Source organism: Undibacterium sp. Tian12W (genome assembly GCF_049339405.1).
GTDB lineage: Bacteria > Pseudomonadota > Gammaproteobacteria > Burkholderiales > Burkholderiaceae_D > Undibacterium.
Window position 1 is genome coordinate 56,947 of record NZ_JBMPPK010000010.1, and the last position, 57,671, is coordinate 114,617.

General features: G+C 52.5%; 41 protein-coding genes (2 of these 41 only partly in view). 17 read left to right on the forward strand and 24 right to left on the reverse strand.

The window, feature by feature from the left end:
* Positions 1 to 1,164 carry the 5' portion of a nucleotide pyrophosphatase/phosphodiesterase family protein gene (locus ACO0LI_RS13980; RefSeq protein WP_423033057.1) on the reverse strand. It extends 231 nt beyond the left edge of the window, so 1,164 of the gene's 1,395 nt are visible here — the first part of the coding sequence; its start codon is at positions 1,162 to 1,164; its stop codon lies beyond the left edge, outside the window.
* A 412-nt stretch (positions 1,165 to 1,576) separates the two neighbouring features.
* Between ACO0LI_RS13980 and ACO0LI_RS13985 the strand changes: the two genes are divergently transcribed.
* The 6 genes from ACO0LI_RS13985 (at position 1,577) to ACO0LI_RS14010 (ending at position 9,261) form a co-directional block, all read left to right on the forward strand.
* The gene (locus tag ACO0LI_RS13985) at positions 1,577 to 4,255 is read left to right on the forward strand and encodes a ferritin-like domain-containing protein (RefSeq protein ID WP_423033058.1); all 2,679 of its coding nucleotides are present in this window, start codon (positions 1,577 to 1,579) and stop codon (positions 4,253 to 4,255) included.
* A 161-nt stretch (positions 4,256 to 4,416) separates the two neighbouring features.
* Positions 4,417 to 5,700, forward strand: coding sequence for a 3-dehydroquinate synthase (locus ACO0LI_RS13990; protein ID WP_423033059.1), 1,284 nt, complete (start codon positions 4,417 to 4,419; stop codon positions 5,698 to 5,700).
* 7 nt (positions 5,701 to 5,707) lie between these two features.
* A complete protein-coding gene (gene eboE, locus ACO0LI_RS13995) occupies positions 5,708 to 6,928 on the forward strand; it encodes a metabolite traffic protein EboE (protein ID WP_423033060.1) in 1,221 nt (406 codons plus the stop codon).
* A complete protein-coding gene (locus ACO0LI_RS14000) occupies positions 6,925 to 7,872 on the forward strand; it encodes a UbiA family prenyltransferase (protein ID WP_422950764.1) in 948 nt (315 codons plus the stop codon). Before eboE ends, ACO0LI_RS14000 begins: the two co-directional genes overlap by 4 nt.
* Before the next feature lie 23 nt (positions 7,873 to 7,895).
* Complete coding sequence (locus ACO0LI_RS14005) at positions 7,896 to 8,795, forward strand: EboA domain-containing protein (protein ID WP_423033061.1); 900 nt, start codon at positions 7,896 to 7,898, stop codon at positions 8,793 to 8,795.
* 31 nt (positions 8,796 to 8,826) lie between these two features.
* A complete protein-coding gene (locus ACO0LI_RS14010) occupies positions 8,827 to 9,261 on the forward strand; it encodes a GAF domain-containing protein (RefSeq protein ID WP_422950766.1) in 435 nt (144 codons plus the stop codon).
* On the opposite strand, the gene ACO0LI_RS14015 is transcribed toward ACO0LI_RS14010, so the two are convergent.
* On the reverse strand, positions 9,258 to 10,343 hold the full coding sequence (locus tag ACO0LI_RS14015) for a hypothetical protein (RefSeq protein WP_423033062.1): 1,086 nt from the start codon (positions 10,341 to 10,343) through the stop codon (positions 9,258 to 9,260). The genes ACO0LI_RS14010 and ACO0LI_RS14015 overlap by 4 nt on opposite strands.
* A gap of 134 nt (positions 10,344 to 10,477) precedes the next feature.
* Positions 10,478 to 11,125: a class I SAM-dependent methyltransferase gene (locus tag ACO0LI_RS14020; protein ID WP_423033063.1), complete on the reverse strand. Its 648-nt coding sequence runs from the start codon at positions 11,123 to 11,125 to the stop codon at positions 10,478 to 10,480.
* Positions 11,126 to 11,345: 220 nt separating this feature from the next.
* Here ACO0LI_RS14020 and ACO0LI_RS14025 point away from each other — a divergent pair, with 220 nt between their 5' ends.
* From ACO0LI_RS14025 to ACO0LI_RS14035, 3 genes are all read left to right on the forward strand, one after another.
* The gene (locus ACO0LI_RS14025) at positions 11,346 to 11,798 is read left to right on the forward strand and encodes a DUF1843 domain-containing protein (RefSeq protein ID WP_232063093.1); all 453 of its coding nucleotides are present in this window, start codon (positions 11,346 to 11,348) and stop codon (positions 11,796 to 11,798) included.
* Between the two features lie 56 nt (positions 11,799 to 11,854).
* Positions 11,855 to 13,324 (forward strand): GDL motif peptide-associated radical SAM/SPASM maturase, encoded by a 1,470-nt coding sequence (locus ACO0LI_RS14030; RefSeq protein WP_422950769.1) that lies wholly within the window; start codon positions 11,855 to 11,857, stop codon positions 13,322 to 13,324.
* Positions 13,325 to 13,443: 119 nt separating this feature from the next.
* The gene (locus ACO0LI_RS14035; RefSeq protein WP_422950770.1) at positions 13,444 to 13,743 is read left to right on the forward strand and encodes a DUF1843 domain-containing protein; all 300 of its coding nucleotides are present in this window, start codon (positions 13,444 to 13,446) and stop codon (positions 13,741 to 13,743) included.
* A gap of 135 nt (positions 13,744 to 13,878) precedes the next feature.
* Here the strand turns inward: ACO0LI_RS14035 and ACO0LI_RS14040 are convergent, their stop codons facing one another.
* The 5 genes from ACO0LI_RS14040 to ACO0LI_RS14060 form a co-directional block, all read right to left on the reverse strand.
* Positions 13,879 to 15,228: a lanthionine synthetase LanC family protein gene (locus ACO0LI_RS14040; protein ID WP_423033064.1), complete on the reverse strand. Its 1,350-nt coding sequence runs from the start codon at positions 15,226 to 15,228 to the stop codon at positions 13,879 to 13,881.
* The gene (locus ACO0LI_RS14045; protein WP_422950772.1) at positions 15,225 to 16,247 is read right to left on the reverse strand and encodes a T3SS effector HopA1 family protein; all 1,023 of its coding nucleotides are present in this window, start codon (positions 16,245 to 16,247) and stop codon (positions 15,225 to 15,227) included. Before ACO0LI_RS14045 ends, ACO0LI_RS14040 begins: the two co-directional genes overlap by 4 nt.
* Complete coding sequence (locus tag ACO0LI_RS14050; protein ID WP_423033065.1) at positions 16,244 to 17,353, reverse strand: aminoglycoside phosphotransferase family protein; 1,110 nt, start codon at positions 17,351 to 17,353, stop codon at positions 16,244 to 16,246. Before ACO0LI_RS14050 ends, ACO0LI_RS14045 begins: the two co-directional genes overlap by 4 nt.
* 189 nt (positions 17,354 to 17,542) lie before the next feature.
* The gene (locus tag ACO0LI_RS14055) at positions 17,543 to 18,673 is read right to left on the reverse strand and encodes a hypothetical protein (RefSeq protein ID WP_423033066.1); all 1,131 of its coding nucleotides are present in this window, start codon (positions 18,671 to 18,673) and stop codon (positions 17,543 to 17,545) included.
* A gap of 238 nt (positions 18,674 to 18,911) precedes the next feature.
* A complete protein-coding gene (locus ACO0LI_RS14060) occupies positions 18,912 to 19,370 on the reverse strand; it encodes a hypothetical protein (protein ID WP_422950775.1) in 459 nt (152 codons plus the stop codon).
* A gap of 664 nt (positions 19,371 to 20,034) precedes the next feature.
* On the opposite strand from ACO0LI_RS14060, the gene ACO0LI_RS14065 reads away from it, so the two are divergent.
* Entirely contained in the window at positions 20,035 to 22,056 is a 2,022-nt protein-coding gene (locus tag ACO0LI_RS14065; RefSeq protein ID WP_423033067.1) for an ATP-binding protein, read from the forward strand.
* 16 nt (positions 22,057 to 22,072) lie between these two features.
* Here the strand turns inward: ACO0LI_RS14065 and ACO0LI_RS14070 are convergent, their stop codons facing one another.
* Both ACO0LI_RS14070 and ACO0LI_RS14075 read right to left on the reverse strand, forming a co-directional pair.
* Positions 22,073 to 26,803 carry a hypothetical protein gene (locus tag ACO0LI_RS14070; RefSeq protein WP_423033068.1) on the reverse strand — a complete coding sequence of 1,577 codons (4,731 nt, stop codon included), beginning with the start codon at positions 26,801 to 26,803 and terminating at the stop codon, positions 22,073 to 22,075.
* A gap of 242 nt (positions 26,804 to 27,045) precedes the next feature.
* Positions 27,046 to 28,077, reverse strand: a complete 1,032-nt coding sequence (locus ACO0LI_RS14075) for a LysR family transcriptional regulator (protein WP_423033069.1) — start codon at positions 28,075 to 28,077, stop codon at positions 27,046 to 27,048.
* A 190-nt stretch (positions 28,078 to 28,267) separates the two neighbouring features.
* Between ACO0LI_RS14075 and ACO0LI_RS14080 the strand changes: the two genes are divergently transcribed.
* The 4 genes from ACO0LI_RS14080 to ACO0LI_RS14095 are packed head-to-tail and all read left to right on the forward strand — an operon-like array spanning position 28,268 to position 35,276.
* Entirely contained in the window at positions 28,268 to 29,176 is a 909-nt protein-coding gene (locus ACO0LI_RS14080) for an alpha/beta hydrolase (RefSeq protein WP_423033070.1), read from the forward strand.
* A 58-nt stretch (positions 29,177 to 29,234) separates the two neighbouring features.
* Positions 29,235 to 30,476: an efflux RND transporter periplasmic adaptor subunit gene (locus tag ACO0LI_RS14085; RefSeq protein ID WP_423033071.1), complete on the forward strand. Its 1,242-nt coding sequence runs from the start codon at positions 29,235 to 29,237 to the stop codon at positions 30,474 to 30,476.
* 40 nt (positions 30,477 to 30,516) lie between these two features.
* Complete coding sequence (locus ACO0LI_RS14090; RefSeq protein WP_423033072.1) at positions 30,517 to 33,744, forward strand: efflux RND transporter permease subunit; 3,228 nt, start codon at positions 30,517 to 30,519, stop codon at positions 33,742 to 33,744.
* 11 nt (positions 33,745 to 33,755) lie between these two features.
* A complete protein-coding gene (locus ACO0LI_RS14095) occupies positions 33,756 to 35,276 on the forward strand; it encodes an efflux transporter outer membrane subunit (protein ID WP_423033073.1) in 1,521 nt (506 codons plus the stop codon).
* A 91-nt stretch (positions 35,277 to 35,367) separates the two neighbouring features.
* Here ACO0LI_RS14095 and ACO0LI_RS14100 read toward each other — a convergent pair whose 3' ends face one another.
* The 4 genes from ACO0LI_RS14100 to ligD all read right to left on the reverse strand — a co-directional run bounded on the left by ACO0LI_RS14100 (position 35,368) and on the right by ligD (position 41,597).
* Positions 35,368 to 35,574 carry a hypothetical protein gene (locus ACO0LI_RS14100; protein WP_422950783.1) on the reverse strand — a complete coding sequence of 69 codons (207 nt, stop codon included), beginning with the start codon at positions 35,572 to 35,574 and terminating at the stop codon, positions 35,368 to 35,370.
* Between the two features lie 179 nt (positions 35,575 to 35,753).
* Positions 35,754 to 37,052 carry an Nramp family divalent metal transporter gene (locus tag ACO0LI_RS14105; RefSeq protein ID WP_423033289.1) on the reverse strand — a complete coding sequence of 433 codons (1,299 nt, stop codon included), beginning with the start codon at positions 37,050 to 37,052 and terminating at the stop codon, positions 35,754 to 35,756.
* A 195-nt stretch (positions 37,053 to 37,247) separates the two neighbouring features.
* Positions 37,248 to 38,948, reverse strand: a complete 1,701-nt coding sequence (locus tag ACO0LI_RS14110; RefSeq protein ID WP_423033074.1) for a RecQ family ATP-dependent DNA helicase — start codon at positions 38,946 to 38,948, stop codon at positions 37,248 to 37,250.
* 39 nt (positions 38,949 to 38,987) lie between these two features.
* On the reverse strand, positions 38,988 to 41,597 hold the full coding sequence (gene ligD, locus ACO0LI_RS14115) for a DNA ligase D (protein WP_423033075.1): 2,610 nt from the start codon (positions 41,595 to 41,597) through the stop codon (positions 38,988 to 38,990).
* 245 nt (positions 41,598 to 41,842) lie between these two features.
* Between ligD and ACO0LI_RS14120 the strand changes: the two genes are divergently transcribed.
* A complete protein-coding gene (locus ACO0LI_RS14120) occupies positions 41,843 to 41,998 on the forward strand; it encodes a hypothetical protein (protein ID WP_422942550.1) in 156 nt (51 codons plus the stop codon).
* 50 nt (positions 41,999 to 42,048) lie between these two features.
* A complete protein-coding gene (locus ACO0LI_RS14125; RefSeq protein WP_422950786.1) occupies positions 42,049 to 42,225 on the forward strand; it encodes a DUF3606 domain-containing protein in 177 nt (58 codons plus the stop codon).
* Between the two features lie 85 nt (positions 42,226 to 42,310).
* Here ACO0LI_RS14125 and ACO0LI_RS14130 read toward each other — a convergent pair whose 3' ends face one another.
* The 10 genes from ACO0LI_RS14130 to ACO0LI_RS14175 all read right to left on the reverse strand — a co-directional run bounded on the left by ACO0LI_RS14130 (position 42,311) and on the right by ACO0LI_RS14175 (position 56,817).
* On the reverse strand, positions 42,311 to 43,306 hold the full coding sequence (locus tag ACO0LI_RS14130) for a Ku protein (protein ID WP_423033076.1): 996 nt from the start codon (positions 43,304 to 43,306) through the stop codon (positions 42,311 to 42,313).
* A 148-nt stretch (positions 43,307 to 43,454) separates the two neighbouring features.
* Complete coding sequence (gene pdeM, locus ACO0LI_RS14135; protein ID WP_423033077.1) at positions 43,455 to 44,105, reverse strand: ligase-associated DNA damage response endonuclease PdeM; 651 nt, start codon at positions 44,103 to 44,105, stop codon at positions 43,455 to 43,457.
* The gene (locus ACO0LI_RS14140; RefSeq protein ID WP_423033078.1) at positions 44,102 to 46,576 is read right to left on the reverse strand and encodes a ligase-associated DNA damage response DEXH box helicase; all 2,475 of its coding nucleotides are present in this window, start codon (positions 46,574 to 46,576) and stop codon (positions 44,102 to 44,104) included. Before ACO0LI_RS14140 ends, pdeM begins: the two co-directional genes overlap by 4 nt.
* On the reverse strand, positions 46,560 to 48,206 hold the full coding sequence (locus tag ACO0LI_RS14145) for an ATP-dependent DNA ligase (protein WP_423033079.1): 1,647 nt from the start codon (positions 48,204 to 48,206) through the stop codon (positions 46,560 to 46,562). The genes ACO0LI_RS14140 and ACO0LI_RS14145 overlap by 17 nt, the downstream gene beginning before the upstream one ends.
* Positions 48,199 to 49,272, reverse strand: coding sequence for a ligase-associated DNA damage response exonuclease (locus ACO0LI_RS14150; protein WP_423033291.1), 1,074 nt, complete (start codon positions 49,270 to 49,272; stop codon positions 48,199 to 48,201). Before ACO0LI_RS14150 ends, ACO0LI_RS14145 begins: the two co-directional genes overlap by 8 nt.
* A gap of 151 nt (positions 49,273 to 49,423) precedes the next feature.
* The gene (locus tag ACO0LI_RS14155; RefSeq protein ID WP_423033080.1) at positions 49,424 to 49,735 is read right to left on the reverse strand and encodes a DUF3325 domain-containing protein; all 312 of its coding nucleotides are present in this window, start codon (positions 49,733 to 49,735) and stop codon (positions 49,424 to 49,426) included.
* On the reverse strand, positions 49,728 to 51,401 hold the full coding sequence (locus ACO0LI_RS14160) for a PepSY-associated TM helix domain-containing protein (protein ID WP_423033081.1): 1,674 nt from the start codon (positions 51,399 to 51,401) through the stop codon (positions 49,728 to 49,730). The genes ACO0LI_RS14155 and ACO0LI_RS14160 overlap by 8 nt, the downstream gene beginning before the upstream one ends.
* Before the next feature lie 14 nt (positions 51,402 to 51,415).
* A complete protein-coding gene (locus ACO0LI_RS14165) occupies positions 51,416 to 51,712 on the reverse strand; it encodes an iron uptake protein (RefSeq protein WP_423033082.1) in 297 nt (98 codons plus the stop codon).
* Positions 51,713 to 51,716: 4 nt separating this feature from the next.
* A complete protein-coding gene (locus ACO0LI_RS14170) occupies positions 51,717 to 54,155 on the reverse strand; it encodes a TonB-dependent siderophore receptor (protein WP_423033083.1) in 2,439 nt (812 codons plus the stop codon).
* A gap of 568 nt (positions 54,156 to 54,723) precedes the next feature.
* Positions 54,724 to 56,817 carry a TonB-dependent receptor gene (locus ACO0LI_RS14175; RefSeq protein WP_423033084.1) on the reverse strand — a complete coding sequence of 698 codons (2,094 nt, stop codon included), beginning with the start codon at positions 56,815 to 56,817 and terminating at the stop codon, positions 54,724 to 54,726.
* A gap of 688 nt (positions 56,818 to 57,505) precedes the next feature.
* Between ACO0LI_RS14175 and ACO0LI_RS14180 the strand changes: the two genes are divergently transcribed.
* Positions 57,506 to 57,671: the start of a fasciclin domain-containing protein gene (locus ACO0LI_RS14180; protein WP_423033085.1), read on the forward strand. It continues 386 nt past the right edge of the window; the window shows 166 of its 552 coding nt (coding positions 1-166); the start codon lies at positions 57,506 to 57,508; the stop codon falls past the right edge of the window.

Consider the following 57,671-nt stretch of genomic DNA (forward strand, 5'->3'; position numbering starts at 1 on the left):
TTTGGGGAAGTGGATATTTTTATCGACAAACAATTCAGCCGGGTCATAGCCGGGTTTGCGGTGTATCTCTACCGTGCGCGCAAAGTCAGGCGCCAGCGCATCATCTTGCCAGTAATAGTAGGTGAACCATGAGCGCTGGTCTGCCATGACGACCAGTTCACCAGAGCGCGGGTGATCCAGCCCTATTTCTGCGCGCTCGCTACCGGCCCAGATACCTTCTACACCAGCGACCCCGGCGAGCAGCCTGCGCACCGGCGCAATCAGCTCTGGCCTGGAGATATACACATGGGCAAACTGGTGGTCAGCCACCGCATAGGCGCTGGAGGCAATCGGGTCCAGCAGTTCTGCACCATCTTCCTGGCGCACTACCAGATACCCGGCTTCACGCAGTATGCGGTTCAGGTGCACCGGGCGATCGACAGCAGTGATGCCATATTCAGACAGTATCATGACGCGGCGCCCGGCCTGTTGTGCATGGGCGATCAGGTCTCCGGCCACTTCGTCTATATCTCGCAGCGATTGCTGTACCGCCGGGCTTGTCAGGTTGGGCCCATGTCTTTGCAAGTCATAGTCAAGGTGGGGCAGATAGACCATGGTCAGGGTGGGATTCTTTTCCGTGATCGCCAGCTTGGCAGCATCAGCTATCCAGCGGCTGGACTTGATCGTGGTGGCTGGCCCCCAGAACTGGAACAGCGGGAAGGCACCGAGTTTTTGAGTCAGCTCATCGCGCCATTCTGGCGGCGTTGTATAACAGTCGGGCAGCTTGCGGCCATCTGCCTTGTAGATAGGGCGGGGTGTAATGCCATAGTCATGGCTGGATGCCATGTTGTACCACCAGAACAGGTTTGCACAAGTGAACCTGGGGTCGCGCGCCTTGCCTGCTTCCCAGATTTTTTCTCCGGTGATGAGCTTGTTCGATTGCCGCCAGAACCAGATTTCTGCCAGATCACGGAATAACCAGCCATTCCCGACTATGCCATGTTGTTGCGGCGGCAGCCCCGTCATCATGCTGGCCTGTACGGTACAGGTGACGGCGGGTGTCACGGTTTGCAGGGGCAGCAGCCTGCCCTGTTCAACAAAGGCCTTGAGCCTCGGTGTGTAGGTTCCTATCAGGCGGGGTGTCAGTCCAACGATATTCAGTATTAACAGGGTCTGGGCTTGCATCGCAAATCTTTGTTCATTGGCTATGTGGCTGGGTCGGCTGGTTTGGCAGGTTTGGCAGGCATGAAACAGGTTTGCGCTGCAAAGCCTGCCCTTGTCTTACTCCTTGCTGGCCCCTCTTGTTGCCTGATTATTATCTTATCCATGGTTTACTGCAACATGCTTTATGTAAAAAATGTTTCTTTTTGGTTAATTTAAAAATGTCATCATAATTCAACATTTGTTTGCAAATAATCATTGATTATTTTGCATTAATGTTTCAATATTTGTAATTGTGTGCTGCCCGTTCAGGACGGCACGACGGTTATCCGCAGAGCATAGGGTGCCGTCATCAGTGTCATCACAATCAACATGACAAACCCAGCAAACCCAGGTAAGCCCGTCAATTCACTTGATATCTACCCCAGGAGTCACCATGAGTTATCTAAGTCTTCCCCGTCTGGTTTTTGCCGGGCAGTTTCAAGCGGATGTATCCACGGTCAATAATGACCCTGAACATTTCAATACAGCGCGTTTCCGTTCGAATTACCAGATGCCGGGCCCAGGCGCCAGCAATGGCTGGTGGAATCCTAATGGCACCGGCTCGTGGCGTTTCCGCCAGTGCGTAGTAACCAGCGTGGTGTATAAAGATGGCAGCACTTGCAGCGACCCCAGTCTTGATCCTGTCATCGGTCTGGCTGTGAATGGTACCGACAGCAGGGTGGAGGGCAAGCTGGTTGATCTCGATAGTGAACAACAGATGGTGTCGCAGATCTGGGGCTTCTCGGTCAATCTTGGCAGCGAGGCATCCGGCATGGGTTTCCGTAGCCGCTTCGCGGTCGCGCCGTTTGCGGACATCTGGGTCAATTACCCACCTGGCGAGCCAGATTCATTCTTTTGCGCTTATTACCAGTCAGTGCTGGAGCAGATCAGCATCACCGGTGCCGGACCTTCGCGCTTCCTGCAAGAGTTGCTGGCTGAGAATAAAACGCCAGACAATTTCAGTATCAAGTTCAATGTCGATAGTTTTGACGACACCATGTCTTCGCCCAATTTTACTTTTGGCCGTGTGGTTGGCAGCATAGGTTTGCATGATGCTTGTGAGCCCCGGCATTTTGTGCCTGGCCGCCGCCTGTGGGCAGTGCCAGGACAAACAGCCAATGACGCCATCGGGCAAATTGTCGGCAATGTGCTGACACTGGATTTAGGCAATAGCTTGTCTATCGCAGAACTGGGCGGTGCCCGCGCAGATTCTGGCAGCCTGACTATAGCCTTGCTGCCGAATGATGGCCCGCCGCAATTGCTGGCCGAAGTCAATTACCAGGGGCAGCACTGGTATGAAAGCACGGCAGGCATAGTCTCCATTCCCTTGAGCAGCACACAGCTCGCCGCAGCCGGTAATACCCCGCTGGGCCTGGTCAAAAACGCTAACCAGCCCTTGCTGGCAGAAGCACCGAATGGTCAGTGGGTGAGGGCAGATAATTTTGTTTTCAGATTCAATCCGCCAGAAAACACCGGCGTGCATTTTTATGCGAGCAGCTTTGGGCAGCCGCTGGCAAATACCCAGATCAGTCTCGGCTATGATCCGTCTGCGATGCAAGGCCAGGTCACCCAGGGGCCGGTATCGGGCCCGCAACAAGTTGGTACACCTACTGAAGCACTGGCTTTCCAGACCAGCATTACAACCGGCAGCGATGGCCGGGCAGAATTGACACTGAAAGCGACCGACCCTGGTAATCCACGCGGCTATATTGATGGTCAGGTGTATTGCGTCACCTACCAGATAGGCAGTACGCCACCGCCGCTGGGCAGTGTGGGTAACGGCGCACTGACGCTGAATGCGCTGGTCTTCAGCGGCTACGCCATACCCGACAAGCCAGACTGGATGTCGGATGTACGTCCTATCTTCCAGCAATATGCTGACCTCTATCCCATCATGCACAAGATCGTTGATCTGTCGAATTATGCGAGCCTGACGAACAAGATTTATGCACTCAAGAATGTGTTCAAGGCGCCGGTGTCTGACCCCAATTACATGCCGGTGACGCGCGACCTTTCTACCCAAAAGCGCGAGATGCTGTTGAAGTGGCTGGAAAGTCCGCTCTACATGGAGCTTGATTCTGTTCCCGATCTGCATCGTGCCCTGCAACAGGCGATAGAGCTGGAGCATGCGACCATACCGCCATACCTGACTGCGCTCTACAGTATCAAGCCAAATGCCAATATAGAAGTGGCGCAGTTGATACGCAGTGTCGTCATGGAAGAAATGTTGCACATGGCACTGGTCGCCAATCTGATGATATCCATCGGTGGCAAACCCACGTTCAATCGCCCCAAATTCGTGCCGGTGTATCCTGGCTCCCTGCCCGGTGGTTTAAGGGCGGACCTCAATGTGCGCCTGCGCAAATGCTCGATTGATCAGTTGCGCGCCTTCATGTCCATAGAGCAGCCAGAAAAAACCGTAGAGCCCGTGCATTACCGTGCCAGGAGAGGCGAGCCTGTTGATACCTCGAAATACACCATAGGCTGGTTCTATGATGAAATCAAACAGACACTGACGGACTTGAGTAATGCCGGACAGATCAGTTTTGGCAATGCAGAGAAACAGGTCACAGAATGGCATGGCACAGGCAAACTGTTCGCGATCACTTCACTGGCGGATGCATGCCGCGCGATAGATGAAATCAAGCGTCAAGGCGAGGGCGCAAGTTCACGTCATCCCGGTGATGGCGATGGTGAATTGTCGCACTATTACAAATACGCCGAGATCGTCAATGGACATCGCCTTGTGAAAAGCGAACATGGCTTTGCCTATAGTGGCGAAAAAATCCCGTTTGACCCTGATGGTGTCTGGCCCATGATGGATGACCCCAATCTGGCACTCTATCCCAAGGGTTCACGCGCACGCATCTTGCAGGAGCAATTCGCCAATACTTATCAGGCGCTGCTGAATGGCTTGCATATTGCCTTCAATGGTGAGCCAGAAAAACTGGGCCAGGCAGTTGGCCTGATGTTCTCGCTTGGCCTGGCTGCGCAGCAATTGATGGAGACGCCTTCAGGTTTGAGTGATGGCACAACGGCAGGGCCAAGCTTCCAGCTGCCTTTCCCTGATTGAATGAACCCTTGTGTTTCCTCCAGGCAGTGTTGCTGATGTTGCCAATGTTGTCGATGTTGTCTGGAGGGATTGATAAATTTGCAAACAAATGCATATCAGTTTTATAATCAATTACAGCATGATGGTGAACTGGATGTGGATATCCATGAAAAGGACTTCTCGTGAAATTGGCTGAACTCAACAGGCTGCCCGATCTTGATGTGACGGCACCATCTGCCTTGCGCGGTGCCTGGCAACAGCAACATGTGCGTGTCGATTATTCTTTCCCTGTGGTATCCACCCGCGATGCCTTTGATATTGCCAATCCTGATTTTCGTGCGGTTGTGACTTTGCGCGAACCGCAACGCCGCCACCGCCTCGCCATTTTTCTCGATGAAGGTGTGGCCAGGGCCATGCCTGGTCTCGCCGAACAGATACTGACTTATATCAACTTCCATCATGAAGCGATGGAATTGATCGCTGACATCTTCATGATGCCCGGTGGCGAAGCCTGCAAGAATGATCCCACCCTCGTAGAAACACTGTTGCAGGCATTGTCAGAGCGGGCGATAGACCGGCATTCCTATGCTATCGCCATAGGTGGCGGTGCAGTGCTCGATGCAGTCGGTTATGCGTCTGCGATTTTCCACCGCGGGGTGCGTCATATACGCTTCCCGACTACGGTGCTGGCGCAAGATGACAGCGGGGTTGGTGTCAAGAACGCCGTCAACTGGCAAGGCCAGAAAAATCTCATCGGCACGTTCGCACCGCCCTGGGCCGTCATCAATGATGCGGCTTTCATCGATATCCTGCCTGTGCGTGAAAAACGGGCAGGGCTGGCAGAGGCTGTCAAGGTGGCCCTGATACGTGACCATGCTTTCTTCCTCATGATGGAAAAACAGTTGCCCGCGCTGGCCGCATTTGACAGCGCAATCCTGAACAGCGTCATCGCCCGTTCAGCCAGCCTGCACATGCACCAGATCGCGCATGGTGGTGATCCGTTTGAAAGCGGTTCCGCCCGACCTCTTGATTATGGCCACTGGGTCGCCCACAAACTAGAACGCCTGACTGCACATGCGCTGTCTCATGGCGAGGCGGTGGCGATAGGCCTGGCGCTTGATGCCCGTTATTCCTGCCTCGCCGGTTTATTGCCAGCAGGAGAAGATGCGCGCATCCACCGCTTGTTGACACAACTGGGTTTTGACTTGTGGCATCCACAATTACTCGCACAGAATACGCAAGACGAATTACTGGTGCTGCAGGGTTTGCGAGAATTCCGTGAACACCTGGGCGGAGAATTAACCATCACCTTGCTGGCGGCGATAGGCAGTGGAGTAGAAGTACATGAGATGGATGCCGGACTGGTGCGTGCAGCAATAGGCTGGTTGCAAAGCCTGCAGGCAAGCGCACAGCTAACAATATCACCCGCAATATCAACCGCAGCATCCATCACCATCGCAGGCTGAGGCTGATATGCTGATATCCCTGCCACCGCAAAACGTGCACCTGACTTACTGCACGAATATCCATGCGGGTGAAAGCTGGGAAGAAATCAGCGCCAGTCTCAATGAAACTATCCCCATACTCAGGAAAAAACTGGAGCTGCTTGAAGGCCAGCCCTTCGGCATAGGTCTGAGGTTGTCGGCGATTGCTGCCGACAGTCTGGCCCAGCCTGCAGTCTTGCAGCAATTCAAGGCGCAATTGCAGAACCTGGGTGCCTATGTATTCACCATCAATGCTTTTCCTTACGGGCCTTTTCACACCGTCAGGGTCAAGGAGCAAGTCTATCTTCCAGACTGGCGCGATGCTGAACGTTTGCGCTACACCAGGCAATGCGCCACGATTTTAAGCAAGCTCCTGCCTGACGATATGGAAGGCAGTATTTCCACCGTTCCTGGTGCCTACAAATCTGAAACACAAACTGCTGATGCACAACAGCAGATTGTTGAGCAGCTCATACAGGCAGTTGCCATGCTGGCCCAGATCGAACAAAAGACAGAAAAATGCATAGCCTTGGCACTGGAACCAGAGCCCTGCTGTTTTCTGGAAACCATGAGCGAGACCACGGCTTTTTTCTGTGGCCAGCTATGGGCAAAAGACAGCATTAGCAAGCTGGCTGCATTGCTCGCCTGCACAGAAGCGCAGGCTGAGCGCCTGATGCGCCGTCATCTGGGTGTGTGCTATGACGTCTGCCATGCTGCTGTCGAATTTGAAGACCCCGTCCATGCCATGCAGACCCTGACCGCGCTCGGCATACGCATACCCAAGATACAGTTATCTTGCGCCTTGCGCATTCCTGTCATGCATGCAAATTTGTTGAGTGAATTGCGGCGTTTTGATGACGGTGTTTATCTGCATCAGGTCGTGATCCAGAATCAAGATGAGTTGCAGCGTTATACCGACCTGCCTGCTGCGCTCGCCTCATACCAGGCTGGCCATGCAGACGGTGAATGGCGTGTACATTGCCATGTGCCTATCTTCTGGGATAGTGAGCAACAGCAAGCTTCAACACTGGGATCAACCCGTGCAGATTTGCTGGCGACTTTGCGGGCTTTGCGCAAGCAAGGTTTTTCGGGGCATCTGGAAGTCGAGACTTATACCTGGGATGTCTTGCCTGCGCATTTGAAGACTGAATCCAAGGCCCACGCTATTGCGCGCGAGCTCAGTTTTATCATGAAAGAACTGCTGACATGAATACTTTAGTCATGAATAACAGCCGCATGAGTATTTATCTGCGGCTGGGCCGGGTATCCAACCTGCCTACGGTATGGACCAATGTGCTGGCGGGTGCCATCGTTGCTGGCAGCATTACTGGTCGTCCTTTATCCCTCATGCATATGCTGCTGGTCATGCTGGCGATATCGGCTTTTTATTGTGCGGGCATGTACTTGAATGATGCCTTTGACCGTGAAATTGATGCCCGCGAAAGACCGGGGCGACCGATTCCTTCTGGCCAGATCAGCGCGAGGGCTGTGTTTGCCATAGGCTTTGTCCTGCAAGTAGCGGGCATTGCCATACTTAGCTATTACGGCAACTGGGCTATCGTCTGTGGCTGTGCACTGGCCGCGACCATCCTGCTGTACAACGTCTGGCACAAGGGTAATCCACTGAGCCCGCTGATCATGGGCCTGTGTCGCGCCCTGGTGTATTTTGTTGCCGCTGCCAGTGTCATGATGGTAGAGCTTAATACTACAAACGAGCAGCCTCCGACCAGCACTGTATTGCTCAATACCACGGTAGTGCTGGCAGCACTGGCTATCTGGGCGCATGTGGTGGGTCTGACCTATGCTGCAAAACAAGAGAGCTTGAACCGTCTTGGCAGCCTGTGGCCCTTACTGATACTGGCCTTGCCCGTGCTTTTGTATGGCAGCCGTTCTGTCACCAGTTGGGCCGATGGCGGGCTGGCCTTGCTGATGCTGCTGGCTCTGATCGTTGCAGACGTCATCGCTGTGCGTCTGTTGATTACCCGCCATATTGCAGGTTCGGTACCAAAGGCCGTGGCGCAATTGATTGCTGCAACATCCTTGCTGGATGCACTGGTGATTGCCATCGCCGGTGGTGGTGTTGCGGCCGTCGCGTTTTGCCTTTGCGCCTTTGTCCTGACCAGGGTTTTGCAGCGTGTCATTCCCGGAACCTGATCCATCATTTGAAGGCGGCAATCATGAGACATCCATCTTTAGAAGAAATGCAGGCACTGACGCCAACTGCTGCAGCATTGTCACAACTCGATATCTGGATAGCCGCACGCAGCACGCCAGAAGCCTTGCTATGGTTCCGCCTGCAATGCCAGCAAATCAGCACTGCGAAACAGGAGCGTGATGTGTATCGCGCCATGGGCATGGCTTCGCGCAAACTTGGCAAACAGGATTTGAATTTGACTGTAGAGGAACTGGCCGCAGCGCACGCATTGCGCCCTGGTTTTGACCCCTCGGCCTGGAGCGTCGATATCGCAGCCAGGGTGGCTTTCCTGCTCGCCAGCTATGCCGGAGATGAAGCGCAATTCGCTAGGCAGCTCGACAGCATCGCTGACAGTGCAGAGATCAATGAGCTGATCGCTTTGTATTCCGGCTTTCCCTTGTATCCCGCAGCGGTGGCGATAGAACACCGCGCCCGCGAAGCGATACGCTCCAGCATGCGTCCCATTTTTGAAGCGATGGCGCACCGTAACCCTTACCCCATGCTGTCGTTTGATGAGGCAGCGTGGAACCAGATGGTCGTCAAATGTTTTTTTCTCGACAGCCCGCTATGGCCAGTGCAAGGCCTGGAGCAAAGGAATAATCCTGCCCTCGCTGCTATCCTGATTGATCTCGCCCATGAACGCTGGGCAGCGGGGCGGGCCATCAGTCCCGAATTATGGCGCTGCGTGACACCACAACTGGCATTGCTTGGCGAACCAGAATTATTGCGCACACTTGAACAAGGCAGCATGGCAGAAAAGCTGGCGATCGCCAAAAGTCTGCCTGCCCATGACAGCAAGATTCGCACACTGTGCCAACAACAGAATCTGATCACCGCAGCAAAAGACCAGAGCTGGCAAGAGCTGCTGCAAGACTCACACTGATAGCAATACTCATAAACTGAGGAGAATGAATATGTTTGAAAAAAACACAGAGCATCAGCAATGGCTGGAAGACAGCATCGCCAATCTCGATGCTGCCGCAGGCACTATCCATGTACAGCGCGGTGAAGATTTATACCTGAGTGCCGCCTTGCGCATACCTGAACCTGTGCTCGCCATCGTTGCCCATGTCAGTCATGGCAAGGGCATGGCAGGTGCGGCACAACTAAGCAAGACACCTGTGCAAACCTGCAATCTGCAAGACGATAAAAGCGGCAATATACGACCCGGTGCCAAGGCAGTTGGCGCGCAGGCGGCAATCGCGATTCCCCTGCTCAGCAAAGCGGGCGATGTCATGGCCGTGGTTGGTTTCGCCTGGCAAAAAGAAGGTGATCCGGCAGAGTGGGTGGCACAGGCGCCTTTCCCTGCCAAACTGGCTGAACTGACTGCGCGTTTACAGGCGATCTAGTTTTCGAGCAATATCAGTTTTCGCACATAGCCTTCCAGCGCCTCGGTTTCTCCATCCGCATTGGCGATGGGGCGACCAGGCAGGCCCATGCCTTCGCTGATGAAGACCGTATTGCCTGCCACGCATAAATTCGATGGTGTATCCAGATGTCTGGCAAGGCAAGTTACCGTGCGCTTGTCCAGATCAAAGCGAAGCAGGCGACCGGAATAGCGCTTGAAGCCACCATGCCAGGCGGTTTGTGGTATTTCATTTGCAGGCATGGGTTCTAAAAAATCTTCGCATAATTCCAGCACCAGCAATTGCCCTTGTTCAGTGTATGCCATGCCGGTGGCCAGCGTCAGGCCTGCTATGACTGTGCTGACTTCACCCGTAGCAAGATCGAGCCTGACGATCTGGCTTACGCCTTTTTCAAAGTTGATGCCCATCTTGTCGGCATCGCCTTGCAACTCGCCAGAGAACAGGGAAATCAATACTGGCTGATCGCCACTCCCCGCTTTTGAATGTTGATCAAGGATAATCGTCACTGGTACGGCGTGTTGACCACTCGATAAATCTGCCAGCACACCGACCACTGTTTCCGGCTGGCCATCAATGAATTCTATCGCCTGGTTGGTATCTGGCTTGACCGTCAGCCAGCTTTGTCTTTGTGGGTGATAACAAAGCGCATTTAAATTGCCACTGCTATGTATCAGTGGCTGAGGCGGCAAGCTAGTCAAATCAAGAATACGTGAACCAGCAACATAATCTGTCTGGCTCAACAACCAGCGGCCATCACCGTACGCGATATCGGCAAGTCCGAATATTTCATCCCGGCACATGCGTGCCTGCATATTCATGGAGCGAAAGCCATCAGCAAGTACCTCGCACCTTGCATACCCGCCATCAGCATTTTGTTTGAATTGCAGTAGCCGTCCTGAGAAAGGCTGTGCAGCATCACCACTGCCTGCTTCCACCAGCAACAGGCTGCCATCTTGTTTGAGTTTGATGCCGCGTGGATTATTCAGGCCGCGCAAGACAATGCTGGATGCGCATCGCTGCTGCATCATGAGTTGCGGCACAAGGATGGGTAGCGGGTTTGCCATGTAATGAGCCTGAAAATGAGCCTAAAAATGAGCCTAAAAATGAGCCTAAAAATGAGCCTAAAAATGAGCCTAAATGAGTTCAATGCAGGTCAGTGTTTCACAAAAGGCAATTGTGGTCAATATGATATGTGTGCTTACACCTTTCTATGTTTATCGCTTGACGATGTGGCACGTCTGAAAGCCAGCCGTGTCCATGTCACCCCGCTTTGCTGGTTCAGTTTTTGTATTGACGCTGCCTCTGCATGCAAAATGGGTTCCAGGTTTTGCAGCGCGGCCAGTTCTATGGTCTCTGCCGCGCTGACATCAAACATCCGTCGCCCGGCAGGCACAGGGCCGTGGCGCAGCGACAAGATCATCGTTCCTGATGCATTCATCAAGCTTGCCAGCCTTGGCATGGCGCGCTGGCGTTGAGCTTTGTCCAGGTGCATCCACACGGCACTCAGCATGATGAGGTCAAAAGTTTCTTTTCTGGAGTTGAGTACAGCCAGATCGGGCAGGCTGTCATCCAGCCAGGTGATCAGAGTTGAGTCATGCAGCGCAATGCCCGGCAGGCGTAATTCACTGACCGGTTCTACGGCGACAACACGATGCCCCATTGCTGCAAAGGCCGCTGCATCACTGCCTATGCCAGAACCAATATCAAGTACACGGCCAGGTGTTACCGGCAGCAGGTGCAAGACGGCAGCGTGATGTTCTTTGAAGGAAATTTCCTGCCATTGCTGCACCAGGTAATCCGCCATCTCTGCATAGCCTTCGGTACCGCTGACTTTATTCGCATTCATGTTCTGGTTTGGTGTTTGGCAGGGTTGCTAAGTGTAAAGCATCGGCTTTGATGATTTCTTTATCTGTTTAATTTAATTAAAAAAAGAATAATGACATTGACTTTTAGATAATTGAAAATATACTAAGTAAGCTTGCCATATTGATAGCAGGCAGGTTTCCAGAATTTCATAGATACCCACCCCAGTTTCATAACCCGTACTCACTTAAAGGAGTAATTTTATGACTACCAGTAAAGAATCTTATGGCGGTTTCATCCCCCTGTATGCAGTCGCAATGAGCGATGCAATTGCCAGTGGCGACGCAGCAAAAATGAGCGCAGCGCGTGATGCCGCTTTCAGTCACCTGGCGGCTGCCGCCGATGTGGCCCGTCTGTTGCCTGAACTGGAAAGCGCGATCAAAAGCAAGGGCGGTATTATCCGTCCCCTGTATGCCGTTACCATACAAGACGCCGTCGCCCGTGGCGATCAGGTTGAAATCGCCCGCATCAAATCTGAACTTGCCTCCTATGGCAATCTGCTCGGTGGTGTCAGCAACTCTGCCGCCGCTTTTCACCCTGTCACACCTTATGGCGTCGCGATACAGGATGCGCAGGCGCGCGGTGATCAGGCCGAAGTTGATCGCCTGAAAGAACTCGCTCAAAGCCTGCTGGCACAACTCAACGCCAGCAAATAAGTACAGCCGCATGATCCCGGATGCCAGCTTGCTGGCATTTGCCACCGGAGCCAAGTATGGAACAAACTCAGGTATCTCAATCTTCTCAAGCATCCCAACCCGCCAGGGCGCGTACGCTGTCCGACCTCAACGGCCATACGCCTGTGCATGTGGTGTGGGAAATTACCCTTGCCTGCAATCTCAAATGCAGCCACTGCGGTTCTCGCGCAGGCAAGCGCAGGGTAGGTGAACTCTCCACCGAAGAAGCCTTCTCCGTGATCGATCAACTGGCCGCTCTGGGCACGCGTGAAATCACCCTCATAGGTGGCGAAGCCTTCTTGCGTAAGGACTGGCTGCAAATGGTGGAACGTATCGCTGGCCACGGCATACGCGTAGGCATGCAAACCGGCGCCCGCAATCTCAATACCGCCAGGCTGGAAGCTGGCAAGCAGGCAGGTTTGTTTGGCATAGGCGTGTCCATTGATGGCATGAAGGATTATCACGACAGGGTGCGCGGTGTCGTAGGTTCCTGGAATGATGCTCTGCGTGCCATGGAAACTGCCAAATCCCTGGGCCTGGGTGTCAGCTGTAATACCCAGATCGGTGCAGAAACCATAGACCAACTGGAACCGCTGTTCAACCGCATCATCGAAGCAGGTGCCACTCACTGGCAATTGCAGATCACTGTTGCCATGGGCAATGCGGTAGAAAATGACCACCTGTTGCTGCAGCCACACCGCGTGCTGGAACTCATGCCACTGTTGAACCGGCTTTATCATGAAGGCCAGCAACGTGGCCTGTTGCTGACCTTTGGCAACAACCTCGGTTACTTCGGCCCCTTCGAGCATCACTGGCGTGGCCTCGGTGATGAAACCCTGCACTGGACAGGTTGCGCTGCTGGCCAGAATGTCATCGGTCTTGAGGCGGACGGCACGATAAAGGGGTGCCCATCTCTGGCAACAGAAACCTATGGTGGTGGCAATGTCCGTGACACTGCCGTGGCAGAGTTGTGGAACACGTCTGAGGCCCTGCACTTTGGCCGCATGCGCAATATCGATTCACTGTGGGGCCATTGCCGCACTTGCTACTACGCCGATGTTTGCCGTGGTGGCTGCACCTGGACTTCAGATTCCCTGTTCGGCAAGCCCGGCAATAATCCCTATTGCCACTACCGTGCACTGAAGCTGGAAAAACGTGGCATACATGAAAAAATTCGCAAGGTGGCACCAGCGCCTGACAAGCCTTTTGCCATAGGCCGGTTTGAACTGTATGAAGAAGCAATTCCCGGCAGGCAAATTCTACCCGAGGAACCTGCGCCAGCACCACGCGTGGCAGAACGCACCAGCAGCAATCCCTTGCCTGAACTGGGATTGTGCCGCAGCTGTCATGAATACATCTGGCAGGATGAAACCGAGTGCCCGCACTGCCATGCCGATGTCGCTGCCGCCGCACAAAAATATGCCATTGAAGAAGCCAGACGGCAAGCCGTCATGACAGAACTCAAGAGCGTACTCGATCGCCTGCATGTGCTGACCAGCACAGTGTGACGATCAAAGCCCGGCCTCCAAATTTTTTGGGGTTTGCCGGGGGAAATTTTGTATTGATAAATATTTTCCTTAATCCGCCTGGCTTTATATTGATGCCAGGATTTCTCGAAGGAGTAGATATGGTTTCCCCAACACACGCAGCACCCTTGGCCGCCTTGTATGCCGTCCCCATGCATGAAGCCATCGCCAGTGGCGATGTCAAAAAAATGTCCACCGTCCGCGATCAGGCACTGGACTATCTGGCAGCCGCATCAGAAATAGAACGCCTCTTGCCGTCGCTGGAAACAGCCATGAAAGCCAAGGGCTTGCCGCCGCAAGCCTTGTATGGTGTGGCGATACAAGATGCAGTGACACGTGGTGATCAGGCTGAAATCGCGCGTTTGAAAGCGCAAGTGGCTTACTACAATCGCTTGTTTTAATAGTTTGTAGGTTGGGTTGAACTTGTAGGTTGGGCTGCGGTTTACCAGCCCAACACTCGGCGTTTAAATAAGGTATACGTATGTTGAGGCCAAGTGTTGGGCTGATGAAGCGTAGCCCAACCTACAAAATTTCAATCAACTCCCCGCCTTATCCGGCGGTGTCACAATCAACACCGAAGGCACAGCTTCAGGCTTATACAGACGCAAATAAAAGTGCCCTATCCCCGCCGTCCCCAGCATCAGGTTAGGTGTCTCACCCGTACCCGCCACGCCGCAGGGCCAGGGCATGTCGGACTGGCCGTAATGCTGCCAGCCTTCCTGACCGATTTTTTCTGCGATCTGGGTCAGGTCAGGGCGTTTCAGATATTGCCCGGCCATGATCATCAATTCAGCATTGCCGCAGGCACCATGGCATAACGAAAAATTACCTATGCCATGCACCCAGGCGGGCATCAGTGAACTCGCGGTGGTTTGTATGGCCGCGTTCAATTCCTGCATGAGCATGGCATCATCCGGCATCAGGGCGACATTGCGCAGGCGCGATAAACCTATGCCTGGCGCGCCATGGCACCAGGCCATGTTATACACCGGCGGTGCATCTGTCTGGCTGGCATCCATGATGCGCAAGTCTGGCCAGTTATTATGCTGGGCGCTGAACAGGCTGCGTTCATAACGCAGGCCTTCGTTGGCACCGTCCATATAGCGTTTTTCTCCTGTGGCTCGATACAGTTCCAGCAAGGCGGTGACGATGCCTGCCACGCCATGCGAATGCCCGGTCAGGTGTTTTTGTCCGGGCACATGCATGGTTTCCCATGACCAGCCAGCGTCGCTTTTGCTGGCGTGCTCAAGCAAATAATCACCATGGCTTTGCGCCATGGTGATGAAGTCGGGGCGCTGGTGTTCGAGGCCGAGTTTCAACATCGCCGGTATGGCACCGGCACTGCCACCGATGACATCGATGAACATCGCATCCGGCACCTGCTCTTTGAGGCTGGCCATTTCACGCAGACCACGGGCGATCAGGGTTTCATTTTTCAATAATGTACCGATACGTACCAGCACATAGGCAAAGCCGCTGCTGCCTGCGTAAAAACCGCTACGGGCTGGCCCTTGCATCTTGTCAGACAGCGACAATGCCTGGTTCAATGCGCCTTCGAGTATGCGTTTTTGTTGTTTGTCGCCGCTGAACTGATGCAGTTCAGCGAGGAATAGGGCAATACCACTGGTACCACCATACAGGTCACCGGCAAAAGAGCGGTAAGCTGGTACCCAGTTTTGATTCACGGCTTCCATGGACCAGCCCAGCCAGTTGCAGCGCGCCCCATCCCAGACCGCATCGCGGCATAAATTGCGACCTATGCGATCGGCAACGTCGAGATAAACTTCTTTGTAAGGATTGATGACTGCATTGATGGGTGCAGTCATAGGTGCATTCATAGGCGCAGTTACAGGCGTAGTCATAGGTACATTGATAGGTGCATTCATAACAGCAAGCCTCCGTTAAATACGGGTGTTTCAAACAGGTTGACTGAATTGCGGTTCAGGTAAGGGGTGCGCATGTCTATGCCACTTGCTGCAAAGCGTTTTTGCACGGCATCTGCACGTGCGTTCACGCTTTGTGAGCCTGCCAGCCAGGCATCGACCATGCCTTCTGCCACCAGCCTGCACCTGTGCATGCCAAAGCTCTCACCGGTACCGGGTTCTTCTGCCACACCTATGCCGCTCATCAGGGTTTTACAGAACATTGGTGTGGCTACACGCAGCTTGCTGCCCAGGCTGGCATGCAAATCCTGCATCAGCGCTGCGACCATGGCGTAGTGGCGCTTGGCGATATATAGCACAGCGGCATCAGCGCGGCGATAGGCGCTGGCATCAACCAGGGTTTTATAACGGAAGGGCAGGGCATAACGGTTCAACTGCGCAGTAAGACCGTAGAGTAATTCTGCTGCGGCATGCGCTGGTACATTGAAGTAAAAACGTATCAGTTCATAATCGTCAAACTGGTCAGACAGGTTGCTGCCAAACGCATAGTAAAACCCCTGCTGCATATCGGCAGTGCCGGGATACACACGCAAGTTCACCAGCTCACCGGCCTGCGCTGGCATGCCCGGCCATTTGTTGGCCGCATATTCGCCCGCCATTGCGGTGCGGCTGCGTTCACCTTTTTGTATCATGACGCGGCCATCGGGACTTTGCTGATAAATTTTCCAGCCGGGGTCCCAGCGGTCTGAGGTCTGGTTGGCCTGGCTCAAATTTGCTACCAGGTTTTGTGATGGCAGCGCAGCTTCGCCCGCAGCGTCACGCACATAGTACATGCCATACAGGCTGTTATTGATGGCGGTGATCAATGCCTGGGCAGGGCTGGTTTGTGCACCTGTGGATGTAACCGGGATGGGGGTATTGCTGCCCAGTGCATAGCTCTGCTGATTGTGGATTTGCAAGGCAGCATAGATGCCATTTAATTCTTCGCGCATGGATGCATTGTTTGTAGATGCGTCACTCATGATGACAACTCCCCGCTAAACCCGTACAGGGCAGATGCTGCCTGCCGTGAATCGCGCAAAATATTCTGGCTTACCTGTAATAAGGTCGCTGCATGATTGGTCATGACGGGCGAGTAATACAGGGATTCAAACGCAGTCTGCACCATGCGTGCAGCACCGTATTCTATACAGCGCAGCAGGTAAGGGTAGGCCTGCGATTTGTCGATGCCTGCCGTCTGTACATAGCTGCGCCAGAAAGCGTGGATGGACGGGTACATACCCTCCAGCGGAAAGACAGCCTTATCGACAAAGCTGGCAGGGTCAAATTCCTGATACAGCGGCATGGAATATATCCACGAAGTCAGATAGGCTTGCAGCACTGCCCCTATATCCCAACTGGCATCGCCATAATCAACCAGTTCCCAGTCGATGATGCGGAAAGTCATCTCGCCATTGGGGCCAGGATAGACTACGCAGTTATCCCACTTCATGTCACCGTGAATAATGCTGTCATAGCGCCAGCCTTGTGCCAGCCGTGCCAGGTTTTGCTGCAGGTCAGGGTATTGCCTGATCAGTGCGCCCAATTGCTGCACGCCACCACTAAGGGTGGAGCCAGCCTGCACACTGTTCAGATGAAAACTTAAAATCCAGGGCGCCATGCGTGGGAAATTGCTGAGGTCTTCTGTCCGCAACGACTTGCCGCGCAAGGTCTGGTGATAACTCCCCAGTGCAGCACCGAGCAACTTGCCTATCTCGGCTGGGAATGTTTTTTTGCGGGCATGAAATTCCGTCAGATTTTCACCGCCGGGTAACAAGCTGATGGTCAGGCAATGACGGCCAGCATCATGATCGACAAAGCCGGGCATCAGCCTTGCCAATGCTTCGTAACCATTTTTTTGCGCCATGCGGTAGCAGGCGGCTTCGCGCTGCATGGTCGAGATTGCCATGGGTTCGACTTCCTTGATCTGCTTGACGAACAAGCCTGAACCATCGCGCCGTATGATCTTGTAATTGCGGTTGCGGCGGCCTGCCTCTACCACCATGAAATCGCCATCGACAACCACGCATGGTGGAACCGTGCCTCGCGCCAGCAGATAGTGGGCCATATTGGATGCGGTCAAAAACATTCCTGATTACTCCTGGTATTACGGCAGCCTTACGCTTGCCAGTATGCCGAAACCCCGGGTGCAAATTGCACCCGGGGTTTACTAAGAATGAGTCAACCCGCGGTCGGGATAGTATCCCGACCGTTTTTACCAGGGCTGATCAAACTGCTCTGTACTGCTTTAGTTCCCTTGCACCTTGTTGTTTCCTGTTTAGCAAAAACCAGGGGCAGTGATGTTGCCGCAAATTGGCATGTTATTCGTAGGAATAACAGGCCCTACCGTCATTGGCAGGCAAGTGTTGCCACAAACTTGCATATGGTTGGTTGGATGTACCGGACCCACGGTCATGGGCAGGCAAGTGCAACCGAGCAGATGCGTAGGCGCTACCGTTTGTGTGCAAACCGTGGCAGCAGTGTGGCAAACAGCGGCAGCAACGGTTGGGCAATGTGGTGGTGCCGACAGTGGTGGCTGGCAACCATGCCACGCGGTATGGCCGCAAAATTGTGGTGCGGCTGTGCAATGCTGTACGCCGGTTGGTCCAACCTGCTGTTGCGCTTCCAGTGTGTGTGGAGGGCAAACGAAGCAATGCGTCGCATTCGTTGGATTCATTGCCTGTGCTTGCTGAGGTGCAGCCTGCTGTGCCTCAACGGTAAATGGTGGGCAAATGAAGCAATGGGTATTGGCAGTAGGGTTTGTGGTGGGGTGGAAAGGGAAATGCGCCTGTTGTGCATGTTGCGCCTGTTGTGGCGGGCAAGCCTGCCATGCCGTATTGCCGCAAACCTGAGGTGCAGCGGTGCAATGTTGTACACCGGTTGGGCCGATGGGCGGGCAAGGCTGCCACGCTGTGTTGCCGCAAAATTGCGGGGCAGCTGTGCAATGCTGTACGCCAGTTGGGCCGACATTGGCTTGTGCTGCAAATTGCTGGGCAGGTGCTGCTGCTCCTGCAAAGTTTTGTGCCTGCGCTGGTGCGGCCAGGCCGCCACCTACGCCACCATGGAGTACCGGTGTTTGATTTTGTAGTACCGGTGTGTGGGTTTGGAATATGGTCGGATCGAAGGTCGTAGTGATAGGCAAGCGTGTATTAGCCTGACATTGTATGCCGCATTGAGGTTGATTATGGGTGAAGTGGCATATCGCAGGGCTGGTGACATGCTGGCAAATTGGGCCAGCAAGAGTCTGCGGGAAGCACTGTGGCGGTTGCGTCACATGGCAGATGACAGGCGAGGTGTTTGGCAGGCATTGTGGTGGTTGTGTCAGATGATGACATGCGGCCGGAATAGTCACAGGCAGGCATTGAGGAATCAATGTGTTGATGTGACAAATCGGTAATTGAGTAGTCATGGCAAAACTCTCCTAAGAGTGGTACTGCATTTCATGAACAAAAAAGAAAACCAGGGAAAAACAAAGCAACAAACTAATGGCAGCAATGCATGCCTCTGATAAAAAAAACAGGGCAGTGACATGCGCCATTCTTCACACATTCGCATGAGAAAAAGGCCAGTCAGGCAAGGGCCCTTCACATCACGAATATTCCAATTCGGGTATTTCGGTCTGAATTCTTGTCGGAATTTCTGTCAGATTATTTCGGGGTGTCAGGGCAACCTGGCCATGCAGTGTTGCCGCATTGCGCCGGGGCCTGCGTGCAGTTCAATACGCCGGTAGGGCCGCCAGCCACCGCTGCCTGGGCTGCTGCATTGGCGGCGGATGCTGCGGATGCAGCTTGGGCACTTTGTATGGGCCCGTTGAAAAAACTGAGCTTGGTGTCAGCCACGCTCTTGCCTTTGCGTATGAGTTCGGCGTCGGCCTTGATCCATACATAGGCGGTTTCCAGTGGATTATTGCTGCTGGCAGATGCCGCTGCCGTGTGCAAGATTGCCTCGCTGGGGATTTCATAATATTCATTCAGGACTGCATTCAGGTACAGCCGGGTATAGCCTTCCAGTGCAGAATTACCCACAAAGCCGTTGAGCAAGACCACATCAGGAATATTCGCCGGATCAGCAGCCAATACTTCTACAAAATACTTGTCTTTCGCCATCACAATTCTCCATTCGGTTGGCACTGAAACACTATCGGACTTAGGGCTTTGCTGATACCCGATTACTGTTCCAGAAAATTTTGGACAACAATATTCAACAAACAGAAGCCGGGCCCCTGCCTTGCAGCTACAACACGCATCACCGTTACAGCCAGATGACACGTTCAAAATCCCTGATGTGATGCAAATCCATACATGCAAAAAAAGACGGCGACAACAATCCACCCCGAGCCGTTTGGAAACGGGCTCAAACACTCAAAAATCACAAAAAGGGAGAGATTGCAGGCGAGGAAATTAATTACATATGCTTATTACTTTATTTGCATGTCAATCATTCAAGGTTAATTTATTATTAATATTTGTCAAGGTCGAAATACGTAACAATTTATTACTATCTTGTCTCAAGGGAAATTTAATACTGAGGTAAGTGACAGGTAATTGGCAGGTAATTGAGCAGCGAATCTGCTTGTCTTGAATGGTGAAGCCAGCAGTCGCCATGGAAGATATATAGTTGCATCGCAAGGCTGCTGATTCATTCGCCTATTTATGACAGACAACTTACAATGATGCAGTCCTGGAACTCAGTCACTGTGATGCGGCGTGTTCCAGTGAACTGGCCTGCAGGGCAGATATCCTTTCCCGTTGATCTTGAGTGAATACCTTAATGCCAGTGAAGCGCACCTCCATCAAGTTAGCCATGTATGTGTTTATTGCGCTGGTATGCACGGTCCTGACTGGCAATAGCATCTGGCAAATGTGGAAAACCCATGAGATGGCCGTGCGTGCCGGTGATGTGGCCGCCGGCAATCTGGCGCAGGCCATGGCCCAGCATTCCGGTGATACGCTCAAGGCGGTGGATGCTGCCATCATTTCTGTCCTGGACAGGCTGGAGCAGGATGCCGGCTATCTGCATCAGCGTGACAAACTGACGCTGACCCTGAAGCGCGAGATGGATAACCTGCCGCAGTTAAAACTCATGACGGTGATCAACGCTGATGGCAAGGTCATGGCATCAAGCAATGCCGGTTTTACCCTGGCCAGTGAACTCGAACACGATAATCTTGCGTATCACCAAACACATGCAGACGCTGGCTGGTATATCAGCAAATCCGCCAAAGTGGTACAGGATGGCAGCTGGGTTTTCCTGATGTCGCATCGCCTCAATCAAAAGAATGGTGAATACGGCGGCATGGTGCTGGCACATATTGATGTTGATTTCCTGCTCAAATATTTCAACAGCATCAACCTCGGTAAAAAAGGTTCTATCGCCATGCTGACAGATGATGGCACACTGATCCTGCGCAGGCCCATGATAGTCGGTGCGCTGGGAAAAAAATACATTAACAGCCCCATTTTCCGCGAGCAGATTGCTGTCAATAAATTCGGCACATTTTCTACAACTTCCAAGCTGGATCGTGTAGAACGGATAGTCGGTTATAGCCGTCTTGAACAATTCCCCCTGATAGCGGTGGCTGCTCTGTCCAGGGAAGAAGTGCTGGAAGCCTGGCGCTCCAGTGCCATAGTGCAAGGCATAGGCAATGGCGTGCTGATCATCATCCTGCTGATCTTTGGTGCTGTCATCGTCAGACAATTTGAAAAACAGTTGCAAGCGGCTGCAAAGCTGTCCCAGTTGTCTGCCATCATAGACAGTTCGGAAGACGCTATCATCGGCGAATCTCTGGATGGCATCATCACCAGCTGGAATGAGGGAGCAGAGAAATTGTTTGGCTACCAGGCCGCAGAAGTGCTGGACCGTTCTTCCAGGCTGCTGTATGCAGATAATGACGTGATCGCCAGTTCAGCACATCTGGGTAGCATCATCAAGGGAGAGCGGGTCAGCCATTTTGAAGTGACAGGGCTGCGCAAGAACGGTGAAAAAATCCAGCTCTCTGTTGCCATGTCACCAGTACATGATGGTGAACAAAACGTCATAGGTGCTTCCACGATTGCGCGTGATATTACCCAGCGCAAGCAAGTAGATAATATGAAGGCGGCCTTCATTTCTACGGTCAGCCATGAATTGCGTACTCCCATCACGTCGATCCGGGGTGCGCTGGGCTTGCTGGAATCTGGCACGCTGATGGAGCTCACTCCCAAGGCCTTGCAACTGGTGCGCATAGCCCATAACAACAGCAAGCGCCTGACTGGCCTGGTCAACGATATCCTCGACATGGAAAAAATCAGCTCTGGTCACATGCGTTTTGAAATTCAGCGTGTCGATCTGACCACCCTGGCCTTGCAGGCGATAGAAGCAAATACCGGCTATGCACAGGAGCGCCAGACTTCTTTTGCATTGACCGAATATCCAAGGTCGGCCTGGGTCATGGGCGACTCTGAGCGCATCATGCAGGTGTTTGCCAATCTCTTGTCCAATGCGGCCAAATATTCACCTGAGCATGTACAGGTAGAAATCCGCCTCAAGCTTGAGGATGAGGTTTTCAGGATAGAGGTTGAAGACCGTGGTGCAGGCATTCCTGACGAATTCCGCCCGCGTATTTTTGGCAAATTCGCCCAGGCAGAAGAGCATGGCGAAAAAAACCTGGGTGGCGCGGGCCTGGGTTTGAACATCACCAAGAACCTTGTGGAAACCATGGGCGGCAGCATAGGTTTTGAATCACAAGCTGGTGTCCGCACCGTGTTCTGGTTTACCTTACCCGCTGCCGCACAGCGCGGCAGTGATTTGTAAGCAGCTCAGCTTTTCCTTAAATCTTGCGTGACAAGCCATTCGGGTTTGCCAGCCTGTCAGATATCTGCGTCAGCCTGGAACTGGGCAAGGCTGGAATGTCGAGCAAATCCGCTTTGCTTTGCTGGGTGGCAGCAGATGCCATGGTCACCGCTTCATAATGCGCCCCTTTTTGTATGATGACCACATCATTGTTTCCGGTGCGGTTGGTGGGCAATACGACAGGCTTGCCGTTTTCATCCGGCTGGACGATCAGCACATTCATGTCGGCATTAAATTTCTTGTTGATAAAATTCACCAGCGACTTGAATGGTGCATCATCTGAATACAGCATTTTGCTACCTACTTCAGGATATTTATTCTGTACTGCGGTACGCAACTTGCCCGCCATTTCTGTATGCTGCGAACCATAATCTTTCGTGGCGTGCTGTAACAGGGAAATGATCAGGCAATTCAGGCCATCGCCATTGTTGGGTACGATGCCTATGTTCCTTGCTTTCATCCAGCTCTCTACCTTTGGCATCAGCTTTGTCATGCGCTCAGTTTCTTCAGCGATTGCCTGCGCGGCCCTGCCGTCGGATGATGAGCCTGCCTGAATTTTGGGCGTAGGTAAAATACTACCTTGTACCAGTTTGTTGGTCTCATTTCCCTGAGCACCAAAAGCAGTTCCTTGTATCTCTATAATTTTCTTCGCCGCCGTTGATGCGCCTTTTGCATCGAAAGGCGATTTGGCGACTTCGCTACTGCTTTTTTCAGTCTTGGCAGGCTGTGTGCCATTGATAAAACTTTTTTGCAGGCTGGATATGTTTTTGCCTGCTTCATTGGAATTGAACGTAGCCGGTGGTGGAGTGGATGTGTCTGCTTTTTTCTCCTGCGCTGCAGATTTACTCAGGGCAGATCGTTTGGCTATTTCTTTGAATGCTTCAACCCTGACACGGTCAGTGAGCGTCATGTTTTTGGAGATGATCTCAAGCTCATTGGGTTTGAGTTCGCGCAGGGTCTTTCTTTCTGGCCGCATGACATCGGCCATCCCAGATTTTAATTGTCCAAACAGGCTTTTCTTGTTGTCGAGATTCCTGATGCTATCGGCCACATCTTTTGCTATCTCTGCCTTGGGGGTTTTGATACTGAATCCGTCATTGCGGTGTTCGCCATGGATCATCGCTGCGCTGTTGACTTGTTTGGTGACGTCAATGATGTTGACGAAATGATCGAAAACCTGGCGGCCCTTCGGGCTTTCAAAATAAGCCAGGCGCTGCTCAACAGAAGACAGTTTGCCTATCACTGTTTTTTCTTTTTCCCAGTCTATGCTATCGGGCAACTGCATATTGCGTATCTGGCTCAGCAAAGTATCCGGTGCCTTGGCGAATGGGTCGCCATTATCCTTTGTTGAGCCGGGTGCAAAGTGGGCCACTTCGTTTGCCATGTTTGCGGCACGTTTATAGGGTTCTTGCTCAAAATACCAAAAGAATTCATTTGGCATGGGCATGGTTGAAATATCAAATCCAGCCCTGGAGATGGATTGATATTCATAGTGCTTGTTGATCAATTTGATGAACAGATCAGGGTTACCCAAATACTGACCCTTCATTTGCGGATTGGCAGCAAACATCTCAGACAGTGAAGCATTATTTTTCTTGCCCAAATCCAGCATTTCTTTCATGGCAGAAGAGCGCATCATCAGATAGCTGAGGTCAGGGCCAATAATTTCACTGACAACCGAGGTCGTCGAATCTTTATTGCTGAGTGACAGAGATGTGACCCCGGCTTTTGTCACTACCAACGGAACGGAAACACTCATGCCGCTATCCGTATTGGCCATGGCACGGATATGCTGCATTTCAAACCGCGCTTTCGAGCCTACCCCTGGCATCCGGTGCAATTTCAACTCGATTGTGGCGCCAGCTCCCTGGTCTGCCACCACCCCTTGTATGCTGCGCAATTGCTGGCAAACTTCTTCCGTCATCGAGCGCAACTCGCGGGCAGACGTACCGGGATAGAATTTTTCCATCACCAGCAGCAAGCCTTCTTCTGCCAGCTTGCCGGTAATGGGCTGGCCAGCATTTGCACTGATCGACAGCAGCATGAATTGCCCCAGCCGCCCCGAGTTGATCTGCGAAGAAGCATTTTGTACTTTTGTTTCTACAGACACAGACATATTCCCTACCTGAGTCGAAAAACTGGGGTTATGTTGTCCGTCTTCTTTAATCTGCCCGGTCTGCGCTGGCAGGGTATCGGTTATATTGAAATTCGAGCCGCCAGAACCCGACAATTTTGCCGAGTAATCCTGCCTTTGCCAGAGTGCCCGTTCTTTCAACAGCATGTGTTCTGACAAGGTTTCCCGCTTGATAGGCAGCAAGGTCGTATCCATGAGTTCACGTATCTTTGCGTACTCTTTATCCGCAGCCCTGATCGCGGCAATTTTCTGTTCCCTGATTGCTGGATCTGCCGATGGATGAGCTGCCTCTTCCCTGGCGATTTCCCGCTTGAGCAAACTCAGGTGCGTACCTGCAGAAGCCAGCGCCAGTGAAATGCCATCATAGCTTTCGGCCACGAATTTCTCTGGGTCTTTCAAGGCGGCTTGCAAGCCTTGCTGGTTTTTCCCCTGCCAGATTTCGGCATTGATCGCCTGGTAAGCATGCTCCCTCTTTGCCTGGAAATCATTTCTCAATTCAGGCGGCAGATAATGGTCTGGTTTGGCCAGCACCAGATTGGCATTCTCCAGATAATTACTATAGATATGATGCAGCTCAGTAAAAGCGGAAGTCAGTCCGGATAATTTATTGACATCAGGTGCATTGATACTGCTCTTGAATTGCGCAGGAATCTGGCCATTGTTGCCGTAAAAATGCTGGGCTTCTGTCGTCAGTTTATTGTTTACGTTGCTGATATTGCTGACATCGCTGGTGCCGGGAGTCCCTTGTTCCATGACCGTACGCAATGAATGATATAAATGCAGGCGTGGATTATTCAGTTTCTCCACCCGCTGATGCACTTCCATGGTCTGCGCCATATCGTGCAAATGCGCAGGGTCAAGCAGGCGATGTGCTGGCTCGGCGGTTTTGATATGCATGGCCAGATTTTTGACTGTCAGCTCACCTGCTGCCTTGCCGCCAACAGCCGCCCAGCTGCCTTCATTGTGTTTCTTGCCAATGTCGGCGGCGACAGTTCCCGTTAAACTCTTGATTGCCGGTCTTAAAGTTTTATTGTTGGCATAGCCGACCGAATCAGGGATGGATGCATTGATGGGCGAGCGCAATTTGCTGGCAACATCGGTACCCTGGTCTTTATATGTCAGTTGGGCAGCGCTGGGATAGGCAGCAGCAAATAAGTCAGTGATCTTTTTTTGCCCCAGCATGCCGTCAGCCGCACTGGCAATATGCATCAGTTTTGAGGTGTTATAACCTTTGGCCAGTTTGGCGTCGTTCAGATAAGTGGGCTCAGTCGCATCACTTTCATAACGCCTGCCGATGACGAATTTAGCAATCTTGTTATAGGTTTCCTTTGCCTTTGCGAGTGCTTCTGCACCTTGTCCAGCCGACCTCTGGCTCAGCAATTGGTTCGCATGCATGTTTGCGATCAGCTTCGCCATCTCGGCAGTCGTCGCTGTTTCAAAAAATGTCGTGCCAAATTCAGCTTTGACTTTGCCACTGGCTTCATATCCCCAGCCGTGTATCTTGTCAACAAAGCCGCCTTTTATTTGCCCGCCAAGCATTTCCCAATAATTGTGATCTCCATCTTCATCCACGCTAAGGACATTGGTTTTTTGCAGGCTGCCGCCCAGGCTACCGACGCCAAAAAAAGAATGTTTGACACCTATGCTTTTTGATACGACCAGGCTGGCACCGGGCCGGGCTTTATCTATGCCTGGTGCCACGCTCTCCATATTCTTTGCTTCAGCTGCGGCGTATTTATCCAAAATTGCTGGCGCTGCGGCAGTCAGGTGTATGCGTTTTAATTCTGTGAGCAGGGCGCCCATGCAGCTATACGTCAATGCCAGTTCAGGTTCAGGTGTAAACAGCGGGCGTTTGAACATGGAGGTGGCGAGATTGCGTGCCAGTTTTCTTGAATCAGTGGCTGCCTGTGAAAAACTTTGCCGGATTTTTAAACCGAGTTCATCTTCAGGCAAGGCATTTTTGCTGGTGGCCAGGGCCAGCACGGCATGTAATTCTTCAACTATCTTTGCTCTTCTTTTTTCGCGTAAATCCAGCGGGCTCGCTGGTACCGGTGGTAATTCCTGTATCAGGGCGCGCACTGTCCTGGCCAGATTTTCACGGTTGATCGCACCCGTTACCGGGTCAATCACTGGCCCTGTCGCAGCCTGGGGTTTTTGCGTGCCAGCAACCGCAGTTTCATCCTTGCTGTTCAGGCGAGAAAGCAACTGGCTCTGCATGGAGTTGTTAACACTGCTGCGCAGCGAGGCCGGCGGTGAACTGACAGACCTGGGGGCAGGTGTGCCAAGGCTGACGCGCTCTTCCTTCATGCGGCGCTTGAGCAAGTCCTGGATGGATTCTGTACTGCGCGGTCTTATTTTTTCTGATGCTGCAGTTTTCAGCGGGCTGCCCGTGGTTTGCGTCTTCAGATAGCTATTCCAGGATTCAGTCAATGAGCCTTTGGGCAAGTTCAGTTGCAATTCTGGCGCCCCCGATTTTTTCAAATCGTTCTGCAACTGTACATACAGGTAACGATTACGCTGCGAGTAGGTTGTGCTGCCTGCTGCGTCCCTGCCGCCTGCGTGCGAGACGTTCATGTTCAACGCATCAGCGGACGATGGAGTGGGTGAGGAAGGAGTTTCGTTTGCGTCAAAACTCTTGAGGGAATAACTTTCAGCTTTGATATTGCTTATCATCTCGCACGCCCGCTAGTAATGAATTATTAACGACTTTAGCGGGCAAACGGGAAATGATTTAATTGAAATACATTATTTGTTGTAAATTTAATTTTGCCAAAATGCTATTGCTTAAAATCAACTCATGCAAGCAGGGTAGCTACTTAAAACACACTTTCAGCAATATTCTTTTGCTCAATGACTGAGCGCAAAGTATTGTAGGCTGGGCGTTGCTCAGGTTTGCCAGCGAAAGCACATTCGCCCGTACCGTTAAGCAATTCTGCATCGCGGCCACTGAACAAAGGGCAGCGCGGGAACAGTTCTGCCACCCAATCGACAAAGGCGCGTACTTTTGGTGACAGATGGCGGTTGGCCAGATAGACCACCGAGATAGGCATGGGGGCGGGTGTCCATTGCGGCAATACTTCGCGCAATGCGCCGGATTGCAGATGCGGCATCAGCATGAAGCGTGGTGCCTGTATCAGGCCAAAACCCTTGACGGCACAATCGATATAAGCTTCAGAATCATTGACGGATATCTTGCCATTGACCGTGACATCCACGGTCTTGCCATCGACGACAAAATCCCAGTCAAGGTTGCGGCCCGTGCGGCTGGAAAAATAATGCACAGCCTGGTGGTGCTGCAAGTCTTCTATGCTTTGTGGCTCACCATGGGTGTCGAGATAATCTGGCGCAGCGCAAGTAATGCTCTGGAAAGTGCCTATGCGGCGAGCCACCATGCTGGAATCCTGCAATTCGCCGACCCGTATGACGCAATCGACCGCCTCCTGCACCATATCAACCATGCGGTCACCCATGCCCATGACCAGTTTGATGTCAGGGTAGCGCGAATAAAATTCACAGACTTGCGGCAGCAGGATCAACCTGCCTATCGAGGTTGGCACGTCTATACGAAGTTGCCCCTTGGGGCCGCGCGCCACATTCTGGAATGAGGATTCAGTCTCGTCCACGTCTGCCAAAATGCGCACACAGCGTTCATAGTAGGCCGCGCCGTCTGGTGTAAGGCTCAGGCGGCGAGTGGTGCGGTTCAGCAGGCGCACCTGCAGCAGGCTTTCCAGATTCTGGATGATGGTCGTGACAGTGGTACGCGGCAAGCCGAGGTTATCGGCGGCGCGGGTAAAACTATTGCTGTCTACCACGCGGGTGAAGACTTGCATTGCCTGGAAACGGTCCATCGCGGTACTCCTGAATAACTGGTTGGCATAGTCAAGGACTATTCGTCTGAACGAAGTATAAACCTAATTCAAAGCTTGATTAGTCGGCCTGGCGGAATAGTCATGTTGGATTATAGGCGTTTATCCCGAAGCGCATCGCGCCTACTATTCGGTCCATTCACTAAGCTCTGGCGCGATTGGCGACAATATGATGGACGAAACAACAACAATCCTCACTAAACCCGGTACTTCTGATAAAAAAAGAAAGAAGACCACAAAGACGGCTGAGCCATCTTTGCAGATAGATAATTTCCTTATCCCTGGCCAGCTTGGGGTCATTCCTGTGCGTCTGTATCGCCCTCATGGCAATGCAGTTTTGCCGGTAGTGCTGTATTTCCACGGCGGTGGTTTCATCAGCGGTTCCCTGAATGATGCCGATGTTCCGGCACGCTTCATTGCGCGTAACAGCAATGTCATCGTCTTGTCCGTGGGTTATTCATTGGCCCCGGCCAAGCCTTTTCCGGCCGCGCCGGAAGATGCCTACACCGCCATGCTGTGGGCAATAAAAAATGCTGCCAGCATCAGGGCTGACGCCAGCCGTCTGGCAGTGGCAGGTGATGATGCCGGTGGCAACCTGGCGACTTGCCTGACCCTGATAGCACGTGACCGTAATGCCCCACCGATACTGGCGCAGGCACTGATAGGCCCGATGCTGGACCCGAGCATGACACGCCTGGGTGACGCCAAAAAACTGGAGTCTGACCTGACCCCGCAAGAATGCGCGCACTGCTATGGCCAGTACCTGCCGCGCTCCTTGCAGCGCCTGCACCCGTACGCTGCGCCGCTGGAATCCAGCCGCCTGGGTGGTTTATCCCCCGCCTTTATCGCTACTGCTGAACATGATGTCCTGCACGTGGAAGCAGAAAAATATGCAGCAGCCCTGATCACGGTAGGCGTGCCTGTGCAGGTTGCCCGCTTTGCCGGGATCAAGCATGCCTCATTGCCTGAGCATCAGCCGGTGCTGGTGGAAGTGGCGGATTTTTTACGCCGCCGCCTTGCAGTTCCCAATGATTTGAACACATCTGCTTTCGTATCCCTGGAGGAAAAACAAAATGTCTGACAAAACAAAAGACTCTCAAGAACTCAGTAACTTACATACTACATCCACGAGGAATATCATGTCTGAATCTACCAGCTCCACTATATCAACAGCTCCTAGCCGTAAATCCATAGCCATCAGCGCCGCCGTTGTCCTGTTGATTGCCGCTGCTGGCACCATAGGTGCTATTAATGTCGAAGCCAATGATGCCCCCAAGGCTGCGCCGCCAGCAACGACGGTTGATGTCGCTGAAGTCGTCAGCCGCAATATCGTCGATTGGCAAAATTATTCTGGCAAACTCGAAGCCGTCGATAGGGTAGAAATACGCCCCCTGGTTGGCGGTACCTTGACTGCCGTGCATTTCAAGGATGGCAGCCTGGTCAAAAAGGGTGATTTGCTGTTCACCATAGACCCACGCCCGTATGCGGCTGAAGTAGCACGCTTCCAGGCGCAACTGGCAGCAGCAGAAGCACGCGCAGCCTACACCAGTTCTGACGTGGCCCGCGGTGAGAGACTGCTCGGTGAAAACGCCATCGCCCGCCGTGACTTTGAAGAAAAACAAAATGCATCGCGTGAAGCAGCGGCCAATGTGCTGGCAGCGCAGGCAGCATTGAAAACAGCCAGACTCAATCTTGAATATACCCAGATCACCGCACCGGTTGCTGGCCGTATCTCGCGGGCCGAGGTCACTGTAGGCAACGTCATTGCAGTCGGTGCCAGTTCGCCGCCTTTGAGTACGCTGGTATCCGTTTCGCAAGTGTATGCATCCTTTGACGTGGATGAGCAAAGTTTCTTGAAATACGTGAACCCGGCACAGGCGAAAAATACCCAGGTGCCAGTCTTCCTGGGTCTGGCCAATGAAGACGGTTATTCGCGTCAGGGCAAGGTGGTTTCCATCGACAACCGTGTGGATACTTCCTCAGGAACTGTACGTGTACGTGCCGTGTTTGAAAACCAGGATGGTTTGCTCTTGCCTGGCCTGTATGCCCGCGTACGCCTCGGTGGCGGTGCACCGCATGCAGCCCTGATGATAGATGAAAAAGCCGTGGGCACTGATCAAAGCAAACGCTTCGTGCTGGCAGTCGATAAGGACAATCACACTGCTTACCGCGAAGTACGCCTCGGTACCAGGCAGGAAGATATGCTGATTGTGGAATCTGGTCTCAAGGTCGGTGAACGCATTGTCGTCAATGGCCTGCAACGTACACGACCAGGGGACGCCATTACACCAAACATGGTGCCTATGAGTAAAGTCGCGGCTGTTCCGGCAACGCCTGATACCAGTACTGCTGCAGAAAAAACTGTTGCTAACAAGTCCTGATCATCGCGTACACAAATATAAAAGCAGATAGAAAAATATCATGAATATCTCAAAATTCTTTATCGACCGCCCCATCTTCGCCGGGGTGCTGTCGGTAATTATCTTGCTGGCCGGTGCGCTGGCCATGTTCCAGTTACCTATCTCGGAATATCCCGAGGTGGTGCCACCTTCTGTCGTGGTGCGGGCGCAGTACCCCGGTGCCAACCCCAAGGTGATTGCAGAAACCGTGGCTTCTCCTCTGGAAGAATCCATTAACGGCGTGGAAAACATGCTGTACATGCAGTCACAGGCAAATAGTGACGGCAACCTGACGGTGACCGTCAATTTCAAGCTCGGTGTAGACCCTGACAAGGCGCAGCAACTGGTGCAAAACCGTGTCTCGCAAGCCTTGCCACGCCTGCCTGCGGATGTGCAACGCCTGGGGGTGACGACGATCAAGAGTTCACCTGCATTGACCATGGTCGTGCATCTGATTTCACCTGATAACCGCTATGACATGACCTACCTGCGCAACTATGCAGTGCTGAATGTCAAAGACAGGCTGGCACGTATCAAGGGTGTGGGTGAGGTGGGCTTGTTTGGCTCGGGCAATTACGCCATGCGCGTCTGGCTGGACCCGCAAAAAGTCGCACAGCGTGGCCTGACTGCGTCTGACGTGGTGAACTCCATACGTGAACAAAACGTACAGGTGGCGGCAGGTGTCATTGGCGCATCACCAAATGTGCCGGGCACACCTTTGCAATTCAATGTAAATGCGCAGGGCCGTTTGAAATCAGAAGCAGAATTTGCCGAGATCATACTCAAGACTTCTGCCGATGGTGCAGTTACCCGCCTGGCGGACGTGGCGCGCATAGAGCTGGATGCTTCCGAATATGGCTTGCGTTCGCTGCTCGACAATAAACCGGCAGTAGCGATACCTATCTTCCAGGCACCTGGCGCGAATGCGCTGGACGTGTCTGACCAGGTGCGTGCAGCGATGAAAGAATTGTCGGCAGACTTCCCCAGCTCAGTCCAATACAAGATCGTATATGACCCTACGCAATTCGTGCGTTCAAGCATCCATGCAGTCGTAGAGACTTTGCTGGAAGCGATTGCGCTGGTGGTGCTGGTGGTCATCGTGTTTTTGCAAACCTGGCGTGCTTCGCTGATCCCTTTGCTGGCCGTGCCAGTCTCCATCGTCGGTACTTTTTCACTGATGCTGGGTTTTGGCTATTCCATCAATGCCTTGTCATTATTCGGTATGGTTCTCGCCATCGGTATCGTCGTCGATGATGCGATTGTGGTGGTGGAGAATGTGGAGAGAAATATCTCGGCTGGCCTGTCACCGAAAGAAGCGACTTACCGCGCCATGCGTGAAGTCAGCGGCCCTATTATCGCTATCGCCTTGACGCTGGTTGCGGTATTCGTACCATTGGCCTTCATGACTGGCTTGACCGGGCAATTCTACAAACAGTTTGCGATGACGATTGCGATTTCGACTGTGATCTCTGCCTTCAACTCGCTGACTCTGTCACCAGCACTTGCTGCGATTTTGCTCAAAGGCCATGATGAAAAACCTGACTGGCTGACCAAAGTCATGAACCGCCTGTTTGGCCGCTTCTTCAATGCATTCAACCGCATGTTCAATCGCGGTTCTGAAAAGTATTCCAAAGGTGTCGCTGGCGTGATCTCACGCAAGGCATCCAGCATGGTGGTGTATGTGGTATTGCTGGCGGCAGCCGTGGGTATTTCCTATATCGTGCCGGGTGGCTTTGTACCTGGGCAAGACAAGCAATACCTGATCAGCTTTACGCAATTGCCTAATGGCGCAACGCTGGACAGGACTGAAAAAGTCATCCGTGATATGTCGGCCATCGCCCTGAAAGAACCGGGTGTGGAAAGTGCAGTTGCCTTCCCTGGTTTGTCCATCAACGGCTTTACCAATAGCTCCAGCGCCGGTATTGTTTTTGTGACCCTGAAACCGTTTGAAGAACGCCGCAGTGCCGAGCTTTCTGCCAATGCGATTGCAGGCAAGCTGAACCAGAAGTATTTCGGCATCAAGGATGCTTTCATTGCCGTCTTCCCGCCGCCTCCTGTCATGGGTCTCGGTACAGTTGGCGGCTTCAAGATGCAGATCGAAGACAAGGGTGCGCTCGGTTATGCAGAACTGGATGCCGCCACACAGGCCTTTATTGCTGCTGCCAAAACAGCGCCAGAACTGGGCCCTATGTTCTCCAGCTATCAGATCAATGTGCCACAACTGGATGTGAATCTTGACCGCGTCAAGGCCAAGCAACTCGGTGTACCGGTGACGGATGTATTTGACACCATGCAGATTTATCTTGGTTCTTTGTATGTGAATGACTTCAACCGTTTTGGCCGCGTATATCAGGTACGTGCCCAGGCAGATGCGCCTTACCGTGCCAAGCCTGAAGATATCCTGCAATTGAAAACCCGCAATACGGCTGGTGAAATGGTGCCACTGTCTTCGCTGGTCAAGGTGACACCAAGCTTTGGTCCTGAAATGGTGGTGCGTTATAACGGCTATACCGCGGCAGATATCAATGGTGGCCCGGCCCCCGGTTATTCATCGAATCAGGCGCAGGCTGCGGCAGAACGTATTGCTGCAAAGACCCTGCCAGCCGGTATCAAGTTTGAATGGACGGACCTGACTTACCAGCAAATTCTGGCTGGCAATGCCGGTGTCTGGGTCTTCCCTATCAGTGTCTTGCTGGTGTTCCTGGTATTGGCAGCGCAGTATGAAAGCCTGACCTTGCCACTGGCTGTCATCATGATCGTGCCCATGAGTTTGCTGGCGGCTTTGACCGGCGTCTGGCTGACAGGTGGTGATAACAATATCTTTACCCAGATCGGTCTGATGGTACTGGTGGGGCTATCGGCCAAGAATGCGATTCTGATTGTGGAATTTGCGCGGGAGCTTGAACTGCAAGGCAGCACACCTTTGCAGGCCGCGATAGATGCCAGTCGCTTGCGTTTGCGTCCTATCCTGATGACTTCCATCGCCTTCATCATGGGTGTGGTGCCACTGGTGATTTCCAGCGGCCCAGGTTCTGAGATGCGTCATGCGATGGGTGTGGCAGTGTTCTTTGGCATGCTGGGTGTGACCCTGTTTGGCTTGTTCCTGACACCGGTATTTTATGTATTGCTGCGTACTCTTGCAGGTGGCCGCAAGCTGCATTCTGCGGTAGTGCATGAAGCGCCTGCCGTCGCACATGGTCACGATCATGAGCACGATCATGGCCACGCACATAGCGTAGTTAAAGTTTGAGAGGCATGATGATGAATACAATCAAACCCCTGAAGTCTGCTTCATCCCTGTTGATGTTATTGCTGGTGCTGGCTGGTTGTTCAGTCGCACCGACTTATCAGAAGGCAGAAGTGACAACTCCCGCCGCCTATAAAGAAGTGCAGGCAAGCAGCAACTTGAGCAACTGGAAAGAAGCGCAACCTGCAGAAGAAGTCGCCCGTGGCGACTGGTGGAAAATCTTTGCAGACGACAGTCTCAATGAGATGGAGGTTCAGGCAATGGCGGCCAACCAGAACCTCAAAGCGGCTGCTGCCCGTCTGAAGCAATCCCGCGCCTTGCGCCAGGATGCGCGTGCGGGTCTGTTCCCGCAAGTGAATGCGGGCCTGGGTGCCAACCGTGGGCGTGCTGCCCCTGCGTCCCAGGGTTTGCCTGACAATACCCGCATGCCGACGTCCACGACCTACAATGCCCAGCTTGGTGCATCGTATGAACTGGATCTATTTGGCCGCGTCGCTTCCAGCATAGATGCGGCAACGGTAGATACGCAAAAGACTGAAGCCCTGTTCCAGTCCGTGCAACTGGCCTTGCAAGCCGATGTGGCGCAAGCCTACTTTTTGCTGCGTGAACTGGATGCAGAACAGGCTTTATATGCCGCCACGGTAGAGCTGCGCTCAAAAACCCTGAAGCTGGTGCAAACCCGTTTTAATGAAGGTGATATCAGCGAACTTGATCTGGCACGTGCTAAGGCAGAACTGGCAACTGCGCAATCAGAATCGCTGGGCCTGGCACGCACCCGTGCGGTGGCAGAACATGCACTGGCCGTCTTGCTGGGCAAGACACCGGCAGAATTCAATTTCTCTCCAAGGCCCTTGTCACGCATTGCTCTCAATATTCCGGCAGGTTTGCCATCAGACTTGCTGGAACGCAGGCCAGATATTGCCGCAGCAGAACGCAGCATGGCCGCCGCCAATGCCCGCATCGGTGTGGCACGCTCAGCTTTCTTCCCCAGGCTGGATATCACAGGCTCTGCTGGTTATGCATCGGCCAGCCTGGGTGATTTGCTGAACTGGAGCAGCCGCACCTTCCTGCTCGGGCCTTTGTTGTCCATGCCTCTGTTTGATGGTGGGCGTCGTCAGGCCAGTGTAGACAGGGCAGGCGCAGTGTATGAAGAAGATGTCGCCAACTACCGCCAGACCGTGTTGAATGCCTTCAGGGAAGTCGAAGACAACCTGGCTGACTTGCGGATTTTGCGTGACCAGACTCAGGCGCAAGACAATGCTGTGCAGGCGGCAGAGCGGGCAGCGAAACTCTCGCATGTGCAATACCGCGAAGGCTCGGTCAGTTATCTGAACGTGATTGATGCGGACCGTACGGTATTGCAGCAACAGCGCATCGCTGCTCAACTGGATGGTGCGCGTGCCAGGTCGGCAGTGAGTTTGATACGGGCTATTGGTGGTGGCTGGGATGCTCGCAATTCTGCTCCGGTGGTGCTAACAACACCATCGGCTACCGATCCTAAGCTAGCCTTGCAGCAGCCGACTAAAAGCAACTAAAGATAAAGATCACTGAAGATTTCCACCCTCCCAGAACAAGTTCTGGTTTTCACAGCGTATTTCTTTCGAGGAGTACGCTGTTTTTTCATCATCAATGCAGTGTCGGCACCATCGCATCGACAACTTCATCGCCAGCAATCAGCGCATCCTGCTCAGTCTGGTATAAATCCTTGTCAGGGTGATGCACCATGATGCCATTGATCTCTACGCCTAATGTCCAACCGTTGCCATATTCTACTGTTTCCAGACGGACGGTCGCTCGCAAAATGCCTTTTCCAACGCTTTTAACTATAATCATTTTGAGCTCCATTTAGCTTATTTGGATTTGTCCTGAAATACCACTTGCTAGCTACAGCTTAGATGTCCTGGGTCCTGTTATCCATCAGACAGTGATGCCAGTGCTTGTAAGAGATCGCCTGTTCATTCTTGCCTGAATGGTATTTTACCTATGAAATCCATTCAATCTACGCAATCTACTTAAAGGGTGAATGCCATAGCAACAACTGCCGCGCCCATCATTGCTGTAGCCAGCCACCCCAGGATTTTCAAGCGGCGGGAAATAACAAATTGCCCCATTACGGCGGGCTTGGCTGCCATCAACATCATGACGACCATGACAGGCACAGAGATGACGCCGTTGATCACCGCACTCCAAAACAATGCCTTGATAGGATCAACATTACTGAGACTGAGAATGACACCGATGACAGTTGACACCGCAATCACCGCGTAAAATTCCCTCGCTTGGGTAGCAGTATGCTCAAGACTGTTTTTCCATTTGAAACTGCCTGCAATGGCGTAGGCAGAAGAACCAGCCAGCACAGGAATAGCCAGCAAACCTGTGCCGATAATGCCGAGGCTGAATAACAGGAAAGCAAATTCACCTGCGATAGGTTTCAATGCCGCCGCTGCCTGTGCTGAGGACTGTATATCGGTTTGCCCATGCATATGCAAAGTCACTGCAGTAGTCAGCATGATGAAAAACGCCACCATATTGGAAAACCCCATGCCGATAAAGGTATCAATATTGATACGCTTTAAACTTTTGATCGCCTGCAAGGGTGCTTTCAATAATGCGGTTTCTTCTGGCTTTGCGCGCAATTCCTCGACCTCCTGTGAGGCTTGCCAGAAAAACAGGTAAGGGCTGATGGTGGTACCAAATACAGCGACGATCATCGTCAGATATTCAGCTTTCATTGAAATATGCGGCATCACAGTGCTTGCTACTACCTGGCCCCAGGGGATGCGTACCACGAATACTGTTGCCACATAGGCCAGCAAGGCCATTGTCAGCCATTTCAATACCCGCACATAATGCTGATAGGGGATAAAAACCTGCAACACGATGGATATCAGGCCAAAAACAATGGCATACCATTTCGCCTGGCCACCTAATAGCAACTTCGTCGCTTCACCCATGGCCGCGAGATCGGCACCGATATTGATGCAGTTGGCGACCAGCAAAGAGCCAACAATGAAGTACAGCAACCATTTTGGATAATGCCGTGCGATATTGGTGGCAAGCCCGTGGCCGCTGACCCTGCCTATGCGTGCGCTGACTATTTGTATGCCGCACATCAGCGGATAAGTCAGCAATATTGTCCACAACATGTTGAAACCGAACTGCGCGCCAGCCTGTGAATACGTGGCTATGCCGCTGGGGTCATCGTCAGCTGCGCCCGTGATCAGGCCAGGCCCCAACTTGGACAGGACGGAGTCCTTGTTATCATTGTCTGCCAGCGTTGCTGTGGTCTCAATTGTTTCTGCTGGTGGCATCATAAGCTTTCTTATCTCTTTTTTCTGTATGCGTCATGCACCGGATTTGATTTGTGAATTTGATTTTTATCTGGAACTCATCGTTTTTCCAATCATATTCATCTTGCATGATAAATCCTGCTCCAGACAGATGCGGTCAGTTTCAAGCGCCTGCTGGTGTAGGAGAAAGTCGCTATCTACAGTTTGGAAGTTTGTTCATGCTGGCATGACGAATTCCCGCAAAAAGGTTTTCACCAGGTTTTGTGGAAATTCCACCGTGACCTGCTCACCTTCGACTGCAATGACAGTGCCGACCTCGAATTTTTTTAACCTGACCTGTGATCCCACTTCAAAAGTGGAGATCAGTTCTTTATGTTCTTCAACTGGATGTAGAGGAGGAATGAGAATTTCCAGCGTACTATTGTCTTCAGCCATGACTGTCGGTGGAGACAGGCAGTTATCGCACTGGCAGCATTGTTTGAAGTCATGATCATCGTCAAAATAATCCAGCAATAATTTCCAGCGGCAAAATCCGCTTTGCGCATAGGACACCATTTTTTCCAAAGCGATGCGGGCGGCATCCTGCTTTTGCTGGTACGTGGCACTTAATTCAGAGAATATTTCCGGCTGAGTCTGCCTCGGCTTAATCAAATAGTTCAATTTACGATCCTGCCGCAGCACGCCACCATCCTTGAGCAGCTTGAGGCTGATTTTCAATTTGCTTGCTGGCATATCGCTCAGTATGCCCTTGATGTCTGCAAACGATAGACTTGGTTTTTGTACGCTCATTTCTTGTAAGTGCTGAGAAAGCGCTTGCAATTCGTGTGCCTCAGGATAGTTTTTTGTCAGGAAGAATTGCTGTACACGTTTATCGTCCTGGAAATAAAGCAAGGTGCAATCTGCCGGCAAGCCATCGCGACCGGCACGGCCTGATTCCTGATAATAAGTTTCCAGGCAGGCAGGTACCTGCAAATGTATGACAAAGCGTATATCGCTTTTATCTATGCCCATGCCAAAGGCATTGGTCGCCACCATCAGGCGGCAGGCACCACTCATGAATAATTCCTGGTTTTGTTTGCGTTCAGTGGCAGATAGTTTTCCATGGTAGCAGGCGACACTTTCTTCACTCTGTTGCAAGTGTTCATATAGTGTATTGACTGCCTTGACCGTCGTGCCATAGATGATGCCTGCGCCCTTGCTTTCCCTGATCATGCGCGTCACCAGCGCCAATTTTTCTTCTTCATTGGTGGTCTGGATGACGCGATACCGCAGGTTTTTACGGTAGATGCCAGTGTTGATAACATGGGGTTTGATCATGCCCAGTTGTTTTTCCATATCTGCAATGATGTCTTCCGTTGCGGTGGCCGTCAGTGCAAGTATGGGAGGGCGGTGCAGACTGCGGATGGCGGCTGCCAGTTCAAGATAGGCAGGACGGAAATCATGGCCCCATTGCGAAATGCAATGTGCTTCATCAATGACTACCAGGGCAATATTGACCGTTGTCAGCAACAGTAAAAAATCTGGCGACGTCAGGCGCTCTGGGGTGCAAAATATGATCTTGCTGTTGCCGTTAGCAATGTCATCCAGCGCATTCTGTTCTTCAGCATGAGTAAGGGTGCTGTTGAGCTGGCTGGCATGCATGCCCAGCTCTGTCAGTTTTTCCAGCTGGTCTTTCATCAGTGAAATCAGTGGCGAAACGACAATGGTCACACCACCCAAAATTGCCGCAGGGATTTGGTAACAAAGCGATTTTCCACTTCCCGTCGGCATGATCGCCAGCGTATCCCGTCCTTCCAGCACGCTGTCTATCACAGCCTGTTGGCCATTGCGAAATTTGGTAATGCCAAATACCTCGTGCAGCAGGCTGTAGATCTGTTTCTTCCTTTGGGCAGCGGCTTTAAATGATGTTGTTGACATGGATGGCTTTGAATGTGAGTGAGACAGAAGAAGAGAACATTATTTACGTACAACTTTAAACCCCAGTTTTTTCATACTGGCTGTTATTGACCTGGCAGAGCCTGCATAATCTTTCCAGGGCTCATTTCCCGCATCCAGGCGTTCATGGGCGGTATGCACTGTCCAGTGATTACCGCCGTGCAGTTTGTTCAGTTCTTCCCAAGTGACTGGTACGGATATACCCATCCCCGGCCTGGCGCGTGCTGACCAGGCGCAGGCTGTGGTTGCACCCAGGCCATTACGCAGGTAATCGATGAATATTTTCCCCACACGGTTTTTAGGGCCGCTTTTTGCAACAAAACGCTCGGGGATAGTATTGGCCATGTGGGTCACGATGGCTTCAGAAAAATCCTTGACGGTGTTCCAGTCATAGCGTTTCTTGATGGGCACTACGACATGCAAGCCTTTGCCACCGCTGGTTTTTAAAAATGGCAAGAGTTCAAGCTCCACCAGCATGGCCTGCATTAAACTGGCTGCTTCCTGCACTGATTTCCAGTCCACGCCTTCGCCAGGATCAAGGTCAAACACCATGCGGTCTGGCTTGTCGAATGAAGCCGCAGTAGCATTCATGGTATGCACTTCTACGGTGTTCCACTGGGCTGAGTAAATCAGGCCTTCCGGTTTTTTGATCACCAGCAAACCGGGGTGACCCGGCAGTAAATTATCCGCGGTCTGGATGACGCCAGGCAGGGTCCTGGTATCGGCATGCTTCTGGAAAAATAATTCACCACTGACACCGGCTGGGGCGCGTACCAGTGCTAGTGGCCGGTCTTTCAGGTGATCCATCATCAAGGGGGCAATCAAGGCATAGTAACGCACCAGTTGCAGCTTGGTGGTGCCGCTTTCTTCATCCATGATGCGTGCAGGGTGGGTGATCTTGAAGTCTGCTGGCAGGGTCTCATGCACATCTGCATTGTTACTTATCTTGACTGCTTTATCTGGTTTTGCTGCATTCCTGATTCTTTGCCATTTGCCGGGCCGTGTTTTTTCTGCCGATGCTGCATGCGCGGGATTTACTGCTTGCTCGCGCACGATGGAACTGGCTGGTTTATCTGTCCTCAAACCCTGGAAGACCGAATGCCGGATATGCCCGGCGCTGGTCCACTCGCCAAAACTGACTTCGGCAACCAGCTCAGGCCTGACCCAGTGTGATTTGCTGTCTATGCCGGTATTGCCAGCGAACGGACGTTGTTCACTTACCAGGCCATCAAGTTGCTTACGCAAGGCTTTGAGGCTTTTGTCATTGAAGCCAGTACCGACATTGCCAGCATAGTGCAGCTTGCCATCTTTGGCATAGACACCGAGCAATAAAGACCCTATGCCTATGCGTGAACCTTGCGGTTCAGTAAAACCGCCAATGACAAATTTCTGGCGCTGTGCGCATTTCAGTTTGATCCAGTCATCGCTGCGCCTTGATACATACGTCGATGATTTAAGTTTTCCTATCACGCCCTCCAGACCCATCTGGCAAGCCGCAGCGACAATCTCGCCAGGATCATGGTCGAATATGCCGCTGAAGCGCACCAGTTCGGACGTTTGTCTTTGCATGATGCGTTCCAGCACCTGACGCCTTTCCCACAAGGGTACATCACGCAGATCGTGACCGGCACAGTAGGGCAAGTCGAAGATGAAATAATGAATGGCCCTGGTATTGTTTTCATCGAAAGCCAGTTGCAGTGCGCCAAAGTCTGGTTTGCCATCGTCATCGAGTACCACGATTTCACCGTCATACCAGCCATCGGGTAAATCCATGCCGAGCAACTCCTTGTGCAGGCGTGGCAGTTTTTTTGTCCAGTCATTCTGGTTGCGGGTGAATAGCTGTATCTCGCCGTTTTCTACACGGCTTAGCAGGCGGTAACCATCAAACTTGATTTCAAACAGCCAGTCATCCACATTCGCCGGGGCGCTGCTGACCAGTGTAGCAAGCTGGGGCTTGAGGCCCGCTGGTAACTTCGCTGCTTTTGCCAGTGCAGGCGGTCCGCTGGTGCTGGATTCTTCTTTTGCAGTTTGTGTCTCTACCGCTTCTGTATTTGAATCATCGTCTTCCATGGCAGGCATGCCCAGCGCCTTGACACTCTCAGCCTGTTCATCAACAACACTGAAATCACTGGCAGGGCGGGCGAACTCATCTTTCTCCTTGATCAGCAACCAGGCTTCCTGCTTGCCTTTGGCATTGCGCATTTTGATCAGTGCCCATTTGCCACGTAGCTTGTGACCAAACAGCTCAAACTTCAGATTGCCATTTTCATAACCTTGGCGCGCATCGCCCAGGGGTTTCCAATAACCCTTGTCCCAGATGATGACCTTGCCCGCACCATATTGCCTGGCCGGGATAGTCCCCTCAAAAGTGTTATAGGAAATAGGATGATCTTCGACATGTATCGCCATGCGCTTGTCGTGCGTATCAAAACTTGGGCCGCGCGGTACGGCCCAGCTTTTCATGGTGCCATCGAGCTCTATACGAAAGTCATAATGCAGGCTGCTGGCCCAGTGTTTCTGGATAACAAAAGCCCGCGCCTTTTCGTTAGGCGTGCCACCTTCCGCAGGTTCGGAGGTAATTGAAAAATCGCGCTTGGATTTATATTTTTGCAGCGCGTCTGGTTTTGCCATGATGAACTTTCTGTCGTGAAATACGCTTGTATTGATCAAATGTGATAGCGCTCAGTATAAATTCATGAATACAGACGGGCTATCAGCCAGGTGATGACAAGCATGTAGGAACAAGCCTAGCTATCCTACATCTGCTTCGTTTATCGTCCTACATACAAGCCTGAGTGCATTGGCTACTGTGGCATCTCACAGCATCTGCTGTTCTGGATGCTTGACATCATTAAATTATTTATCAGGAGAAAGTAATGACAAAACGCATAGGCAATAAAGATGAAGCACAACACCGTGGCAAACAGGAAAAACGCGACATCAAGCGTACCAATGTCGCCGCAGAAGCAGAAAAGAAGCTGGCCGCCAAGGCTAAATACCGTAATGCGGTAAAAGGCCAGCCCGCACCATAATAGGGTGCTGCACAGGGTGTTGCTGTCAACAACAAATCAAGGAGGCTGACATGGCCGACAATCTGCAAAACCGTGGTCCGCAAGACGCTTCAAGGGTGAACGTGAGTGAACCCTGGGAAGTCGCTTACTGGACCAGGAAATTTGACTGTACCAAAGATGAACTGGTCACTGCCGTACAAGAAGTGGGCACCAGTGCTGTTGCAGTAGAAAAGCATTTGCAGCATTAGTTTGTAACAACAAATTTAAACAGCCTGGCAGTATCTTTGATACTCGCCAGGCTGTTAAATTTTCACAATGCCTGTTCGCCGGATATCAGGCGCTGCGTCTTTGTCTGGGTGCTGCAGCCTTGGCTTTGACTGCTGCGGTTTTGCTCGTTTTTGTTACGGGTTTTGCCTTGCTTTTGCTGACAGCTGCAGCGGCTTTTTTGCGGATAGGTACAGGTTCTCCGGATTTGTCAGCCGTGGTTTTGGATTTGGACTTGGCTGTGATTTTTGTGGCTTTAGCTGCAGGTTTTTTACCCAGGCTTTGTTGCAGCAAACCAACCAGGTCATACACCTGCGCACTGCGTGGTTTTTCTTCTGTTTCCGCTTCCGGCATGGTGATGGTCTTGGTTTGTCTGGCCTTCACTTTTTTCTTGACCAGTGCCAGTACATCTTCGCGGTAAGTATCATGATATTGTGCGGGGTTCCATGCTTCTGTCATGCCATCCACCAATGACATGGCCATGGCAATTTCCTTGTCAGAAATGCCCGCAGTCTTTGTACTCTTGGCCGGTAATTTCAATTCACCCGTATCGCGTATTTCATCGCTGTAACGCAAGGTATTGAGAACGATCGCATCATCTATGGCCAACAAGGCGCACAGATGCTGCTTGGTGCGGATCACCACTTCGGCAATCGCCACCTTGTCTGCCTTGCGCAGGGTTTCCCGTAACAGGGCATATACCTTGTCGCCGCCCCGGTCAGGCACCAGGAAATACGGCTGTTCATAATAAGTCAGTGGCACTTCACTGGCATCGACAAAAGACTGGATATCAATAGTCTGCGTTGCTTTTACATTGGCCTGTTTCAAGTCTTCATCTGACAGCACGACATATTCATCCGGCTTGTATTCATAGCCCTTGACGATATCTTCCCATTTGACCTCTTTGCCGCTTGCCTTGTTATAGCGACGGAAACCAATAGGAGAAAAATCACGCTTGTCCAGCATGGTCAGATCAAGAGCATTGTCTGCCACTGCTGAAAAAAGCTCTACCGGGATATGGACCAGACCAAAGCTGATCGCACCTTTCCATATTGCGTGTGCCATGTTGACTCCTGCTGGATGATATTTTTTCTGTTAAATGAGTTCTAGTATTCACTCTCCATATTGCGCTTCATCCTGTATAAAAAATGTCAGAACATAATGAAAATCGTGTAGGAATATGCTGCGAGAAGGGGTAATAAGTGGCAATAACTCAATTGCCAATTTTCATGACCCTGTCGTCTGCAATAATAAATATCTGTTCTCCCACTTGCGGGACCATGGAGTAGGTGCCCGTAAAAGCGCCAAAGGCAGGCAGTATAGTGCGCCGCTCACCGACGACAAAGCAGGGCAAGCGCAGCGAATCACGTTTGCCATGCAAATGAAAAGACGGGTGCACATGGCCGGCCAGCACATAGCCATCGCTTTCAACATCAGGATAATGGCAAAAGGCGTATGGCCCGCTGCGGAAAGGTTCATTGACGATATGGATGCCTAATTCCTGCGGTGGGTCGCCTGCCCGCAAATCATGGTTGCCACGTACCAGCGTCATTTCAAGTGCAGGGTGGCTAGTGCGCCAGTTGAGCAGACTTTGTAGTGTGGCGGCTGAAATATCAGGCGCATGCAAAAAATCCCCCAAAAAAATAATGTGCTGGGTCGGGTAGCTCATTATGAGCTCATCCAGCAGTTCAAGATTTTGTGCTGTCGTACCATGCGGCACGGGCACACCCAGGCGGCGGAATGTAGCTGCCTTGCCAAAGTGAATGTCAGCAATGATCAGTGTTGAATTGCTGGGCCAGTACATGGCTTTCTGTGGCAACAGCATGAGCATTTCACCTGCAACCTCAAGTTCCAGTACCATCATGATTGCGCTGCCTTTTCAAGCTCACGCACCATGCGGGCGATGCGGTCCGAGAGTTTTTCTGTACTGAGTTTCTCACGGAACAGTTCCACCATGAGCGGGAAGGCAAATGGCGTGGGCCTGGCGATTTCACGCAAGACAATTTGTTTTTGTTGTAGCTGTTGCAAGGTCTGGCGCAGGCGTGTCAATTCCAGTTCCTGCTCCAGTACTTCACGCTGGGCCTGGGTCAGCAACAAATTTTCAGCATCATGCTTGCGGAATACTTCAAAAAACAAACTTGATGATGCCTGCAACTGGCGGTTTGATTTTGGCTGTCCAGGGTAACCCTGGAATACCAGCCCGGCGATGCGGGCAATTTCGCGAAAGCGTCGCTGCGACAGTTCAGTCGCATTCAGGCTCAGTAAGACATCTTCCAGCAGCATGTCGGTGCTGAACAGGGCTGTCTCTTTGCCTGAACCTGCATTAAACAATAAAGCCCAGTCTGTCGATTGCGGTGCCAGCAACTCAAAACCATAATCATTAAAGCCTATGGAAAAAGTATTGGCCTGGTGCTTTGCCATGCGGTAGGCAAGTAATGCAGCAAGGCCCGCATGCACGGCGCGCCCTTCAAACGGATACATGAACAGGTGAAAGCCTTCGCGGCTTTGCATAGTTTCTATCAAGAGTATCTCTGGCGTTGGCAGGGCAGACCAGCGTTGCTGTATGTCGAGCAAGGGTTTCAGGGCTTTCATTTCAGGGCCATCAAATTCCTGTCTGGCGGCGAGACGCAGTTGCTCCAGCGCTGCGTGGGCCAGTTCAGAAGACAAAGGCATTTTACCGCCTTGCCAGCGCGGTATGGTTCCCTTTTTGCCTACTGCACGTTTGACATAGACTGTCATTTCATAAACGCGGATAAATTCCAGTATGCGGCCACCAAACAAAAAATGATCCCCCTTTTTCAGGCGCGAGATAAAGGATTCCTCTATCGTCCCTATACGGCTGCCGCTGATGAATTTAACGCTGATGGATGCTTCAGAAACGATGGTACCTATGCCCATACGGTGCCTGCGGCCTATGGCGGGATCTGGCACGCGATAGATACCACCTTCATCTTCTACCACTTTATGGTATTCAGGATAGGCAATCAGGCTCTGGCCACCGCGGGCGACAAAGTCGAGCACCCATTGCCACTCATCCGAGGTCAGATTGCGGTAGGAATATGCCGCCCTGACTTCTGCATACAGGTCTTGCGAACGAAAGCCGCCACCCAGCGCCACCGTCACCACATGCTGTACCAGCACGTCGAGTGGCTTGTCAGGTACCTGGCGGGCTTCTATCTGGCGCAGGGCGACGGCCTGTTTGGCGCCGGCAGCTTCCAGCAATTCCAGCGTATGCGTGGGAACCAGGGTTACCCGTGACACGCGCCCTGGTGCATGGCCACTGCGCCCGGCTCTTTGCATGAGGCGCGCGACGCCGCGTGCGCTGCCAATTTGCAGTACCCGTTCCACCGGCAAGAAATCCACGCCCAGGTCCAGGCTGGATGTACACACCACGGCTTTCAATTGCCCTGCTTTCAGACCCTGCTCAACCCAGTCCCGCACCTGCTTGTCCAGTGAACCATGATGCAGGGCGATGACACCCGCCCAGTCGGGGCGCGCTTCCAGCAGGTTCTGGTACCAGATTTCTGCCTGTGAGCGGGTATTGGTAAACACCAGGGTACTTTGATGTTTGTCAATTTCTGCGACGACTGCTGGCAGCATTTGCAGGCCCAGATGACCGGCCCAGGGGAAGCGGGAAGGATTGGCCGGTATCAGCGTATCGACCTTGATCTTTTTCTGGGTCTGGCCCTGTACCAGCAAGCCATTGCCGACACCCAGCAAGGCATCGCGTGCCTGTTCCAGGTTGCCCAGGGTTGCCGACAAGCCCCAGACCAGCAATTGTGGGTTCCATGCCTTCAGCCTGGCGATGGCCAGCTGGGTTTGTACGCCACGCTTGTTACCCATCAGTTCATGCCACTCATCGACGATGATCATGTCCAGTTGAGCAAACTGGGCCTGGGCATCGTTCTTGCTCAACATCAGCGACAGGCTTTCTGGTGTGGTGATCAGGGTCGCAGGCAAGGCCTTGGCCTGACGCGCACGCTCGGCAGAGCCGGTATCGCCGGTGCGTGCGCCTATGCTCCATCGCGGCAATAACTCATCTGGCAACTCAGTCAGGGGCTCTTGCAAGGCACGCAAGGTATCTGCTGCCAGCGCCCGCATGGGCGTGATCCACAATACCCTGAGACCTGGTGTGCTTCTTTTATTCGGCTTTCTTTCCATGGCCCGCAGTAGCGCAGCAAACCAGACGGCATAGGTTTTACCTGAGCCCGTACTCGCATGCAAAATGCCAGACTCGCCGGCATGCGCCGCTTTCCAGACTTCACGCTGGAAGGGGAAGGTTTTCCACCCCTTTGCAGCAAACCAGTCTTTGACTGCCTTAGTTGCCAAGCTCATGCGCTTTGCTAGTAGCCAGTAAATTTTTCAAGTCATCCAGGGTATTGGCTTCTTCTATCTGCTTGTCGTCACGTCGCCGCAGTATGCGTGGGAAACGTACTGCAATGCCAGCCTTGTGCCGCGTGGAAAGCGAGATACCTTCAAAGCCGATTTCAAACACCATGCTGGGTTTGACGCTGCGTACCGGGCCAAATTTCTCTATGGTGGTCTTGCGGATCACGGCATCAACCTGGGCGATTTCTGCATCTGTCAGGCCGGAGTAGGCTTTGGCAAAAGGCACGAGTATGCGCTTGCCTTCGGCATCTTCGTCCCACACTGCAAAAGTATAGTCGGTATACAGCGATGCACGACGGCCATGGCCGCTCTGGGCGTAGATGAGTACTGCGTCGATGGAATAAGGATCGATTTTCCATTTCCACCATGTGCCCACATCCTTGGTGCGGCCCACGCCATATTGGGCATTGACAGCCTTGAGCATCATGCCCTCGACACCCAGTGCCCGGGAGTTCTGGCGTAGCAGGGCCAGGTCCTGCCAGTCCGGCTTCTCTAAAACGGGGGAAATCCTGAGCATGGGGTTGTTGACGCTAGTGACCAATTTTTCCAGCAGGGCGCGTCGTTCATGCTGTGGCAGATGGCGCAAGTCAGCCTGTTCCAGTTCCAGCAAATCGTAGGCCACCATCACCGCTGGCAGCTCGGACAAGAGTTTTGTAGTGAGGCTCTTGCGGCCTATGCGTTTTTGTAAATCAGCAAACGGGGCAGGGCGGTCTTCAGTCCACACCAGGATTTCGCCATCAATGGCGGTGCCGTTTGGCAGAGGCACGGCGGCTATTTCCGGGAAGCGTTCAGTAATCAGGTCTTCGCCACGCGACCACAGAAACGTCTGGTTGTCACGGCGCAGCAGTTGCGCACGTATGCCATCGTATTTCCATTCTGCCTGCCAGCCAGTGATGTCGCCAAGGGATTCTGGCGCAGCGGATAACTGATGCGCCAGAAAAAATGGGTAAGGCTGACCACCACGCAAACTATGTTCCTGGTCTGACTGGGCGGCTATCAGTTTCATGAAGCCGTCTGCTGTTGGAGCCACACGGCCATCTGTCCAGCCCATGAGCCTTTGTGCGATCAGCTTGTTATCGACTTTGGCGACATCGCCAAGTGCGCGCGTGACCAGTAGTTTCGATACGCCGACACGAAAGCCGCCGCCTATCAGCTTGCCCAGTAAAAAACGTTCAGGTGTGGTCAGTTCATCCCAAAAAGAAAACAGGGCACTGCGTATCACCTCTGGTGTTGCGCCACGCAGAGGGGCGATTCTTTCCAGCATCCAGTTTGCCAGGCCGACATGGGCTTGCCGTACAGGTGGTGGCAAAACATGGGCGATGGTTTCCGACAGGTCGCCTACCGCCTGATAGCATTCTTCAAACAGCCATTCTTCGATATTGGCATATTCCATGGCAAATTGCCGCAGCAGTTTGCTCGGTACTGCCTGACGTGGTTTGCCCCCCGCCAGAAAATACACTGCCCATGCTGCATCCTCAGGGGGTGACTGGCTGAAATAAGTTTTCAAGGCATCCAGCTTGCGGTTGGTGGATGTGGTTTCATCCAGTTGGGCGTAGAGCTGGGCGAATTCACGCATGATCGCCTTCTTTGGTTTTTTCTGTTCCCGTTTCTGTTCCCGCTACTGCTGCCTCTACAGCAACTGTTGCAGAGGCTTCGTCTTCATCCCCGTATTCAGTATCAAAGCCAGATGCCTGCAAGCCTTGTTGCTGCAAATAACGCACCATGACGGGTATTGATCCATGGGTGACGATAATGCGTGAGGCACCCGTTGCATTGATCGCCTGCATCAGGCCCGGCCAGTCGGCATGGTCAGACAGCACAAAGCCCCTGTCCACGCCACGCCTGCGCCGTGCGCCCCGCAACTGCATCCAGCCGCTGGCAAAGGCATCGCTGAAATCGCCAAAGCGTTTTATCCATGGCGAATTGCCAGCAGAAGGCGGGGCGATGACAATTGCCTGTTTGAGCTCATTCTTGTCGTTGACATCGCTGACCATTTTTGTTGCTGGCAAGCGTATGCCCGCTTCGCGGTAAGCATGGTTCAGCGGTTCGACTGCACCATGGCAGATAATGCTGCCTATGCTGGCATTGAGCCCATGCAAAATGCGCTGTGCCTTGCCGAATGAATAAGACAGCAGCACGCTGGTCCTGCCCTGTGCTGCATTATTGCGCCACCACTGGTTGATGTCATCAAAAATACTTTGCTGGGCCTGCCAGCGGTAGATGGGCAGGCCAAAGGTGGATTCGGTAATGAAGGTATGACAGGCGACGGATTCAAACGGGGCGCAGGTGCCGTCGGCCTCTACCTTGTAGTCGCCAGAGGCCACCCACACTTCACCCTTGTATTCCATCCTGACCTGGGCAGAACCCAGCACATGTCCGGCAGGGTGCAGGGAGATCGTCACGCCATTGTGCAAGCGCTGCTCGCCGTATTCCAGCCCTTCTATGCTGATATCGCCCAGCCTCGATTTCATCACGCCGACACCAGCCGCTGCCGTCAGATAGTGTTCGTTCCCTATCCTGGCATGGTCAGAGTGCGCATGGGTGATGATGGCACGCGGTACCGGGCGCCAGGGGTCGATGTAGAAATCACCCGGCACGCAATACAGGCCTTCCTTACGGTTAACAACCAGATCACGCCCCAGATCACCCACGAGTTTCCCCTTGCATATCTATTCAATTGATAGCCCGCCTGCTGACGGGGCTATTGTAAGTTGAATTGATGATGGCAGAGATATACGGGTATCTCTGTGCGACAGCGTACTTTATGGGCGGAGGAGACCTCTCAGGAGTGATTTATACCCAGAACACCAGCACCCGCAACCAGTGCGGCCGCCAGGTCAGGGTAAAGGCTGTGCTGATGGCTGCAAACGCTACTGCCATGATCCATACCAGAGCTGCCATGGATGCATGATCGACTTTCAGGCAAAGCAGCAGTGAGGCAAACAAACCCGCTGCACCAAGGCAGCGCAGGCGTGTGACCAATTGCGGTGTCTGGGGAAGAGTACCGCGTACCTGTTCCCAGTGCACTTCCATGGCCAGCGCCAGCCATCCCATGCCCGCCACACTGGCAGCCAGGGCGACAATCAAAAACAGGGTATCAGGCATGGACAGTTTCCTTGTTTGACGCAGATGCTGTACTGCTTGCCCGTTGTCTCAGGTTACGGGCAGCCAACACTGCCACAGTAGCGCTGGTCAATATGAACAGATCGACACCGGCCACAGGCCAGTAAGCATTGCCGAGGGTACGCAACAGGTGGTCACCCGTTGTGATCCAGTTCAGCAAGACGGTGCTCACCGCCATTGCTGCTATTGCCCAGCATTGTTCCTGCCATGCGGGTGAAATGCCAGCTTTGGCGACGGGAGCAGAACGCCAGAAGGCATGTGCCATAGCCAATACCCAGCTAGCCCAGAACAGGTATTGCTCAAGATCGCCGCGTGCGGGCCAGCCAGTGGGTAGCTGGTCTGGCAGCAGCCGGTTGGCTGTCAGCATGCCCAGTGTAGCAAGCAAGGTACCCGTTACCGTGGTCACTGCCAGCGCATCGACAATACGCACACCCTGCTTGCCCTGTTTGGCATGTTGCAGTTTGCGCTTCTCAACGAAGAAGATAAAACCTGTGGCAATGCAGACGCAACCTGACAGGCCACCAAATACATACAGCCAGCGTAACAGCCAGTGGCGGAAGTGTTGCAGGTGCAGACCAGTCAGAAATTCATTGACGGTAGCTACCGCAGTTTGCGGCGGATCTTCACGCAAGACTGCGCCTGTCGATGCCTTGAAGTGTATGCCTTCGCCAGTGAGGGCAATACGGTCTGTGCCGGCCCGGTAAACGCTGACATAGCCATTGCTGTCACCGACATGCTGAAGCGCCAGGAAGCCGATCTCGCCTGCCATGCCACGGGCGGCCCAGCGGCGTTGCGCCTCGGTCATCATGACATCTACTGACGCCAGTGGCGCCACAATGCCAGAGCGATGTTGCGGCAGGCCAGTTTCCTGGGCTTCGAGTTTTTCGTGCAGTTCATGCAAAGGGGCAAGCTGGGTCTGGGTGACAGGGAAATAGATCCCGGCAAAAATGATCAGACCTGTCAGGGCAAAGAAAAAATGGAAGGGCAGGGCGACCACGCCTGTCAGGTTATGCAAATCCAGTACACGGCGCTGGCCACGTTTTTTTGCGCGGAAAGTAAACAATTCCCGAAATATCTTGCGGTGCATGACGATGCCACTGACCAGAGCAATCAGCATCACCATGGCAGAGAACCCGACTATCCAGTAGCCCAGGCTCAGCCAGTTCAGGTGCAGGCTGTAATGCAGCGGGTAAAAAAACTGGCTGCCGATTTTGAGGCGATCATCGGGCAGCGCATTGCCATTGCGCGGGTCTATGGTGCGCGATCCCCAGACCGCATCTTCAGGGTCTTTGGCATTGGGTATTTCATAGCCAGAGAAAATGCCCAGTACCGGATCGCGGTGGGTGGTGTAGGCACCCCAGCGGCGTACGGTATCAAAACGCTCAGGCGTGGCCCCCTTGACGCGCTCGCGCATGGAGTTGACGCTCTCTGCCGTTGGTTGCATGCTCTCGAAAACCGGGCGCAGTACCTTGTCAAAAGACGGCATGGGTTGCGGCGCAAAGCGTGATTGCGGAATCGCCCAGCGGTCTATCTCACGGTCAAATACCGACAGCGCACCAAAGAAAAACACCACGATAAGAACAAAGCCTAGCAGCAGGCCCAGCCAGGTATGCAGCCAGGCCAGTGCAAGACGGGAATTTTGGAACATGGTGATTTCTCTCTTCAAACCAGAGTGTGTTGCAGCGCTGATGCGCATACGGCCATCAAGACACCGCCACCACCCAGCAACAGCCACAGGCGCAACATGCTTTTAGCGATGAATGCCCACAGGAAGGCACCCAGATACACCAAAAAAACCAGCATGCTGCTCAGGTGCTCGGCATCATGAAAGGACATGCCAAGCGCAAACAAGCCAGCCATTCCCAGGGTGATGAAACCCCAGGAAAAAATGTAGGCACCCAATATGGCGGCTACAAAACGATGGACCAGAACCAGTCTGGCAGGCGCTTGGCTTGCCATGGCATCAGAACTTATAGTTCATGTTCAGGTTCACACTGCGCGGTTCACCCCAAGTGTAGGTACTATACCAATTGAAGATGGTGTAATACTTTTTATCGAACAGGTTTTTCACGCCGACTGACGCAGACAACTGTTTGCTGAACTCATAGCGTGCCATGGCATCAAACAGCCAGTAGCTATCGACCGTATGGCGTATGGTCTCACCCGTAGGTTTGCTGATGTCACCCCAGGTCTTGTCTTGCCAGCGCGCGCCGCCGCCCAGTGTCAGGGCATTTTGTTTATAGCTGGTATACAGGCTGAACTGGTTGGACGGCGTCAGGGTAGCTACACGCTCACCCTGCTGGCGTGAAATATTGTGTGAGTAACCTGCATGCATTTGCCAGCCTGCTGCCAGTTGACCTGACAGTTCCATTTCATACCCTTTGGTCTTTACACCTTGTGCTGCACGATAGGCAATGCCACCCGATGGTGTCAGGCCACTGGTTTCTATGGCAAAGTTATCCTGCACCAGTTCAAACACGGCTGCTGAAATATTCAGTCTGTCACCAAAGAAAGCGGCCTTGACACCAGCTTCATAATTCTTGCCTTCAACCGGTGCCAGTGTGCGGCCCTGTGTATCCTGGTTGGACTGCGGGCTGAAGATATTGGTATAGCTGGCATAGACCGAGTAGTTTTTGTTGATATCGACTACGGCACCGACATAAGGGACGAATACGCCGGATTCTTCCATACCCTGTTCGCGGTTGCGGTAACTGGACCAGCGGCCACCGGTGATCAGCTTTGTGCTGTCATGCAAATCCCAGCGGGCTGCAGCATACAGGCCACGTTCACGCGTGGTTTCATCATTGCCAAAACTGGGTGTTGAAGGCCAGACCGGCTCAGCCACATTGCCTTGCCAGTGATAAAAGTCCGGCACTGTGGTACTGTAGCTGGAAGGTGCGCTATAGCCATTATTGGTCCAGCGGGATTTGGAGAGACTGCCACCTATCACCAGCTCATGTTCACGCCCGCCCAGAGTGAAGGGACCGCTGACATAGCCATCAAATGCATCGCTGGTGGTGCGCCCTACATATTTGCCTACCCACATTGATACACCCTTGCCATCTGCAGGATTGGGGTAACCACTGGCGGCGGCACCCAATGCGGCGTCATAGCCGTTGATCTGGTGGTTGTATTGCAATCTGGCGATCCAGCTATTGGCGAATTTGTGTTCCAGCGTAGCGAAGGCAGTGCGGGTATATTGATCCCAGTGGCTCCAGTTGGTGCCATTATTGTGAGAGCGTGGCATGTCATTGAACTCACCTTTTGAGTTCAGCAAAGGGATGCCGCCCCAGGTAGATGCCTTGGGTTCATTGTTCTGGAAATCGCCACCGATGGTCAGCAATGTGCCGGGGGCAATATCCGCTTCCAGGATGCCATACAGCGTCGATGTTGAACGTGAATAGCGGTCAAGATTGGACTGACGGTCCTGATAGGCTGCCACGCCGCGTACGCGCACGCTGCCGCTCTCATTCACTGCGCCACCGACATCAACGTCGCCACGGTAAGTATTCCAGGTGCCAGCCGAGACCGATGCATTGCCACTGAACTTGCGCGTTGGTTTTTTACGGATCAGGTTGATCGTCGCACCGGGCATGCCGCTACCTGTCAACAAACCGGTCGAACCCTTGAGTACTTCCACACGGTCGTACAAGGCCATGTCACTCAGAGTATTACCCGCAGAGTAAGAGGAGTTGCGCGTCATGGGGATGCCGTCATACTGGAAATTCTGGATGGCGAAGCCGCGCGCATAGTATTCAGTGCGTTCACTGTCATATGTCACGATACTGATGGCAGGCGTGTGCATCATCACCTGGTCGATGGAGTTGAGGTTGAAGTCATCCATCTCTTGTCGCGTGACCACGCTGATGGTCTGTGGTGTTTCACGCGGTGTCAGTACCATACGTGTCGCGGTGGCGATGGTGCCAGGTGTATAAGACTCGCTGCCTTCCGTGATACGGCCCAGCCTGTTCGCAGTCACATTCACGCTTTGCATATTCACGGACGGCGTTGCTGTGCTGGTCGTTGTTGAAGCGTCGGCTTTGATGACCACAGTGTTGCCATCCTGTGTCGCCACCAGGCCGCTGCCAGCCAGCAGCAAATCCAGCGCCTCACGGTCAGCCAGCGTACCTTGTACTGCAGGCGCAGTCTTGCCCGTGACCTGGGAAGCCTGCAAGCTCATTTGCACACCAGCCTGGCGTGCCCACGTATTCAACGCATCACCCATAGGCTGGGCAGCGATATTATAGGAACGGGAAGCCGTTGCTGCCGTTTGTGCAAACGCAGATGTTGCCATGAAGATGCTGGCAACCAGGGCTGCGCAGACAGTCAGTGTGGCAGTAATGGGCGCACGGCGCGTTGAATGTGCTAACGGAAGTGGCTGGAGTAAGAAAGAGCGGCGCATGTTTTCTTTTTGATATTAATGAGAATGAGAATGATTCGTATTATATATTAATCATGGGAAATGATTTGATATTTCACAAACTATGTTTGGGTTTTTGTCGAAGACCTATGCGTGGTTCGCCGATAAACTTCAGGGAAATTTGCAGATTTTTAGCAGGTTTGATTCCATATTGAACGCACTGGCCGGAGCCACATATGGAAGGGAGGGCAGATCAATTGACAGACTTTCCAGTTTTAATAATTTCTGAAATGTTGTATGTGCAGGCGCTTATGGGGGAATGCTGGGGGGATGCTGAGGAAATGCTATTGGACAGGCGACGATAGCTGTACAGGAAGTATGGGGTATTCAATAAAACGGATTCAGCTCAATACTATGCTTATATGTCGTTCCTCGATCCAACTGTTCGGATGAATATGCGCATGCCAAACTTGGGTGTGTTTTTTCATCTCTACCGCGACAATATGTACATTACATACATGATGCCATTATGGGGATATCTGGTAGAAACTCATGGGTGTGCATGAATGCAATGATACATGCACGCTCTGTCATTCCCTGTCATTCCGTGTCAAAAATTATGCGTCAGTGTCAGTCTCACAGAGCGTGGTTCAACCGGGTGGAAATGGATATCATTGACACCTTCCATGCTTTCACGCGGCAGGCGTGACTGGTAATAATAATCAATGTCGCTGGCCTGCTTGTTGAACAGGTTAAATACATCCACCGTCAGCTTGGTCCTGGCATTGATACGGTAACCCATGCGGGCATAGGCCAGCGTGGTAGATGAAGAGCGTACGCTATTGTCTTCAATCAAGGGACGTGGGCCAAAATAACGCAGTTCAAAGCCACCGTACCAGCGGCCCAGGTCAGTCACTGTCACGCCAAAAGAGGCCACCTTGTCGATGGAACCGGGGATGTAATTTCCCGCCACATCATTTTGTGTATAGCGCGCCCGTGATGCTGCCAGGTCAAGATCAAATAACAGCCATGGTCTGGCGATGTAATGGTTGTTCCATTCTATGCCGGTGCGGCGGCTGGCACGGCTGGGTTCGGTTTCACCAGCATCACCGACGAACAAGAGTTCAGAGGCAATATCCAGACGCCACAGTGCCAGCGAACTTTGCAGGCCGGGAATGATTTCTGTACGCATCCCCAGTTCTGCGCCCCTGGTTTTAACCAGTGGTGTTACCGGTGTAGAGATGCCGCCATCAGGCAAGCGTGTTTGCGTAGTGCCGCGCGCATCATTGCTGTGAAAGCCGCTACCATAGTTGATGAAATATTCGGTCTTGTTCCATGGTCCAAAGATCAATGACAACTTGGGCGAGACAATATGATCACTGACTTTGCCTGAATTGCCGTCTATGCTGCTGTTGACATCAAAGCGATAGGCATCGTAACGCAGCCCGGCGATGCTGCGGAATTTTGGGTGCCACTGTATGGAGTTTTCTGCATAAAAACCAGCGCTGGCTTCTTTCACGCTGTCTTCGCGTATCGTTGATATGCGTTGTTGAGCGATGGTGTTATAAATGCCAACGGGCGACAGTTTATCGTAACGCAACTGCACACCTATCTTGTTATGCATTTCAAGATCAGCCACAGTCAGCGGCCAGGTCTGGCTGATATTCATGCCCAGCATCTGGCGCTTCTCACTTTGGCTGAACTGGTCACCCGTATCAGGGTTGGCCAGGAAATACGTAAAGTTGCTGAACAGGTCAAGACTGGATTGCACGGCGTAAGCATCCATTTCAAACACGCCATCCTGACTGCGCTTCTTCATGGCATAAGACAGGCTGTAACGCGAACTTTGTCCGCCATCCGTAGGGTCAAGCGCACCAAAGCGGTTGATCTGGCCAGACTGCACTGCACGCAAAGGTATCTGGTCTGTGGAATTCCAGTTATTCTTGTAAGCCATGGCTGTCACGCTGTAACCATCGTCATGGCTGCCTTGGCTATAACGCAGCACAGCACTGTACTTGCGCACATTCTCAGGATTAAGCCATGGGCCATCATTGCGATTGATCTCCAGGCCATATAGTAAATTGCCATTCGTCAGTGCGACTGAATTTGCCAGCACTGCCCGCTGATAGCCATAGCCACCCAAAGACAGGCTGGCGATGCCGGCACCTAGCTTGTCAGCCAGACGAAGGTGAGCCGCACCGGCAGAGGCAAAGTCACCTTCATCGGCAAAATACGTCCCCTTCTTGTAATCAATGCGCTGTACCAGCTCAGGGATCAGGAAATTCAAATCAGAATAACCCTGGCCATGCGCATGGGTGCGCATATTGACCGGCATGCCATCAACAAAAGTGGCAAAGTCAGTGCCATGGTCAAGATTGAAACCGCGCAAAAAATACTGGTTGGCCTTGCCATCACCACTATGCTGGGTGACGATCATGCCTGGTACAAATTCCAGCAGTTCACCAGTACGCAGGGCAGGGCGGTTACTGACGAGATTGGATGTCACTGAACCCTGGCTGGCAGCATTGCTGGTGCCAACAGCATTATTGTAATTGCCGAGCACCTGGACGGTGGCGATTTTTTCTGGCTGTGCTGTTTCACTGGATTGTTGCGCCTGCGCAGCCGGAGCGACATGCATCAACATCACACCAAGGCTTGCCAGCAGCAGTACAAGTTCAGTGCGGTTTATCGTCGTCTTTTGCATTATTGCTCCGTATATATTCTTTTTATGTAGTTTGATTTCAATGCCTGCCCATCTGATCTGTCTGTGTGAGAAAAGTAAAAATTCCTCATACTTTGCATTTAGATAAGCAAAAACCAGACCTGCCTGCATTCCTGTTCACTGCCTGCTTACTACACATGCTTGTTTCAGGGGGAAAAAGGATATTTCCTGCTGCTTTATTGCTGTCCTTACTTATTACGTTCAAAACAAACAAGCGGATTCACATTTTTTAAACATTTTTTTGCGCGGATATCGGGATGAAAGAAAACTTTATGAATGTGCTCAAGGAATGGCGAACCCTTAATTAAGCTGAGATTCCCCCGCATTGTCGTATCGCGTAGGGTGCGCCGTGCGCACCATTACCAGCAAAATCTTGCTGGTCACTAAACCAAAAGCCGGTGCGCACGGCGCACCCTACCGGGGAAAAAAATAAGCAACTCAGCGTCGTTATGCAGGACGCATTGCAATGCGTCGCATGTTCTAAATTGAATGAAGCAACAAAGGATTTATCACCTGCTGACTTCTTGCGTCAGACAGTATTGCTGCCGGTCTATAAAAATAAGCCGTCAGAAAATTTAAATTCACATTTTTTAAAAATAATTGAAACCGATGTGATTTTCTCACCGTAGAACTTGATGCGAACTCGCACTTATCTTAAAAGGAAATGATCATGCGCAAATTTAACTACGCCCTTGTCTTCGCTGCCGCCATGGCTACAACTTCCATTGTCAATGCTGCTGATGTCATGGTCGGTGGCCAAAGCATGTTGCCATCCAAAGACATCGTTGATAACGCCGTCAATTCTGCCGACCACACGACACTGATTGCCGCCGTCA

Bases quoted from the DNA above. Each gene is read 5' to 3' on its own strand.
- ACO0LI_RS13985 (WP_423033058.1), top strand. From the start codon at position 1,577: ATGAGTTATCTAAGTCTTCCCCGTCTGGTTTTTGCCGGGCAGTTTCAA.
- eboE (WP_423033060.1), top strand. From the start codon at position 5,708: ATGCTGATATCCCTGCCACCGCAAAACGTGCACCTGACTTACTGCACG.
- ACO0LI_RS14000 (WP_422950764.1), top strand. From the start codon at position 6,925: ATGAATACTTTAGTCATGAATAACAGCCGCATGAGTATTTATCTGCGG.
- ACO0LI_RS14005 (WP_423033061.1), top strand. From the start codon at position 7,896: ATGAGACATCCATCTTTAGAAGAAATGCAGGCACTGACGCCAACTGCT.
- ACO0LI_RS14010 (WP_422950766.1), top strand. From the start codon at position 8,827: ATGTTTGAAAAAAACACAGAGCATCAGCAATGGCTGGAAGACAGCATC.
- ACO0LI_RS14015 (WP_423033062.1), bottom strand. From the start codon at position 10,343: ATGGCAAACCCGCTACCCATCCTTGTGCCGCAACTCATGATGCAGCAG.
- ACO0LI_RS14020 (WP_423033063.1), bottom strand. From the start codon at position 11,125: ATGAATGCGAATAAAGTCAGCGGTACCGAAGGCTATGCAGAGATGGCG.
- ACO0LI_RS14025 (WP_232063093.1), top strand. From the start codon at position 11,346: ATGACTACCAGTAAAGAATCTTATGGCGGTTTCATCCCCCTGTATGCA.
- ACO0LI_RS14030 (WP_422950769.1), top strand. From the start codon at position 11,855: ATGGAACAAACTCAGGTATCTCAATCTTCTCAAGCATCCCAACCCGCC.
- ACO0LI_RS14035 (WP_422950770.1), top strand. From the start codon at position 13,444: ATGGTTTCCCCAACACACGCAGCACCCTTGGCCGCCTTGTATGCCGTC.
- ACO0LI_RS14040 (WP_423033064.1), bottom strand. From the start codon at position 15,228: ATGAATGCACCTATCAATGTACCTATGACTACGCCTGTAACTGCGCCT.
- ACO0LI_RS14045 (WP_422950772.1), bottom strand. From the start codon at position 16,247: ATGAGTGACGCATCTACAAACAATGCATCCATGCGCGAAGAATTAAAT.
- ACO0LI_RS14050 (WP_423033065.1), bottom strand. From the start codon at position 17,353: ATGTTTTTGACCGCATCCAATATGGCCCACTATCTGCTGGCGCGAGGC.
- ACO0LI_RS14055 (WP_423033066.1), bottom strand. From the start codon at position 18,673: ATGACTACTCAATTACCGATTTGTCACATCAACACATTGATTCCTCAA.
- ACO0LI_RS14060 (WP_422950775.1), bottom strand. From the start codon at position 19,370: ATGGCGAAAGACAAGTATTTTGTAGAAGTATTGGCTGCTGATCCGGCG.
- ACO0LI_RS14065 (WP_423033067.1), top strand. From the start codon at position 20,035: ATGCCAGTGAAGCGCACCTCCATCAAGTTAGCCATGTATGTGTTTATT.
- ACO0LI_RS14070 (WP_423033068.1), bottom strand. From the start codon at position 26,803: ATGAACGTCTCGCACGCAGGCGGCAGGGACGCAGCAGGCAGCACAACC.
- ACO0LI_RS14075 (WP_423033069.1), bottom strand. From the start codon at position 28,077: ATGGACCGTTTCCAGGCAATGCAAGTCTTCACCCGCGTGGTAGACAGC.
- ACO0LI_RS14080 (WP_423033070.1), top strand. From the start codon at position 28,268: ATGGACGAAACAACAACAATCCTCACTAAACCCGGTACTTCTGATAAA.
- ACO0LI_RS14085 (WP_423033071.1), top strand. From the start codon at position 29,235: ATGTCTGAATCTACCAGCTCCACTATATCAACAGCTCCTAGCCGTAAA.
- ACO0LI_RS14090 (WP_423033072.1), top strand. From the start codon at position 30,517: ATGAATATCTCAAAATTCTTTATCGACCGCCCCATCTTCGCCGGGGTG.
- ACO0LI_RS14095 (WP_423033073.1), top strand. From the start codon at position 33,756: ATGAATACAATCAAACCCCTGAAGTCTGCTTCATCCCTGTTGATGTTA.
- ACO0LI_RS14100 (WP_422950783.1), bottom strand. From the start codon at position 35,574: ATGATTATAGTTAAAAGCGTTGGAAAAGGCATTTTGCGAGCGACCGTC.
- ACO0LI_RS14105 (WP_423033289.1), bottom strand. From the start codon at position 37,052: ATGCCACCAGCAGAAACAATTGAGACCACAGCAACGCTGGCAGACAAT.
- ACO0LI_RS14110 (WP_423033074.1), bottom strand. From the start codon at position 38,948: ATGTCAACAACATCATTTAAAGCCGCTGCCCAAAGGAAGAAACAGATC.
- ligD (WP_423033075.1), bottom strand. From the start codon at position 41,597: ATGGCAAAACCAGACGCGCTGCAAAAATATAAATCCAAGCGCGATTTT.
- ACO0LI_RS14120 (WP_422942550.1), top strand. From the start codon at position 41,843: ATGACAAAACGCATAGGCAATAAAGATGAAGCACAACACCGTGGCAAA.
- ACO0LI_RS14125 (WP_422950786.1), top strand. From the start codon at position 42,049: ATGGCCGACAATCTGCAAAACCGTGGTCCGCAAGACGCTTCAAGGGTG.
- ACO0LI_RS14130 (WP_423033076.1), bottom strand. From the start codon at position 43,306: ATGGCACACGCAATATGGAAAGGTGCGATCAGCTTTGGTCTGGTCCAT.
- pdeM (WP_423033077.1), bottom strand. From the start codon at position 44,105: ATGATGGTACTGGAACTTGAGGTTGCAGGTGAAATGCTCATGCTGTTG.
- ACO0LI_RS14140 (WP_423033078.1), bottom strand. From the start codon at position 46,576: ATGAGCTTGGCAACTAAGGCAGTCAAAGACTGGTTTGCTGCAAAGGGG.
- ACO0LI_RS14145 (WP_423033079.1), bottom strand. From the start codon at position 48,206: ATGCGTGAATTCGCCCAGCTCTACGCCCAACTGGATGAAACCACATCC.
- ACO0LI_RS14155 (WP_423033080.1), bottom strand. From the start codon at position 49,735: ATGCCTGATACCCTGTTTTTGATTGTCGCCCTGGCTGCCAGTGTGGCG.
- ACO0LI_RS14160 (WP_423033081.1), bottom strand. From the start codon at position 51,401: ATGTTCCAAAATTCCCGTCTTGCACTGGCCTGGCTGCATACCTGGCTG.
- ACO0LI_RS14165 (WP_423033082.1), bottom strand. From the start codon at position 51,712: ATGGCAAGCCAAGCGCCTGCCAGACTGGTTCTGGTCCATCGTTTTGTA.
- ACO0LI_RS14170 (WP_423033083.1), bottom strand. From the start codon at position 54,155: ATGCGCCGCTCTTTCTTACTCCAGCCACTTCCGTTAGCACATTCAACG.
- ACO0LI_RS14175 (WP_423033084.1), bottom strand. From the start codon at position 56,817: ATGCAAAAGACGACGATAAACCGCACTGAACTTGTACTGCTGCTGGCA.